This window comes from Paraglaciecola polaris LMG 21857 (assembly GCF_000315055.1).
Taxonomy (GTDB): Bacteria; Pseudomonadota; Gammaproteobacteria; order Enterobacterales; family Alteromonadaceae; genus Paraglaciecola; species Paraglaciecola polaris.
Genome location: NZ_BAER01000038.1, coordinates 1 through 57,671 on the forward strand (window position 1 = coordinate 1; position 57,671 = coordinate 57,671).

Here is a 57,671-nt window from a genome sequence, read left to right on the forward strand (position 1 = left end):
TCGCACAGTTGGTGCTGGCGTAGTATCTAAAATTCTATAATCGTTTAGATTAAGCATGTTAATTAAGGTCACTTAGGTGGCCTTTTTTTATGCCTGTAGAAAGGTAAAATGGCTTTAGATCTACAATGGCGCGTTGGTATTGGCTTCTACTGAGAGCTGCAGCGCATTTTGTTTTCGCTGTACTTCGCATAGTGATTGGGTATTATTATCCAAGTGAACCGTAAGCTACTGATGAAAAATGATTAAGCCGTTAACTATCTATTTATTTTTAGGATTATCTTTTGCTCACTTTTTCGCTCAAGGCAGTCAAGCCACTATCGTTCTAAAAGTGGGAGTTCCTGCCTTTCCGCCTTTTGCATACCTAGACGAAAATAATCAATTATCGGGTGCAATGGTGGATTACTTTGACCTACTCGAACAGGACACAGGATATAGATTCGATATTATACTTGAGCCTTATTCCCGAGTTATCGCGGATGTTAAACAAGGTAAATTAGATCTTGCGGTTATTTTTCGTAATGCTCAGCTCGAAGGTTATGCAGATTTCATTGGTCCTGTGTCAAAATCGAAGGTGATTGTTTTACCGCAAGCCGAAAAAAATCTGGTTGATTATGGTCAGTTACTGTTACTTGATCATATTGGGGTTGTTCGAGGGGCAAGTTTTGCTAAACGTTTCGATGAGGATGCTCTGTTAAAGAAGCTTTCAATCAGCGATTACGCCCAAGGGCTCAATTTGTTGCATTTGAATCGCGTTGACGCCGTAGTGGGTTCATTAGAAGGACTCGAATATAATATTTTAGCATCCGGTAAAGCGTTTGAAGACTATGGTCAACCATTGCTGCTGACGGAAAAAGAATACTGGTTGCATTTTTCTAACCTTTCTTCCAATAGGCATATTGCCCCTCGGCTAAAGCAAGCAATAGATAAGTAGTATCAAGCCGATCTCATCTACCAGCTATACCGCTCAGCTGACTCATCAAAGATAAAAACTGATGATGGCCAGTAATACTTGATCACATTTCAAATAAATTTTGCTTAAATAAAGTCAGTATACTACCTGAATTATCCCACCTTAGATTACAAACAAGGATTCAATATGAATTACTCGAAACTGGGCCGCAGCGGCCTAGCGGTGTCACGCGTATGCTTAGGCTCAATGACCTGGGGGGTGCAAAACACGCAACAGGACGCAGATGAGCAAATTGAGTTTGCCCTTGCACAAGGTGTGAATTTTATTGATACGGCTGAATTGTATCCTGTGCCGCCATCAGGTGAAAAGTATGGGCATACTGAAATGATCATTGGGGATTGGTTGCGCCGTCAACCGGAGCGACGTAAAGATATTATTTTGGCGTCAAAAATAGTCGGCCCGGGGTTATCTTATATTCGAGAAGGACGCAAGGTGTCAGCGGAGTCGGTTATACAAGCCGTAGATGCTTCATTGAGACGCCTAAATACAGATTATATCGACTTGTATCAATTACATTGGCCTAATCGTACGTCTCCTCATTTCGCTAAACACGCAGTGGGTCGAGTGAATTTCTCTGCTACAGACACCGCGGCTGAGACTGCGCAAATGTTGGAAATTTTGCAGGCGCTAAACACTTGTGTTGAACAAGGAAAAATTCGGTTTTGCGGGCTTTCTAACGAAACTCCTTGGGGATTACAACAGTATCTTAATCTAAGTGAGCAGTATAATTTACCGCGTATGGTGTCCATGCAAAACGAATTTAGTTTACTGCATGCTAAAGATTGGCCCTATCTCCTCGAGCATTGCGTCGCTGAACAGATAGCATACCTTCCTTGGTCTCCCCTTGCTGGGGGGGCTCTTAGCGGGAAGTATTTGAATAATCAACGCCCAGCGGGCAGTCGTTGGAGTTTTGAGCAGCGAAATGGCATTTTTAGGGACACAGCTAATACTGCCTTAGCCGTGGCGGGTTATGTGGATGTCGCAACAGCCCATGGCTTGACTCCGTGTGAACTTGCACTGGCATGGTGTGACGGTGTCGATGGGGTAACGTCTACGATTATCGGCGCCACGAATATGCTGCAACTCAGGGAAAACATAACCGCTTTTAGTAAGCCACTGAGTGAACAGGTTAAAACAGATATAGCCAGTGTGCTAAACCAATATCCAGCACCGTTTTAATTTTTATGAGACCACGGATATCAGTCTGTGGCCTTTCTTAGACACGCTTGGAGGAAAAGATGACTGAACATTCGATGGCTAAATTTAACTGGCAAGACCCTTTGAACCTCGACGCTATGTTAAATGATGACGAGCGTCTGATTCGAGATACCGCCCATCAATATTGTCAGCAAAAGCTAATGCCCAGAATATTGCAAGGTAACCGACACGAACACTTTGATCGCGACATTATGTACGAAATGGGTGAGCTCGGGTTATTGGGTTGTACTTTGCCGCAACAATACGGATGCGCAGAGGTTAACCATGTCAGTTATGGTCTGTTAGCGAGAGAAGTCGAGCGGGTTGATAGCGGTTATCGTAGTGCAATGAGCGTGCAGTCATCTTTGGTCATGTATCCTATCTTTACGTTTGGAAGTGATGAGCAAAAACAGCGTTATTTGCCTAAACTGGCGAGCGGCCAATGGGTGGGATGTTTCGGTTTAACGGAGCCAAACTCCGGCTCAGATCCCGGAAGTATGCTAACCCGAGCAGAAGAGGTCGACGGTGGATATGTCCTAAACGGTAGCAAGATGTGGATAACGAATTCACCGATAGCAGATGTCTTTGTCGTTTGGGGTAAGCTCAATGGGGTGATACGGGGATTCATTTTAGAAAAAGGCATGGTTGGATTGTCAGCTGCTAAAATCGAAGGTAAATTTTCGTTACGTGCATCTATTACCGGTGAAATCGTCATGCAAAGTGTTTTTGTCCCAACCGAAAATATTTTGCCACACGTACAAGGGTTAAAAGGGCCCTTTAGTTGTTTGAATAAGGCACGTTACGGAATAGCTTGGGGGAGTCTAGGCGCGGCAGAGTTTTGCTGGCATCAAGCTCGACAATACTGTTTAGACCGAGAACAATTCTCCCGACCACTGGCAGCCAATCAATTGATCCAAAAGAAGCTTGCCGACATGCAAACTGAAATTTCGATCGGGTTGCTGGCTTGCCTACAAGCGGGCCGTTTATTAGATATAGATTCACTTGCTCCAGAAGCCATTTCGCTTATTAAACGTAATTCCTGCGGTAAGGCGCTTGAGATTGCACGTATGTCCCGGGACATGCACGGTGCAAATGGCATATCGGATGAATTTCACGTTATTCGTCATGTGCTCAACTTAGAAGCGGTAAACACCTATGAAGGTACGCACGATGTGCATGCGCTTATTTTGGGCCGAGCGCAGACTGGCCTATCAGCGTTTGGTTAGCGGTTGTGGTTAGGTAGTCGCAAAACTGGGCAAAGGGTAATGGGCGACTAAATAAGTAGCCTTGGGCGAGATTACAGTGATTTAACTGCAAGAAGTTACGCTGTAATTCGGTTTCTACGCCCTCGGCAATGACATTTAGTTTTAAACTATGAGCCATGGCAATTATGGCTAAAATTATGGCTTTATCATTCTCATCATTGACTAAATCTTGAATAAAAGAACGGTCGATTTTTATATGATCGATTGGCAGCTTCTTGAGATATGAAAGTGAGCTATACCCAGTACCAAAGTCATCAATTGAAACACTGACTCCCAGTTTTCTTACTTCGGTCAATAAAAACTGCACTTTATCGTAGTTATCAACTAACACACCTTCTGTAAGCTCTAGCTCTAATTGATCCGGTTGGATGTGATTATTCTTAATTGATGTGCGAATAAAATCTAATAAATGTCTGTCGCTTATCTGCCGGGGCGATAAATTAACTGATAGCTTACAGTTCTGTCCCCTGTGATTAAGGGTGCTAATCATTTCACACGCCTTGGATATGACCCACTTGCCAATGGGAACGATCAAGCCTGTTTGCTCGGCAATAGGAATAAATTCGTCAGGGCCTATTTTTTCAGTGTCTAAACGGTTCCAGCGCAATAATGCCTCAGCCTTAAGAATAGTGCCGGTGGTAAGGTCGAGCATGGGTTGCAAAAACAACTCGAATTCATGATTGGTAATGGCATTTTGTAGGGCATTTTCTAACTCTATGATGCGCTGTGAAGCATCTTTGAGTTTTTGTGAATAAAACTGAACACTACTTTTAGTTGCTTTTTTGGCATTAAATACCGCAAGATCAGCAAATTTCATTAATGTTTCGGCGTCGTCCGCATCCCGAGGGAAGCTGGCAGCACCGATATTTAAGCCGATTTCACAATGTGTGCCGTTAGGCAAATAGAAGGGTTGGGTTGCGGTCTCAATCAGTATGTGGCCTAAATCGATACATTGCTGCTCGGTAACCGTTTTCTGACGAATAATGGCAAACTCGCCCCCGCCGATACGGGCGAGCATATCGCTGGCACTTATGTGTGGAGCAATGCGTTCGACCAATTCTTGGATGATTTGATCGCCTCTAGAATGACCATGAATTTCGTTAATGCGCTTAAAATTCTTAATATCCAAATACAGCAGGTAAAACGGCATAGCATTATTGACCGATTGCTCGAGCTGCATCCAAAAATACTGGCGATTCGGGATATCTGTTAGGGCATCATAATGAGTGAGTTTTTCGTTATTCTGTAAGAGATGTTTAACCTGAGAAATATCATTGACGATGAATACCCAGTGCGTGATTTGCTGAAAATCTGTTTTGACAGGATAAATAGCGAGTTTAAGCCATTTGCCATTACCTGGCGGTTGCAGCCAGAATAGCTCTCCACTCCAGCGACTTCCTGTACTGATCACTCTTTCAAACTCAGGATATTGCTTTTCAAATAGCTGCAAAATAAGTTGATAAGGTTCGGTTTCTGCCTGAGCCAATTGTGTGTCAAACACACTGTAAAGCGCGGGATTCTGGCTAATCGGTTGCAGGTTGGGTGACAAGATTGCTACACCGACTTCGGTTTTTTCGATGACTTCAGTAATAGGTTGTTGAATATTTTTAAGGGTAGTGGATTGATTCAGCAATTCATCTAAACGTTGATGAATATACTCTTGTTGGGCGACGATTTTATCGTTAGATAACAACAGCTCTCGAGCTGACTGTAAGGTTTTTTGCCGCTGCTTGAACAGATCTAGCACATTGTCAATAATCAAATAAAAGTCGCCATTATCCATAGTGGCGTAAGCATTTAATTTTAGCTCTTGGTCATTAATTTTTTCATTCCAAATGCCCGATTCTATTTTTCCGTAATCAGCATATTCCCAAAACTCCTCTGCCTGCATTAAAAAGTCATCTAAAAATGGACTGTCGCAAGGACTGGTAAAGCTCTTTTCTTGTCGTGCTTGGGGAAGCAATAAATCTATCCATTCATGCTCCGCATATAGGGTTTCATAATGATCCGCATCGAGTCGTTTAAATACACAACAATCGATGATCCCCAATGCTTTAAAAAGAGAGATATTCACTGTTCAGCCTCACTTAGTAACTTTTGAGCAAGTGTCGAAAATAATAGCTCTACGTTTGCTCCGCTTTTCGCGCTTGTATGGAACGTATGGCTAAATGGATGAGAAAGTTCCGCTAATTCATCTTCGCCCCAGTGCCAGGTACTATCTAAATCAGCTTTATTAATCGCTAAAATGGCGGGCACATCTGATACATCACGGGCGAGCTTGAAAATTTCAATGCCTTCAATAAGGGATTGAGATCGAGTATGATCGACGACTATGATGATTGCGGCAGCGCCCCTTATATACTTGGGCTGAAAGCCGCAATAGCGATCAATACCTTCTATATCCCAAAGCATGAGTTGCACAGAGTCGCTCTGACACTCAACACGTTTTTTATCAATCTTGACCCCGATAGAAGTAAGGTACTTATCAGAAAAAATCCCTTCTACAAATTGTTTTATGAGACTTGTTTTCCCCACTCCTGAGGCGCCTAGTAAGCATATTTTTTTTTGGATCATAATATATTGCTGTCCACTACCGCTGTGAGGCTTGGGTTGTTATTACGTTAAACAATACCTTGCGCGCACCATTACCCGCAGCAGGTACATCAATTATGCCAATACCAATGGCATTAAGTTTATCAGCGGGCATACCATAACCGTGCAGGGCATTCTTAACCTCTTGGGCACGTTTGATGCTCAACACTTCATTATAGGATTGAGAGCCGTTGGCGTCACTGGCACCAATAATAATAAAATTAATTTCAAGCTTGGCTTTACTTGCAAGGGTTAATAGCGATGCGCCCTGGGAGGCGATCAGCCTAAGTGCTTTCTTTGCTATAGGACTCAGTTGGGTGCTATTGCTAGCAAACTCCACAGATGTGCTATTGATTTGGCTAATTTTGAGATTAATAAGTGTATGAATACTAGTATCGTCATCGATATCTAAGTGTTCTGAGTCACTCACATTAATAGCGGCCAATACATCTTGAGTATTCACTAAGCCGGGTAATTTTGTTATGGCTGCTTTTAATTCATGTAACTGTTGTTGAGATAGCTCGCCTGCTAGTGTGAACGTATCGCCCGTTCCGGTTAAGGTTACACTAGGATATTGCACTAAAAGCGATTTCACGCGAGCTTGTATTATGCTGCTCTCTAAGGATAAGTAAGACTTCTCGGTCAACCTGACAGCTGGTTCTGGGATGTTATTTTCATGCAACCATAGGGTGATAGGTTGGGCGTGTGGGTCACGTAACACATCCAAAATAATATTTTGTATGCCGTCTCTATGAACTCGAACGAGCATTATACCCGGTTGCTGATTGATCCCTTGGATACGATCAACATAGCTTTGTATCATCCATAACTTGTATGCGTAGTAACTAGTGCCAAAAGCAACCAGTAACAAAATGGCCCAAGCCATCCATGGTTTTGACTTTTTTAAATTGGCTGATTCTTTTAGTTCAGATACTAGGCAGTCCATCAATTGTTGATCGCAGTCTGCGAACGGGGATGCATCACCATTAAATTTCCCCAAAGAACCTTCGTATAGATTATGAATTTCTTCTACGGTTAATTGCAACTGATCTGCGACTTTTTGTGGCATATTGCCGGTCACCGCCGCGACCAAAACTGCGCTTGGACCTGCCTTTACCACTAGGGTGAAATCGTCCGTTTTAACAATATCCAAACCTTGCTCGTTGCCATCTATATTGGGCTTAAACGAGTCCGATACGAAATCATTGATGGCCGTTAACATCGAAGAAATAAGATCGGCATCTTCTGACGTTTGCTGGTTGTAGGACACACTGTTAAGCAGTAAACCGGTTTCCCGATGAATCAAAAACACTTGTTCAACACGATAGTTAAATGTTTGGCTGGCAACGTAGTTTGCATAGGGTACGCCTGCTTGGCGCGCTTTAAGGCGCCAAGTTAAACCCTTAATCGTCAGGCTATTTTCGAGTAATTGATTGGTGCGTTCGATAAATTCGCTTAAAAATGCGGTCACCGATTTACGCACGACACTGCCGACTATAGGGTATAAATAGCCGACAAATTGTTCTTTACGATTCGCGACTGAGTATTCCACTGATTTATCAACCAGGGGCGCCATGACCTTTTTGACACTCCCGTCTTTGTCTTGACGATCTTTGAGGGCTTCTGAAAACACCTCAGCAACAATTTCTCTGGCCTTTGGACGTATGGCTTCAGTAATATGTTCGTTGTTTTTACCAAACAGAATCTGCCGCAATTCGTGAAGTTGCGGTTCATGTACAGACTCGTTATTACTTCCTTGGGTTGGCATGGCCGAGGTTACTCGTCATCGCCAGTTTCTAAGTTAGAGGCAACCGTTGCGAGTAACTTCGCCAGCGTTTTACGATCTGTCTTGGAAGAGTTCAGTTCATTGGAAACTTGAGTCAATTGCGCTAGTGCTTGCTTTAATTGTTCGGAAAACTTATTTGAAAGGGCATTCAAGTCATGATCAATGCGTTTATGTAATTCATCATTCTCTTGTTTACTCGCCGCTTCTGCCATTTCCAGTTCAGACGACAAATTTTTACTTAGGGTAAACAACTCATTTGCTTTGCTGTCTTGACCTTTGTCGGCATTAAGTAGCTTGTCTTCCAGTTGTTGCACGTGATGCTCAAGTGCACTCTGGAGTTGATTGAACTGCCGCGTGGTTTGTTGCTCAAGTTGTTTGAGCTGAGATTGTAGTGACTGCCCGAGTTGCGTCATTTTTTGCTCGAGGTCTTTTTGTGCATCCCCAAAAACGATCTGTCGAAGATGCGCTAATTCAGAGGCGGGTGATGATTTATCGTTTTTGTCTGGAGAATGCTTTTCTGTCATCTGAATATCCTTTTGGCAGTAACAATTTAAAGCTTAAATCTTTTATAACAATAAAGCGTTCTGCCTGATATATAAACACTTTTTTATCAAAAACTAAGCGTTTTGCACGAATATTCATCAGTAAATAAACACCCTTGTCTGAACTCTAACGTTTACTAAGTGAATTAGGTACTATAGGTGGGTAACCGTGAAATCGGATAAAAATAATTAAGGAGTCGGTTTGCAAGACGCTAACGAACAGAAAACTCAAACAAACCAAGACCGCCGTTCAGGGTGGTTTTCGAGGTTTTTGGCGACAGTTGAATGGTTAGGGAACTTACTCCCTCATCCCATTACGCTGTTCGCTTTATTGGCTATGTCGATTGTCATTATCAGTGGTATTTTAGGTTATTTTGACGTCAGTGTTGTCGACCCAAGACCCATTGACGCCAAGGGGCGAGCGCCCGATGGCATGATACAAGTAGTCTCGCTTTTTAATGCTCAGGGGCTGCAACGTATTGTTACCCACTTGGTAACTAATTTTACCGGATTTGCGCCACTTGGCACTGTCTTAGTTGCGCTACTTGGCGTGTCAGTAGCGGAACATTCTGGGCTACTGTCAACCGCGATGCGCGCTATGGTGATGAACGCATCGAAACGTATGGTAACTGTGGTTATCGTGTTGGCGGGTATTTTATCGAATACTGCATCTGAGCTGGGTTACGTGGTATTAATCCCTCTCGCGGCAATGATTTTTCATTCATTAGGTCGACATCCATTAGCGGGCTTAGCGGCTGCATTTGCGGGGGTTTCCGGTGGTTACAGTGCCAACTTATTATTAGGCACAGTGGATCCATTATTGTCAGGTATTACCGAAGCGGCCGCACACATGATCGATCAAGACTACGTAGTCGGGCCTGAAGTGAATTGGTACTTTATGTTTATCAGCACCTTTCTTATCGCGGGTTTAGGAGCGTTAGTCACTGAGAAAATCGTTGAACCGCGTTTAGGGAAGTATGATCCCAGTGAAGCGTCGATTGAATTGGGTAAGCAAGAGATGAGCGCCCCCAACGCTCAAGAAAAAAAGGCGTTACGTTGGGCAGGCGTTAGCTTCGTATTATTATGCGCGGTGTTAGCGTTAACCATAGTCCCAGAAAACGGCATTTTACGTCATCCTGAAACAGGGGCTGTGGCTGGTTCACCTTTCCTTAAAGGGATCGTCGCGTTTATCTTTGTTACGTTCGCTATCCCAGGTTTTGTGTATGGGAAAATAGCAGGCACCATGAAAAATGATAAAGACGTTATTAATGCTATGTCTAAAAGCATGGGCGCCATGGGGTTGTATATTACTTTGGTATTCTTTGCTGCTCAATTTGTGGCCTTTTTTAATTGGACAAATTTAGGCACAGTACTCGCAGTAAAGGGCGCAGAACTTATTCAAACCATAGGGTTAGATGGGCCCGGTGTGTTTATTTTCTTTATTTTAATGTGCGGTATGGTAAATCTATCGCTTGGCAGTGCATCTGCTCAGTGGGCGGTAACTGCACCAATCTTTGTGCCTATGTTAATGCTTGTGGGTTTTGCCCCAGAAGTGATTCAGGCTGCGTATCGAATTGGTGATTCAGTTACCAATGTGATTTCCCCTATGATGAGCTATTTTGGGCTGATATTGGCAATAGCGGCGCAATATAAGAAAGATCTCGGCATGGGCACGCTCATTGCTACTATGCTGCCTTATAGCCTCGTATTTATGGTGGGTTGGACGGTGTTATTCTATCTTTGGGTATTTATTTTAGGTATGCCAGTCGGACCCGGTGCTGACACTTATTACCCTGGTTAGCGAATGAAATAGCGGTGCAACAAGTCCGATTGAGATTTTACCGCGTACTTGTTGCACTGGTTTTTGAAAAACGAAGTTGAGTGTACGAATGAAATATCGCACTAATGGCACATTTTCCCATGAGCAAGAAGATAAGATTGGGGTTTTGATTACCAACTTAGGTACTCCTGAAGCCCCTGAGAAAGGACCCTTAAAACGTTATCTTAAAGAGTTTTTGTCAGACCCTCGTGTCGTTGAAGTGCCTAAGTTTATCTGGTGGATGATCCTGAATCTGGTGATCTTGAATATACGCCCCAGGCGCTCTGCACATGCGTATAGTACGGTATGGACGGAGCGGGGTTCGCCATTGATGTTTCATACACAGGACCAGGCCGATGCGCTTGCCCTTAGTATGAAACAAAGGTATGGCGACAAAGTGGTGGTAGATTTTGCCATGCGTTATGGCTCGCCTTCGATTGAGTCTGTCACCCAAACGTTACTTGAAAAAGGCGTACGTCAATTACTCGTGCTGCCGCTATATCCGCAATATAGTGGTTCAACGAGCGGTTCGACGTTTGATGCACTTGGTCAGGCGTTAAGGAAAATACGCTGGCTGCCAGATGTGCGTTTCATCAGCCATTATCATGATTTTACCCCATACATAGACGCGCTGGCTAAACGTATTGAGTTACACTGGCAAACTCATGGCCGTGCTGACAAGATTATATTTACTTATCACGGGATCCCTAAACGTTACCTTACCGCAGGCGACCCTTATCATTGTGAGTGCTATAAAACCTCTCGCCTACTGGCACAAAAGCTAGGATTAACAAAGGAGGAATACATGGTGACCTTTCAGTCCCGTTTTGGCAGGGAAGAGTGGCTACAGCCCTACACAGATCACACGTTAAAAGCGTTACCAGGCCAAGGCGTAAAGTCGGTACAGATGGTGTGTCCCGGATTCTCCGCTGATTGCTTAGAGACGATAGAAGAAATTGCTATTGAAAATCGTGATTACTTTCTCGAAGCAGGGGGGGAGCGTTACGAATATATAGAGGCATTAAATGCGCATCCGGAGCATATAGCGGCCTTGAGTGAGCTTATTGCGCGCAACCTTAGTGGATGGGATTTGCCTAAACGTAGCGGACTATTAAGTGCTCAGTTAGCGTCAGAGCTTGGAAGGGATAAATAATGTCATCATCTGAACTCAAAGCTCCTGATGCATTGCGTAAAGCACAGAAAATGGCACACCTGCTCGATTCCGCTATTGGCATACCCTTTACCAAAATTCGTTTCGGGTTAGACAGTATTTTGGGCTTGGTGCCGGGTTTGGGCGATCTTGTTGGCGTGGCATTATCGGCGCATATTATTCGCTTGGCGGCGCAGGTCGGCGCACCCTTATCATTACGTATTACGATGATCCGTAACGCCATTTTTGATTTTTTAATTGGCTTAATCCCGTTTATTGGTGATATTAGTGATATCTTTTATAAAGCGAATCGCAAAAATATTCGTTTATTGGAATCTTGGTGGATTAACACCCATCATGAACAAATTTCAAAACAGGCCGCTGGGCACTTAGCTGAGTGGCAAAAATCGACAGAACCGGGTAAGTACGACTAAAGTTAGCTCGTTTTTGAGCCTTAAGCGTCAAAAAACCGCCTTTTGTCTAATGTCAAAGCAACACTGTAAAATCTAACATTAACTTATGAACACATGTTCTTGTTAGGGAATGGCGTTGCAGTATATGACTGTATCTCTCTGATACGACTCTTATACTTGCATTAGTGGGACATATTTTTTATGACGAAAATGGGTAAGTTTGTTTGGGCTTTATGTTGCTACTTTGGCTTAGTCGCCAATCTTTTGGCAGCACAGACACTGTCGGTTGCGGTGCTGACAACAAATGCGCAGCAAAGTGAAGTGTATCGTCAGGTTTTTGCTGATTTCGAAAAACAAAGCAATCGTTATCGCATTCAGTTGGCGTTTTATAGCGACAGCGACTTTAAACGCTTGTTACCTAATTGGCTTGAGTCTGGTGAGCATGATTTGCTCTACTGGCAAGGGGGCGAGCGTCTGCAAACCCTGATTCAGCAGGACGTTATTCAACCTATAAATACTTTGCTGACTAAAGCTGAGTTACAAAATTCCATTCAACCTGCAGTCCTTAACAGCGTATCCACGGAAACCGGTACTTATGCTCTACCTTTGTCCCAGTATGGTTGGGGCTTTTATTACAACAAATCGATGTTCGAAGCGTTACAGGTTAGCCCCCCCTAAAAATTGGCAAGAGTTCGTCGCCTTATGTCAGCATATCAAAAGCCAAGGGGCTAGCCCCTTGGTGCAAGCCGTCCAAGAAGGTTGGCCGATATTGGCTTGGCTAGATTATTTATCACTGGATATTGGGGGCACAGCTTATCGCCAGCAATTGATTGACGGTGAAAGTGGAAACACTCCGCTGACAGGCAAACTAGTGGCACAGTTTAAGGAGTTATTAGGGCAAGGACTATTTTTTGCTCCTGAGCGGCTTTGGAGTTGGCAACAAGCATTGCAAGCCGTGGAACGAAACCAAGTGGCCATGACATTAACAGGGCAATTCTCCGAAGCGAGTATCGAGCCCTCGAGCGCAAGTAACATTGGCTTTTTTCCTTTTCCTAGACAAAATAACGCCAACAAAGGTGAAATTGCGCCTTTGGAGGTATGGGTGGTTCCGCGCTCAGCCAAGAACAAGAATGAACTGACAGATTTACTCAGGTATTTATTGGCGAATGATGCATCTATGGCAATCGAGTTGGGTGCTCTGCCCGTTACCACAGATAGTTTTACGCAACAGTTACCTAATGAACGGATGAAAATTTCCGCCGCATCTTTGCAAGAAGCTACTGAGTTAGTGCAGTTTTTCGACCGCGACGCCAACCCCGAGTTGGCAAAAAATGCGGCCCGTAGCCTCGCCATGAGTATTAGAAATGATAGCTCCACGGCGTTGACTGATGGTCTGATTGAAGGAATGGATGTTGTCTACGAGCTCAATATCGCGCCGGATTCTGCTCCTTTGCCGCAATTGTATTTTGCCTCGATTACTGGGTTGAAAGAGTCCTATTTTGCGTCGAACCTTATGCAAGAAATTTATCAGCAACTGGGTTACGAAATCTCGGTTACACGATTTGCCACGGTCGAAGCTTCTCTTAACTCCTATCATTTTGGTGGTGATGGTGAACTGATGCGAGTCGATGCATACAAAAAATTAGCGCCAGGACTCGAACAGATCCCAGAGCCTTTGGCGAATGTAGCGTTCTATCTGGTGTGTAAAGACTTAGAAATGTGCGCAAGTAGTCTGCCAAGAGGCAGCGAGGTGTTCGTAGTCAATGATTTGCTGGTGGTTAAAACCTGGGCAGATGAAAATCACCTCGTTACTAAGCGTTACGATTCGATTGAAGCCTTGTTTGATGCCTTTAATAAAAGTGATAAAGGTCTATTAGTACTGGGCGCTAGTGAGATCATTGATAACAGCACTATGTTAACAGATAGCACTTACAGGACAATTATCTCTGTACCGCTTTATCACTATGTGCATAATAAACATCAGGAATTAGTTCCTTTGTTAAACAAAGCACTCAAACAATATAAAACCACCCAGCAGTACCAAGCGCTCAAACATCGCTACTGGTTACAGCATAACTGATTACATGTGTTCATTGCCCAGTGCAGCAACTGACACTGGAGAATGATATTGAAAATATATGAAACCAAAACTGCCCCGACTCCACGTAGAGTGCGTTTTTTTCTTGCCGAAAAAAATATTCCTATGGATTATGTTCAAGTGGATATTGAAGGTGGTGAAAACCTAAGCCCCGCTATGCGCGCTCGTAATCCCGTGGCAAAGGTGCCCGTGTTAGAGCTGGATGACGGCACCTGTATTAACGAGTCTGTTTCTATTTGTCGTTATTTCGAAGAGTTATACCCAGAAAAACCATTAATGGGAACGACACCACTCGAAAAAGCCCAAATTGATATGTGGCAACGTCAGGTCGAATTTGGCCTATTTATGCAGATCGGTATGTGCTTTCAACATTCAACCGGTTACTTCAAAGATCGCATGACCCCTGTAGCGGAATACGGAAAAGTGGCGGGTCAAGACGCAATAAAATTTCTTGAAATTTTGAATGCCAGATTAGCCAATAATGAATATATTGCTGGAGGAAGTTTCAGTATCGCTGATATTACCGCTGTGTGTGCGATTGATTTCGGTCGCGTGGTGAAAGTGTATATTGCACCTGAGCAAACTCATTTGCAGCGTTGGTATGACGCGATTAGCGCACGCCCAGCCGCCAAAGCGTAAAAGGAAATTACATGTTTGATTTATATACTTCATCCACACCGAATGGCTGGAAAGCGTCCGTCGCCCTTGAAGAGATGCAGCTACCTTACGAAGTACACAGTATCAATTTAATGGAACAAGAGCAGAAAAGCCGCGCATTTTTAGCACGCAACCCCAACGGCAGAATTCCGGTGTTAGTCGATAGGGAGGAAGATAATTTCGCTGTGTTTGAGTCTGGAGCAATCATGCTGTATTTAGCTGAGAAAACCGGTCAGTTTATACCCAGTGATGCAAAAGGTCGTTCTCAAGTCATTCAATGGCTGATGTTCCAAATGGGTGGCGTCGGGCCCATGATGGGACAAGCCAATGTATTTTATCGCTATTTTCCAGAGAAAATTCAGCCTGCCATTGACCGTTATCAAAAAGAAGGTCGAAGGTTGTTTGAAGTGCTGGATAAGCAATTAGCGAAACATGAGTACTTGGCAGGTGATTACAGTATTGCTGATATGGCGAATTGGTGTTGGGTACGTACTTATGAATGGTCTGGTGTGGATATATCAGGCCTAGATAATTTAGTGCGATGGAAAAATAGTATCGAAGCTAGGCCATTGGCGCGCAAGGGCACACAAGTGCCAGATAAAATAGACAAAGACAAGTTAGTCGCAGGAGCGCAAACGATTGTTACGCGTTAGTTTTTCTTGCTTTGAGAACATTCAAAACCGAGGGCGTGGCATTGTCTAAGCTGCGCTCGTGCTTTGCCATCACCAGCTTTGGTATTTACAAACACTGGGATGAAAATGACAAAGCCCTGCCAAAGATCAAAACCTTCACTACGGATATCCCTGCTGAATTAGATATTGAATTCGGCTTTATTATTAATTGTAAAAAAGCCAAGGGCAAAAAGCTGACTTACTGCATTTACCATCCAGATATTCCTGATGAATCAGGACGCATCATGGCGCCATTTTCCGGAGACGTTTATGTGGCGAACAATGATTGGGATTTTTATCTCGGGGATACGATTTGGCCGCCCCGTGATAACAAAGTGGGTGACTGGCGAATGACGATAGAGTTGGCGGGTGAAGTGTTAGCTGAGAAAACCTTTAGTGTGTTGGTTGAGCACGGAGACGGAGAAATTCAGTTTTGGAAGCACAGGGGATACTAAACATCATTGGTGTGCAGACTGAGGGGTTTGAACCTGAAAGATGCCTATAACAACCGAGATTTTTTCTGTTTGTACATGTTTGCGTCTGCTGAACTGGCTAAATGCTCACGTTTTCTGCCGTCTTGCGGGTAGATAGCAAACCCGATGCTCGCAGACAAGGTGATATTATGGCCACCGATTTGCATTGGCTTTTCAAATGAGTCGTTGAGCTTGGCTATGACTAACTCAACGTCACTTTGACTATGGATATTAACCAGCAAAAGGGTGAATTCGTCACCTCCTATGCGCCCGACTGTGTCCGATTCTCTTGTCGATGACTTTAGACGTTTACTAAATTCCACTAACACTCTATCTCCTACTTCATGTCCAAGAGTGTCGTTGATCATTTTAAATTTATTTAAATCAATGTAGAGCAATGCCAGTTGCTGATTATCGCGATGAGCCTGTTTTAAGGCAAATTCCAAGCGCACATTAAATAACGAGCGATTAGCCAGATTGGTCAATGCATCATGGCTGGCTAAGTGTAGTAGGCGCGTTTCGGCTTGTTTTCGGGTAATGGCATTGGCAATTTGCACTGATACGAAATGTAATAGTTGTTCACTTTGCTCGTTATAATCATTGCGGTCACTGGGTTGTTGTATAACTAAAGCGCCTATGACTTTGTCAGCGGATATCAGTGGCACACCTAACCAATCCATTTCAACCAACTTATTTGGTGGTAACTGGCTATCTGAAGCGCCGCTTTGTGTGCCATGCATGAGCAATGATTTGCCCGCTAATATGACTTTACCCAAAGGTTCATGGGTGACTAATTCACGATCGTGATAACGACGCTTTAATTGATCGACATAATAAGGAAAGGTTAATTGATTGTTTGTGGCCTGATATAACGCCACACAAAAGCTTTCCGCGGGCAATAAAGTGGTGATAATTTGATGAATCTGTTGATACAGCGCCGTTAAGTTAGCAGCGGTATGTGCCGCCTCTGATATATCATATAGGGCTTTTTGCTGGCGTTCGGCACGTCTCAGTGGCGTTACATCCCGGGCGACAGCCAGACGCAAGCCTTCAGATTCTGACCATGATGCAGACCACATAACGTCAACTAGATGGCCATTTTTATGAATATAACGGTTCTCGAAATGAGGGATCGGTTCACCGGACATGACTTTTTGTGCCGTATTAAGTGTCAATTCTCGGTCGGCGGGATAAACAAGGTCTATCATGGGTGTACCAAGCAATTCTTTCGCGGTATAACCAAACACGCGTTCACTGGCGGCATTTACAAAAACAAAACGGCCTTGGGTGTCAACCACACAAACCGCATCAAGGAGTAAATCTAAGAACTTAGGCAGCAATAGCTGAATATCTTTGCGCATTTATCAGCATCTGACATGGGTAATTGTTGCCTAATTCTATCATCATAGACGGCCTAAGCAGCAAGAAAATCGCTGGTTATCCTGCACAAACAAAAAGGCCTAATTTCGATTATGCACCGAAATTAGGCCTTGATTATATCTTAACTAAGTACCTTGTATCGAAAGGTCCTTATGACGAACGCTTATTCGCTATTGAGGTTTGCCTGTTTCACTCTTCATGTATTTAAAGAAGTCACTGTCAGGTTCGAGCACGATAACGTCTTGCTTATCGCTGAAACTATTTTTATAGGCATCCATACTACGAAGAAAGTTATAAAACTCCGCATCTTTCGTATAGGTTTTTGCGTATATTTCAGCCGCTTTTGCATCACCTTCGCCACGTAATTTACGAGCATTACGCTCAGCATCTGCCAGCATTACGGTTACCTTGGCATCCATATTTGCTTTGATGAATTCAGCTTTCTCTTTACCTTCAGAGCGGTGTTCACGGGCAACCGCATCACGCTCCGTACGCATACGTTGAAAGATATAGTTACGTACTTCTAACGGTAAATTGATTTGCTTAACACGAACATCGACAATTTCAATGCCTAGTTCATCTGAACTATCAGAGGCTTGAGCCATCGCATCGTCCATTAACTCTGAGCGTTCACCGGAGACTATCTGTGAAATGGTACGCGTACCAAATTCAGAGCGTAATCCGTTATTCACCTTTTGTTGAAGTAAGACTTCTGCATTGTCTTTAAAGCCACCAGTTGCCAAGTAATATTTAGCAAAATCTTCGATTTTCCACTTTACGTATAAATCAACGATTAAGTCTTTTTTCTCAGACGTAACAAAACGGTCAGCGACTTCATCTAAAGTTTGGATTCGCGCATCTAATTTAATAACACGATCGATAACGGGTAGCTTAAAATGTAGGCCAGGTTCAAAAACCACTGTTTCTTGGTTGGCGCTATCACGTTGCACTTTACCAAATTGTATAACGATGGCCTTTTCACCTTCGTCGACCACAAATAAAGAACTGAGTACAAGTGCGCCCAGGGCGATAATGATGACTACTATAAAATTCTTCATCGCTTAGTTTCTCCCACTGCGTAAACGGTCGCTACGGATACCGGTATCTTGTGGACCATTTTCTGCTGCAGGATCCTGATTACGTAAACCTTCTAACGTTCTTCGATTGGTCGAAGGTGCGTTGCTGGTATTTTGTCTTTCCAATATTTTGTCCAATGGTAAATACAACATGTTACCGCTGCCTTTGGTATCGACGAGAATTTTGCTGGTATTAGCGTACACCGATTCCAGTGTTTCAAGATAGATACGGCTGCGAGTGACTTTTGGTGCCGCTTGGTATTGTGGCAACAACTCTTCAAAGCGGGCGATTTCACCTTGTGCTTTTAAGATCGATTGCTCTTTATAAGCTTGCGCTTCTTCTGCCATACGATTGACCTGACCACGTGCACGGGGCTCAATTTCACGAGAATAAGCTTCGGCTTCATTAATAAAACGTTGCTCATCTTCTTGTGCCGCAATGGCATCATCGAACGCGGCTTTAACTTCTTCCGGAGGACGTGCATCTTTAAAGTTCATATCAACGATAGAGATCCCCATGTCATACGGTTCAAGGATTGCTTGTAACTCTTCGCGTACATTTTGACGAGCAACTTCTCGACCGCTGGTTAAGACGTCGTCCATTTTAGAATGACCGACTACATAGCGAATGGCACTATCAAATGCCTGACTCAAACTCGTTTCAGGGCTCGTGACAGAGAAGCTGTATTTGTAGGGTTCAAGAATACGATACTGAACTTCCATTTCTACACGCACGACGTTTTCGTCTTCGGTCAACATTGAGCCAGAAGAAGGTAGTGAGCGAACCGTTTGCACGTCTACGGGTAAGACTGAGTCGATAAACGTAGGTTTCCAACGCAAACCAGGTTCAACAAAGTGGCTAAATTCGCCGAAACGTAATACTACGCCGCGCTCTGCTTCACGAATGGTGTAAAAACCACTGATAAACCAAACGATAACCAATAGGCCGACAACTAAACTAATGCCTAAACCGAAGCCTTTACCATCAGAAGAACCGCCCTTTCCGCCACCAAATTTACCGAATTTGTTTAAGATATTCTTAAACACTTCGTCCAAGTCAGGTGGGCCTTGATCGCGACCACCGCGGTTTTTCCACGGATCATTGTTATTACCGCCGGGCTCATTCCAAGCCATCATTACTCTCCAAATAGTTAATCATGTGTATTCTGTTAAAAAATTCAGTGCAACTACGCTTCTATGTTTTCGATTATCAAAGCGTCTAAGTCTGCCTCTGAGTGCTTGGCCAAACGTTGCCAATCTGCAAATGGCATATGTATCTCTACTAACCAGTCTCCATTGTCAGCGTAAGATTCTTCAGAGATGCAGTTTAAATTAAACAAATCACCCCGTAGTTTACCTTCTTGTGGTGGAATGCGTAACTGATGGCGAACCATATTTTGAGCAAGGCATTCGCTCAGGGCTTCGAACAATAATTCCGTGCCTAAGCCTTGCTGGGCGGACATCCAGACTCTTGTTGGTAGGCCATTCTCATCTCGATCGATCCTTGGCTCAACACCATCCATGCGGTCGATCTTGTTACAAATCATTAATTGCGGTATTTCGTCTGAGTCTATTTCGTCTAATACCTCGTTCACTTGGTCGATATTCTCACGAAATTGTTCGTCGGAATAGTCAACCACGTGGAGTAATAAATCAGCCTGTTGCGTTTCTTGTAGCGTTGCCTTAAACGCAGCGACTAAGTCATGGGGTAGATGACGAATAAAACCCACGGTGTCAGCCAGAATCGCGGGGCCAACATCTTGTAATTCAATGCGCCTGAGAGTGGGGTCCAGGGTCGCAAACAGTTGATCAGCTGCATAAACGTCTGACTGCGTGATGGTATTAAATAAGGTTGATTTTCCTGCGTTGGTATAGCCCACTAGCGCCAGCGTAGGGATCTCAGCTCGAATTCGTGCTCGGCGACCTTGTTCGCGCTGCTTCTGTACTTTACGCAAGCGCGCTTGAATGCTCTTAATTCGAGCACGCAACAAACGTCGATCTGTTTCTAGTTGAGTTTCACCGGGTCCACGTAAACCAATCCCACCTTTTTGTCTCTCAAGGTGGGTCCAACCGCGAATAAGTCGAGTAGAGATGTGTTTAAGCTGAGCGAGCTCAACTTGTAGCTTACCTTCATGGGTACGTGCACGTTGGGCAAATATATCCAAAATTAATCCGGTGCGATCTAACACACGGCATTTACATAGTTGCTCTAAGTTACGTTCTTGAGATGGCGATAAGCTGTGGTTAAAAATAACCACATCAGCTTCAGATGCGCGTACGGTATTCGCTATTTCTTCAGCCTTACCGCTGCCAACAAAATAACGGGTATGCGGAGCGCTACGGCTACCTGTTACGACATCAACCGCATTCACTCCTGCAGACGTGGCCAACAATTGAAGTTCTAGTAGATCTTCTTTGCTGCTGTCATCAGAAAAATCTATATGTACTAATACAGCCTGTTCGCCTGCTTCATAACGATCAAACAAGCCGTTCTCCTGGGACCTTCACTAACTATTGATTCTCGTCAGCATCCGCATGAGGATTAGTAGCAGCAATCGGTAACGCCCGTGAAGGAACGACGGTAGAAATTGCGTGCTTATATACCATTTGGCTGACGGTGTTTTTAAGCAAAATGACAAATTGGTCAAATGACTCAACCTGACCCTGCAATTTAATCCCGTTAACAAGATAAATTGATACAGGAATACGCTCTTTGCGCAGCGCATTTAAAAATGGGTCTTGTAAAGACTGCCCTTTAGCCATCATCTATCCTTTATTTTTATGATCAAAATTGCCTTTTTACCCAGTATACAGAAATAAAAAAGGCTGTATAGCTCACGGCTCACGGACGAATTCTGCTGAGTTTCATCACATTAGTCAAATTGTCTTTTGAAAAGGTATCTAACCAATGTAAATTTTGCCAACTGCGCAACCAAGTTAATTGGCGTTTTGCTAGTTGTCTGGTAGCCGCGAGGCCTTTTTCACGCATTTCTTGGTAAGTATTTTCACCGTTTAGATATTGCCACATTTGCCGATACCCCACACAACGCATAGACGGCAAATCTAAGTGTAAATCTTCCCGCGCTTTTAGTCCTAATACTTCCTCTTCGAAGCCTGATTGCAACATGATGTCAAAGCGCTGAGCTATTCTATCGTGCAATACTTTTCTGTCATTAGGCGCTATCGCGAATTGCGAAAAATGATATGGGGCCGAAGGTTGTTTATTTAAACTCAGTTCGGTCATTGATTTACCGCTAATTCGATAAATTTCCAATGCCCGGGCCAAGCGCTGGGGGTCATTTGGGTGAATACGCTTAGCTGAAACTGGGTCTATGGCTTGCAGTGACTGATGTAGGGCTTGCCAACCGAATTCGGCGGCTTGCTTTTCAATTTCTGCTCTGACCAGTGGGTCCGCTGTGGGTAAAGTGGATAAACCCTCTGTTAATGCCTTGTAATACATCATAGTGCCGCCCACCAATAATGGAATTCGACCGCGTTGAGTAATCTCGTGCATGGCAGATAAGGCATCGTTTCTGAATTCAGCCACGGAATAACTTTGTGCTGGATCAAGAATATCAATTAGCCGATGGGGAGCTTGAGCTAACTCTTGAGCACTGGGTTTCGCCGTACCAATATTCATGTCCCGATAAATTAAGGCCGAATCAACACTGATGATCTCGCAAGGTAATGCTTGGCAAAGCTCGATTGCTAAGGCCGTTTTACCCGAAGCGGTGGGGCCCATTAATAAAATAGCGGGCGGTAAATCTTGTTTATCAGTGTTGTTGTTCAACATGGCTGTTTATCATTTGGCCTAAGGGTAACAGTATGGCGGTATTCATCAGATTACCTAGTGCTTGAGGATACGCTTTTAGCTCGCCCCACATGTGTTGAACTTGAAGTGGGGCAAGTTTTACTGAATGCAATGCAATGCAGCGAAATAAATGTGCTTGCAAGCGATGGGCATCATCGGTTGGTGCATCTAATAAAAGTGGCAATATGTTCGCCCAAGGTAGCTGGCGCATACCCGAGGGGACTTTACGTAAGATAATACGCTTTTGGCTCCAGCCAATGTCTATTCTGTTGTGTAACAGTGGTTCATATAATAACTGAGCGCGCTTAAGCTGGGCGGGTTCTGCAGCGACCGATACCGGCATCAACAAGGGTTGGGCAATGGTGTTTTGCTCATCAAACGATAGACTAAGATGGACGGCCACAATATCGCATACGGCAATAACATAGTGTTTATCGTTATGCAGCATCAAAAAGTTATCTTCGTCCACGGGCATACAATATGGATCCTGAGGTAACGAATTGGGGGACAGCGAATTCGTTACCTCTTGGGTGTTCATGAGTTGTTGATAACCTTTAATTGCTTGAGCTGAAATATTATTGCCTGAACTGCGGGCTTTGTGACCTTGGAGACTTTGATTGAACGCATGAGCGCCCACATCAGAGGGGGCACTCACGGTATCTTGTTTTGAGTGGTCACCATGGCCGCTTAACTTGGTTGCTGATTGGCCAGTGGCGGACGGCTCCCGGACAAACTGATTACTCGGCATATTTGGCTGATCGGTTGGTGCCTGCTGCAATGGCGAGATGTAATCGTGCTGGGGTGCGACTTCATCTAACTCGCTGGGACCAGTTTGCATCGGCGAGGTACTAAAATATTGGTTTATGCCCTCGCCAATAGCACGGAAAATAAAGTCATGGACTAAGCGCGCTTGATGAAAGCGCACTTCATGTTTCGCGGGATGCACGTTTACGTCCACTTCGTGATGGGGCAGGGTCAGGTACAACACATAGTTTGGCGTAGAATCGGGGTGGATCACTCCTTCAAACGCTTGCCGAATGGCATGATTGATAAGTTTGTCACGCATCATACGACCGTTCACGTAGAAATATTGTACATCTGCTTGTTTAATTGACACCTCAGGTGGGGCAACCCAGCCAATCAGTTGCATTTCTTGGTAATGGCTGTCTAAGGCAATGGCGCTTTGGGCGAAGTCTTTATTACAAATGGCCGCTAAACGTTTGATATGGTCAGTCTGGGCTGTCAGAGCAGGGTACTTACGCAGTAACTTACCATTGTGTTTTAGGCTGAAACTCACATCAAAACGGCTAAGTGAAATTCGTCTTATCACTTCATCTATATGGTTAAACTCGGTTTTCTCTGCACGTAAAAATTTACGCCTAGCGGGGGTATTGAAAAACAGATCAAGCACTTCCACGCTACTGCCGTCTGGATGGGCAACGGGGTTGAGTTGTACTTGCATGTCTCGGCCATGGGCATGGGCTTGCCAGGCTTGTTGCTGGGACTTTGGTTTTGAGGTGAGCGTTAAGCGTGCTACTGAGCTGATGCTGGCAAGCGCTTCACCACGAAAACCTAAACTGTGAATATGTTCTAAATCATCTAACGAACTAATTTTGCTGGTGGCATGACGACTCAGCGCCAGCGCCAGTTGGTCTTTTTCAATTCCCCCCCCGTTGTCGCGAATGCAGATTCTTTTATGGCCGCCTTTGTCTATCTCGATATCAATTTGATTAGCGCCAGAATCCAAACTGTTTTCCACTAGCTCTTTAACGACGGACGCAGGGCGTTCGACCACTTCGCCAGCGGCGATCTGGTTAGCAAGTTGGGCAGGTAAAATACGAATGGTTGCGCTGACGGCTGACAAAAAATGACCTTTTATAAATGGATATCTGAAAGTAACGCTATTGTATAACGGACTAAGTGCGAGGAATAGTCAGGACTTGGCCGATCTGTACCACATCGGAATTCATGTTATTGGCTGCTTTGATGGCACCCACATTGACATTGTAGCGCTGGGCCAGTAACGACAGGCTTTCGCCGCTGCGAACTCTGTGTGTTCGATTATGACGGTTTTGCTTGGCCCACAACGAATCATCCGGAGGAGATTCCGTGAAATGGCTTTTGACTGCACTGAAAATAGATTGAGCCAGTTGCTGGCGAAATTGCGACCAGTTTAAGTTTTTCTCTTCAGTGGGATTGGATATAAATCCTGTCTCTACCAAGATAGATGGAATATCTGGAGCGGTTAATACTGCCAAACTGGCTGCTTGAGGGATTTTCTTGTGCATTTTGGTAATGCTGCGCAACTTAGTGATCACTTTACGGCTCAAATCATAGCTGGTGGTAAGTGAGTGATCCATAGACATATCTAACAAGGCTTGCGTCAAATAGCGTTCGCTCGCGGTATCTTGTATCACTTCTGCTGCACCGCCTAGCAATTCTGAATGGCGTTCCGATTTCTCCATCCAGCGGCCGAGTTCTGAATTCGCTCTACGCATGGACAATACCCAGACGGACGCACCACGCGGTTGCGGTGTGGTGAAGGCATCAGCGTGAATAGAAATCAACAAATCCGCTTTGTGTTTACGGGCAATGTCCGGACGCTTATTGGGAGAGATATAATAATCCCCTGAGCGTGTCATAACGGCCTTCATGCCGGGTTCTGCATCAATTAGTTTTGCTAAGCGCTGAGCCACATTTAAAGTAATATTTTTTTCAAACGTACCGCCGCGGCCAATCGAACCTGGGTCTTCACCGCCATGACCCGCATCAAGCACTATAACGATGTCGCGGGACTGCTGAGATCTATTATCTTTAACTACAGTCGGCGCGCTTTGTGGTGCGTTCTTATCATCTAAGTCGATCACTAAGCGATTACGATAGGGTTCGGTTGGTGGCAATGCGAAAAGTGTACTGTCGAGCTTGCTACTGAGCTCAATCACCACGCGTATGGCATTTTTATCTTTAGCTGAGCTATAGCGCAATTTTTTGACTAGCGGACTTTTACTAGCGAGTGTAGCAAAGTCGAAGTTCTTTTCAGTGTTGGCTAAGTCAATGACTAAGCGCTCAGGATTATGCAAGGTGAAATAGCTGTATTCAGGGGTATCTTCAAGATCAAAAACGATACGAGTACTACCAGGAGAGGGCCAAATCCGCACACTATCAATGGCATTTTTGGCATAACTCACAGGAACGGCTAAGAGCAGCATAATGCCGAGGAAGCCTGTTGATGTCATTTGCCAAAGATACTTCATTTTTGGGCTAAATCGCTCAGTAGTTGTTGTCCGTATTCATTATTTGCTTGCACTGTTAACGAACGACTATGGTCAATAAATTCAATACTAATGTGTAAATCTGCTGCTGCCAATAGGCCGTGGCCTTTATCTGGCCATTCAATTAAACAGATGCAATCATCCTCGAAGTAATCCCGTATGCCGATGAATTCTAGTTCTTCCGGATCTGACAGGCGATAAAGATCGAAGTGAAATATGCGCCAATTCTTGATTTCATAGGGCTCAACAAGCGTATAGGTAGGGCTTTTTACTCGCCCAACGTAGCCTAGACCATGAATAAAGCCCCGACAAAAGGAGGTTTTGCCAGCACCAAGATCCCCTTCAAGATAAATAACCGTTGCTGTGCTGCAAAGTGCCGCAAGCTTGGCGGCCAATTCAGTGGTGGCTTGTTCATCCGCCAAGTAAAAAGAATGCTTCATGTGGGATTAACTAATACTCGTAAAGGTTCAAATAAATCGCTGGCAAGCATACCACGTTGACCATATTGTTGGGCAACCTTATCCGCTGCGCTGGCGTGTAAGCACACGCCGTATAATGCGGCTTGGGTTGCATGCATGCCTTGCGCAAGTAGTGCGGCAATTATACCCGTTAGTGTATCGCCCATGCCAGCCGTAGCCATGCCTGGGTTGCCGTCTGTACAAATCCAACTGTGTTCAGTGTTGCAGATAATACTGCCGGCTCCTTTAAGTACACAAGTAGTATTGTATCGTTTAGCTAATGACTGTGCTGCTTTGAGGCGATCTTGCTCTATCTCGGGGACAGTGCAATTCAACAGGCGCGCAGCTTCACCAGGGTGTGGTGTTATCACGCTGCGCTTGGGGCAAAGCAGGGTATTAGCGTGGCGACTCGAATCGGCGAGCAAATTCAGCCCGTCGGCGTCGATGACACAGGGCAACTTATTTGATTCAAGGTGCGACATTAGCTGGCTGAATGTCCCTGTCGCCCAATCATCTGTTCCCAGCCCTGGACCAATTGCTAAGCAAGATGACCAATTCAAGTGTGTACTTAATTGTTCACTGGCTAACATCAGTTCAGGGCGACCCATTGAAATACTTAACCGGCTATCTGTGTGGCAATAAGCACGCACTAATGCCGCCCCCGTACGCAGGGCGGCTTCGCTGGTCAAACGCAATGAACCAGGCATGTCAGCGTTGGCGCCTACCGTGAGCAGGCGGCCAAAATGACCTTTATGGGCGTTCGATTGGCGCTTTCTAAGAGCGGGTAATTGGGCATAGTTAACTAAAAAAGCGCAAGGCTGAGTAAGGGTATTAAATGCCTGAGCAATGTCTAGATCGTCAAATATGAGCTTACCGCAGTAGGTTTTCCCTTGTCCGGTGAGCATACCGAGCTTTTTGGCAACTAAGGTGACAGTGCAGTCGGCATACACACACACACCGAGTGGCGCCCCTGTGTCTGCGTCCAAACCCGATGGCACATCGATACTCAATACCGGTAGGTCGATTCCGTTAACGGTCTTAATCAGAGCAGCGGCATCGTCTCTAACGGTTCCTTTTAGCCCAGTGCCCAAAATACCATCCACGATGACATCAAAATGCTGAAAATCTAATTCCTGCCAAGGACGAATTTCACCGCCGTCCGCTAGCCAACTCTGCTGCGCCGTGAAAGCATCGCCCGTGAGCGGTTTTGCTGGGTTGAGCGCCCCCAATGTCACGTGCCAACCAAATGATTTTGCTAGAGTTGCGACTACATAGCCATCGCCTGCATTGTTACCCGTGCCGACTAATACCAGAATGTTATGGGCGTAAGGATAAACGGCTTTTAGGTGACGAAAAACCCCTTGTCCGGCCCTATGCATCAACATGTACATGCTGTAGCCACATGTTTGCGCGGCAGCCTCTTCGTGCTGGCGTACCTGCTGCGCGAGGAAAACTTTCTGTGATAAACTGCTCGGTGTCCAATTATCTGTCAAGGTTGTTAATGTCTTTTGCACAATATGATCTCCATCAATTAGCCCAAAATATCAAGGCTTGGGGCGAAGCGCTAGGCTTTCAACAAGTTGGTATTGCTGACATTGATTTATCTGCTCATGAAGAAAAATTGCAAACTTGGTTAGATAACGGCTATCACGGGCAAATGAACTTCATGGCTGAGCACGGCATGAAACGCGCTCGACCCGATGAATTATTGCCGGGTACACTTAGAGTCATAAGCGTACGTATGGATTATCTGCCACCAGATGCAAAATTTGCGCAAACCTTAAAAAACAAGGACGCCGCGTACATTAGTCGCTATGCACTTGGTCGTGATTATCACAAATTACTGCGTAACCGCTTGAAAAAGCTCGGTGAAAAAATTCGCTCAGAATGCACGACTGCGAGTTTTAGACCTTTTGTGGATTCAGCCCCAGTGCTAGAGCATGCACTGGCAGAAAAAGCAGGTATCGGCTGGACTGGAAAACACTCACTAACCCTTAATCAGCAAGGCGGCTCGTGGTTTTTTTTAGGTGAGTTGTTTATCAATATTCCGTTACCGGTAGATGAGCCTGTTAAAGAGCAATGCGGAAGTTGCAATGCGTGCATCACTATTTGCCCAACTCAGGCCATAGTTGGCCCATATGTGGTTGACGCCAAGCGTTGTATTTCTTATTTAACCATAGAATTGAAAGGTGCGATCCCTGAAGAGTTTCGCCCTTTATTAGGTAACCGCATCTATGGCTGCGACGATTGCCAACTGATTTGCCCATGGAATCGTTACGCCCAGTTAACCAATGAAAGCGACTTTCATCCACGTGAAGCATTACAAGCTAAGAGCTTGGCCGAATTATCTGAGTGGGACGAAGAAACTTTTTTACGTGCAACCGAAGGCTCGGCAATTCGCCGTATTGGTCACGAGCGTTGGCAGCGCAATATATCGGTTGCTTTAGGTAACGCCCCATATTCAGATTCAACCCGTGCAGCACTCACTGTCTTGGCCGAACAAGGGACCGAGTTGGTGAAGGAGCACGCATTATGGGGATTAAAAGAACAAGAGCGAAAACGTGCTCAGTACATAACAATAATTGATATTAGCGCCCATGAGCAAGACAGTGCTTTATTAGCGAAACACTCCCAGCGCCTCAATCAACGACTTATTCGCAGTGTCGAAAAGGGCTTGGTGCGCGATGCGTAGCGATGCTCATCATATTTTGAACTTGCCATATGTATGTTCGGCATAGCCACGAGAAGCAAATGCACAGGCATGGCATTTAAATAAAATATTGCACGATACGCGGTACGCTCTCGTGATCCATGGGGAGCGTGAAGCCCTGGCCCTCACAATCGGTTGGAAAACCATATAACCCAAAGCGGTTTCCTCTGGCTACACTCACAATCGCCACATAGTTAGCTTGATCGTCTAAATCATCCTCCAGTGGGTCAAGAATAGGCAGGGTGTAGCGACCAAATTCCATGATGGCGATTTGTCTGTGATGCCTTTGTACAAAGCAAGTAAATATGGGGTTTGGCACACAAGCGTACAAAGCGAATTTAGGGATCTGAATACCTACGCCGTGCCAATGAAACTCCAACACGTGTAGGCGGTCGGTCAAGGATGAAACAGAGTTAGGTAGCGGTACAGCACGCATAAAAACCTCCTCAAGTTGAGCAAATACATTACATATTTATATCCACTCTGATTACACTTTAGGCAATATCTGGCTAATTTCCTAGGGTTATTCGACTCGCTCAGTAGGTTGGTAATGCTAAAAATTCAGGTAATAGTCTTTGCATAATGCTTTGTAGTTGGCTGAATACTGGTGATCTTGGGTATAAATAGTAAGTGCTTCATTCTTTAATGGTGTTTGTATAAAACTAAAAGCGAGGAGGCCGCGCAGTGCCGCTGAGTTGGGTTTAGAGAACACGGTTAATTGCTCACAAAGATGCAAATTCAACGTACTAGCGTAGGCAATAAACGCTGGGCAATTATCACTGGGTAATACGCAATAAAATTTACCATCGGTTTCCAGTAACTGGCTGACGCAGTCTAGAAGCGTTTGATGACTCAAATCAATCGTTTGCCGTGCAGTGATACGTTTTTGTGCTGCATCACTATTGACTGTTAGCGGGCTATTAAAATACGGTGGATTACTGACGATAATACTGAATTTATGTTGGTCGATAGCCTCACGGGTAAAGGTTTGCAGCGAACAATGCTTTGCATGTATTTTATTTGTCCAAGGACTGGTGGCGATATTGCCCTTGGCTTGATTTATCGCATCTTTGTCGATATCAATAGCGGTAATATAGGTATCAACAACGCTTTTCTGGGCCAACATAATCGCCAGCAAACCACTGCCGGTACCTATATCTAGCATTCGCGTAGCGGCGTGAGTTTGCACTGGTGTAGAGCATTTTACCCAGCTGCCTAGCATGATACTGTCTGTGCCCACTTTCATGGCGCAGCTTTGGTGTTCGATGAAAAATTGCTTGAACTGAAACCCTTTCCTTTTCATCTATTTGAATACCTGCAAGCTGATCATGCGTGTCGCCACTTGGCTTGCCGACACGGGTTTGTATTTACCTAAGCGACCAAATAATAAGGGAGCAATCAGCTGTCCAACACAAGCGGCTAGCTTTTCTACCAAGCGTGGCTGTGGACGTTCGCCAAGTAAAAAAGAAGGGCGTACTGCACTGGGGCTATTTAATCCGGACATGGCTAAAATGGCATTTTCTAACTCACCCTTCACGCGTAAGTAGAAGTGTTTACTTTTGGCATTAGCACCAACGGATGATATCCACACAAAGCTTTGTGCTTGCTGAGCTCTCGCTAACTGGGCGGCTATATGCACGTACTCAAAGTCGACTTTACGAAAAGCGGTTTTGCTTTTCATCTGCTTTAAGGTGGTGCCGAGACACACATAGACATGATCGGCGCTGAAATATCCCTGATAGTCCTGCAAATCTTCAAAGTCTATGACGATGGGTTCTAATTTACCATTGGGATCGGGATAATCACTGTGCTTCAAAGGTTTTCGTACTAAGCAGATGATCTTGTTGTATCTAGCGTCCTTGAGTAATTGTGTCACTAAAGCTTTACCCACTAAGCCTGTTGCGCCCAATACTAACGCACTATTTATGCTCTTCATGTTTTACCTATTTGGATCAAGCCTTTACAATGTGCAGCTTATGGTTAAAGGATACATATAATTAATGAAAAACCTCATTTGGATCTTGTTATGTTCACTGGCGGTACCGGCAATGGCAACTGAAAATCTTACAATAGAACGCATTTTTGAATCTCCTGCTTTAGAAGGTAGTTCACCTAACAATGTGAAAGTCTCACCAGATGGCAAGCGCGTGACCTTTTTACAAGGTAAAACCACGGATTACGAACGCTACGATCTATGGGAGTACAACATAGCTACCGGTAAAACACAGATGTTGTTCAATTCTGATGATTTGCATAGTGGCCCTGAATCTTTGTCTGATGAAGAGAAAGCTCGCCGTGAGCGTATGCGCTTAAGTGGCACAGGTATAGTGAATTATTTTTGGTCTGACGACGGAAAAGCTTTGTTATTCCCACTGGCAGGAGATGCGTACTACTTCCGTTTAGGGGATGAAAAAGCACAAAAAATCTTAGATACCGACGCATTCGAAACAGACATTCGATTTTCGCCTAAAGCTAATTTCATCTCCTATGTGCGAGAACAAAACTTATATATCAAAGATATCAGTACCCAGCTTGAAACTCAGCTTACCTTTGATGGTAAAGGGACGATTAAAAATGCCATGGCTGAATTTGTAGCCCAGGAGGAAATGGGCCGAATGACGGGCTATTGGTGGTCGCCTGATGAACGTAAAATTGCATTTACCCAAGTAGATGAGTCGCCGGTTGAGGAAATCACGCGCAGCGAGATTTATGCGGATTCAATTAAGATGATCACTCAACGTTACCCCAGTGCAGGCACGCCAAACGTTAATATTAAACTCGCGATTAAAGACATTGCCAGTGGTGACACCCAATGGATTGATTTAGGTAAAGAACAAGACATTTATCTGGCTCGAGTGAACTGGATGAACGACAGTCAAACTTTGACCTATCAATGGCAAAGCCGTAATCAGCAAACACTAGAATTGCGCGCATTTGATTCGAGTACCGCTAAGCAGCAAGTATTGTTGAGCGAGTCCAGTGATACATGGGTTAATTTAAATGACGATCTGTATTTTTTGAAAGACCAAAAACACTTTATTTGGGCCTCTGAGAAAAGCGGCTTTAAGCACCTTTATTTGTATGAAAATGATGGCACTTTAGTGAGTCAACTGACAAAAGGTGATTGGGTGGTCGATGAAATTGAGGCCATTAATGAAGACAAAGGCCTAATTTATTTCACTGGCCGTGCTGACACGCCTCTTGAACAACAGATATATTCAGTAGCGATTGCTGGTGGCGATATTCAAAAGGTTAGCCAGCTAAGTGGCACACATGCCCCAAGTTTCAGTGATGACGCTTCAGTTTATGTGGATAAATTTTCGACCACCAATACACCTTGGCAAGTAAGCTTGCATCAAGCAGATGGTAAGCACTTAGCTTGGTTAAGTGAAAACGCTATCAAAGCAGGCCATCCTTTGGCAGATCTGCAAGATGATTGGGTAGAGCCAACTTTAGATAGTTTTGTAACTGAAGATGGTACTGAACTTTATTACCGTTTATACAAACCTAAAAAAATTCAGGGTAAACACCCGGTAATTGTTTATGTGTACGGCGGACCTCATGCGCAAGTTGTGACTAACAGTTGGGGCGGTAATCGTGGTTTGTTGATGCAGTATTGGGCAAATCAAGGTTATGTCGTGTTTTCGGTGGATAACCGAGGAGCAAATTTTCGTGGCAAAGGTTTTGAAGACAGCCTATACAAAAAGATGGGCAGTACCGAAGTGAAAGACCAAATCGCTGGGGTGAAATTTTTACGTCAGCTGCCTTATGTTGATTCCCAGCGTATTGGCATTTATGGACATAGCTACGGTGGTTATATGTCGTTGATGAGCATGTTTAAAGCCGGTGAATATTTTCAAGCGGGTGTTGCGGGTGCGCCGGTGACAGATTGGGCTTTGTACGATACGCATTATACTGAGCGTTATATGGGGGATCCTAAGGAGGATGAAGACGCCTATATTGCTTCTGCTGTTTTCCCTTATGCCAAGAACCTAACAGGTGATTTAATGATCTATCACGGTATGGCGGATGACAATGTGTTGTTTAGCAATAGCACTAAGCTGTATAAACATTTACAAGACTTAGCCATTCCGTTTGAAAGCATGGATTACCCAGGTAAAAAACACAGTATTCGTGGCAAGCAAACCGGCATTCATTTGTTTCACACCATTACTAACTTCTTTAATCGTCACTTTGATATGAAGTAGCCAGTGGCGTTGGGCACAACACTAATGCCCAGACACTGATTTGTGACGAGTAATGAAAAAGGCGACGTTTAAGTCGCCTTTTTCACGTTCACAGATAAATTTAGGCAAACATATGAGTGGCTAACGTGCGCTGAATACCAACCACTGTGTCCTTTTTAAGTTCTTTTTCGATAGGCTGTTCTTGCCCGGACACCCAGATTTTCAATTCCGCATCTAAATCGAAGTGCCCTGCGGTTTCAATCTTGAATTGAGTGATCGCACGATAAGGAATGGAGTGGTAATCCACTTTACGACCGGTTAATCCTTGTTTATCAATTAATAACAACCGTTTGTTGGTAAATACATACATGTCGCGTATGACCTTGAAAACCTGTTGAATCTCTTCCGTCGCCCCTATGATAGGTGCCAGTTCTTCACTGACTTCACTTACGTCAACTTCTGATGCGTTGCCCATGAGGGCATCAAGTAAACCCATGTTGTTCTCCTTGTTTTTTACCTAGTAAAACCGATTTCGGCATAAAAGAGAACTGATAACGGCGGTTTCCCCATGTTAAAATGCGAGTCTGTTTGTTTTCTTTAGGAGCCTTATTGCTATGCCAAGTGTGACTTTTACCGATATCAGCGCTGCAAGACAGCGTATAGCGAGTTACGTACACACCTCTGATGTGATCTCCTCTTCATTACTTAATTCATGGTTAGGACATGAGGTTTTTTTTAAAACAGAATGTTTGCAACGTACAGGCGCATTTAAATTACGCGGCGCGTTGAACACACTCTTACATGCCCGTGAGCATAACCAGAGCATAAAACGTGTGGTAGCAAGCAGTTCCGGCAATCATGCCCAAGCTGTGGCTTATGCTGCATCTTTATTTAATCTCCCCGTTACTATCTACAGCGCGCAGAATATCTCCAAGATTAAAGCCGCAGCCACGCGCTCTTATGGGGCTGAGTTGCGCTTATTTCCATTACGTGAAGAGGCGGATAATGCCGTGGCTGAAGCGGCGAAAGAACCTGGCATTTTGTGGATCCCACCATTTAACCATCCAAATGTTATTGCGGGTCAGGGGACTGTCGCTGCGGAAGCATTTGAACAAACGGCTGATCTGAATGCGTTATTTATGCCCTGTGGTGGTGGTGGATTGGCATCAGGGAGTATGCTTGCTACTCGCCAGCTCAGTCCTGGTACTAAGGTCATTGCGTGTGAACCATTGGCTGGTAATGATGCTGCGCAATCTTTACGCTTAGGCAGTATCCAGTGTTTACAGACACCGGCCAAAACTCTTGCTGATGGCGCAGCCACGCCTGCTGTGGGTGAGCACACGTATCCACTTTTACAACAACTTGATGGGTTTTATGAAGTAGACGAAGTGCAAATAGCCTACTGGACCCAATGGTTGCAACACTTGCTAAAACTGCACATCGAGCCAACTAGCGCCATGAGTATGCACGGTGTCGTTAATTACTTAGCTGCACAATCAACGCCACAACGCGTCATGGTGATTTTGTCAGGTGGGAATATTGATGCTCAAAAAATGCAGCAAATTTGGCAGGATGATCATTTACTTACGCCCCCCTCGTTGCCGTTGATAGCAATGGCATCCGTTATCTAATCACCCACTGACAAAAAAGCCCCGAAAGATAAAGCTTCGGGGCTTTTTATTGTGTTCATTTTTTTAGATGAATATGAGGCTAGTCGCGCCAACGCTTAGTCATATCTTCGTAAGCATCGATGCGACGGTCACGAAAATATGGCCAAATTCGCTTAACTTGCTCAGTGCGAGATAAATCTAATTCAACCATCAGGTTCTGCTCACTGTCAGCATCAGCTTGAGCAAGTATCTCACCCTGGGGGCCTGTGATGAAACTTTGCCCCCAAAACTGAATACCGTTATCACCTTTAACAGGAGACGCCTCGAAACCGGTGCGATTAGCAACAATGACGGGCACTGAGTTTGCTACTGCGTGGGAGCGTTGAATCGTTTGCCATGCACCAAATTGACGTTGTTGCTCGTCTTTCGTGTCTGCTGGATCCCAGCCTATCGCAGTGGGATAAAACAACATGTCTGCACCGCGCATGGCCATCAGGCGTGCGGCTTCTGGATACCACTGATCCCAACATACCAACACACCTAATTTACCTACGCTGGTTTGAATCGGCTCAAAGCCTAGATCACCTGGGGTAAAATAAAATTTCTCATAAAATCCTGGATCGTCGGGAATATGCATCTTGCGATATTTTCCGACCATACCGAGTTGACGATCGAACACCACAGCTGTGTTGTGGTACAAACCAGATCCTCGTTTTTCAAACAAAGAGGTGATGAGCACAATATTGAGCTTGGCGGCTAAGATGGCAAAAAAGTCAGTAGCGGGGCCGGGGATCGGCTCGGCTAAATCAAAAAAGTCGGTGTTCTCTTGCTGACAGAAATACAAGGTGCTGTGCAGTTCTTGCAGCATGATTAATTCGCAGCCTTGTTCGGCGAGTTCCGTTACTTGCTCAGCGCTGCGTTGCCAACTTAATTGCTTGTCGTTATTGGCAACCGCTTGTTGAACAACTCCTACTTTTAGGGTTTTAGCGGTTTGCGGGGTGCGGCTCATAACTCACTGACTCCTGTTGCTAGTTTTTTACTAATCTCGAACGTTAATGTACTGACTGGAACTTGCATACTAATACAGTGCAAGCTACCGAATTGCTGTACCAAGGGTAAACAGTTTATTGGCACTATTGTGTGTCCAGGATAGGCCTTGGCCATCACGTCCATGGCTAGGTCATCTTCCGGTTGCTGATATATAGGACATAAGATCTGTTTATTATTTATCAAGTAGTTGGCATAAGAAGCGGGTAAACGCTCTCCTTGTGCATTGACCACATGTGGCAAGGGTAATTCAAAAATCTGATGCTCAGGCAAGGCAACCTTACATTCAGCAACTAATGCCGCTAAGCCTTGATAATGAGAGTCTTGAGGGGCATTGAACGCTGACTGCACAACCAGACCATCATCAGGTGTAAAGCGCACTAGGGTATCGATGTGCCCGTCGGTATCATCGCCTTCTAGATGACCTTGTTGGAAAATATTAACGCTTTTTGCCCCCAAGGCGACTTTAAATACACCTCTGTATTGGGACATTGTCATGTCGCCATTACGCTCAGGATTCGATAAACAAAATTCAGTGGACAACAGTACGCCAGCGTCATTAATTTCTACTGCTCCGCCTTCGGCCACAATATCAAAACTCTGTAATGGCAATCTGCAAAGGTCTGATAATACCTGTTGGTTTATCTGGTTATCTTTATTGGCATCAAACTTATTGCCCCAGCCGTTGAAGTTAAACTCCACTGGTTGCATGCCGCCTGAACTGTGACAGGTTAAAAAGCCATAATCCCGTACCCAAGTGTCATTGTAATCAGCGCGCACGAGTAACACTCTATTAATAGGTTGCGTAAAATCCTGGCTTAGTAAGTTAAATGCAGAGATTTCCTGTTCTCGAATAAGCAATATAACCCCTGTATTAGCTCGATTAAGGGTCGCTATGATTGTCAGATAGACCTGCCTAACATCTTGTAGCCATGGTTGCCAATCCGTTTTTTGATCAGGCCAAGCAAGAATAATCGCTTCTTGAGGCGCCCATTCAGGGAGTAGTCGCATAAAATTTACCGTCACAGATTAAAGTTGCTCAATATTCGCGGAGTATAATGATAACAAACAGGCGGGTCTTGTGAATTTTGTCTGTTTAGCTAGAAAATGCTTAGAAATCTTATTCATTATTACCCAGCTTGAGAAAAAACGAGCGTGGCAAATAATGTAATAAAAACTACATTATTTGTAATTTAACAACATTATAACGTCTGCAAGCAGCTTGAATGTTATAAATTGCTGTTTTTTTAAGCTCATTCTGATTTTGTTTTATTTTCACTTTCAGTTTTGAGCAGATGTTTTTGGAATAAATAGGAATATTCATTACAGTTATGGGTATATATAAATAAAAAATATCATTTAAAATCAACTGCTTATAAATGTTACTTTAATGTAACTCATTGTTTTACATCATTTTTACTAGTTTCGAACAATAAAACCACAGACATGATCATCAAATTCATGGATATTTCAGTGGCAGGCAGAACCTGTAGTACACCTAACTAGCCAACCTATTTTTGGAGCACACCATGAAAAAAGTACTTATCTCTCTTGTTGCGTTAACCGCTTTTAATGCAAGTGCCGCAATGGAATCAAGCAGCAAAGTTCGCTTCGCAGGTGACAATGATTATTCAAGTTTCTGTAAAGCAGTAGTAAACGATGACCTTGGCATGCTTAAGCGCAGCTTACGCGGTAAAGTGGGTCACGTTGCAGCAAATTCTAATGATGTACTTCGTAAGCTTGTATCGTCTGAAGGTATGAAGTGTAACGGTGTTGATTTGATTCAATTCTCAGAACAACGTGAAGCATCTCAAGTTAATGCTTATTTAAAGACTAAAAACAATGCATAAGAGGTATCTTGATACCTCAATCAGCATAGGCAAATAGCCTGCCCAGCAGGCTATTTTAGCTTCCTTTTTCTGAGGTTGCTAAACAATACGTTTAAGCGTAACGGCTTAGTGTTCTACTGTCCTTCCTTTATGTTTTGCAGAATTCGAATGACCATTAGTGTGTTTTCGCATACTCGACTGTGACCTGTGTTGTTGTTTAGATGACGAGGTGCGTTCAACTTTTCTGTTTACCTGAATTTTTTTGTTACGATCATGAGCCATTGGTGCGCTTTTCACGGCTTTAGTCGGTCTTGATACATGTTCGTTTTTAGCACTGTATCGCTCAGACCGTTGGCTGTTATATGCTCTTTCTGGTTTGGTTCTGTGTTTATCAACCTTAAACGCCTTACTGTTTGACGACGTCCCTTGCTTAGAAAATACGTCATGCTTGTTATTCTGGCTCGGCTTATGTCTATATTCAGAACGGCTGTGCTGAGCTTGCTTATGTTTTAAACCTGATATGACCTTCGTGCGGTGACTTTGACTCTGTTGAGACTGATAGTTACGACTCGTTATGCCGCGTTGATGACGGCTATTCTGGCTTGTTTGGTACTTCACCGAACGTCTATGGTGACTATTATGGTGCCAACGTGGGTACTCCCGCACCTGTCTGTAGTTATATCTATGATTTGATCTACGAGAACGATAATCGTGATTAACCACCACATAATTGTTGCTCCACCTGAATCCCCCAAAAAAGAAGCCACTGCTGATATGAAAACGCGGACTCCAATAAATGCCTGAATGATAGGCATAGTGGCGTGGCGTGCGCCAATAAATAGGCTGATGCACTGTCCACCACCAATCACCGTACACCACCCGGGTATCATAATAAGGCACATAAACTGTTTCGCGCTCTACACTATGAATGACAATTTTATCCTTTTCCCGCTCGATATTTTGGTATTGGTTGTCTTGTAAATTACCTTTGACATATGCACGGCTTCGAAGGGTTTGCACACTCGTAAGTACCTGAGCTTCATTCGCTAAAAATGCGTCACCTAGGCTCTGTAGCCAGACTAAGTCTTTGCTCATGCGAGCGAGTAGTTCAGTAAAAGGGGTGAGGGCGATTACGCTAGGATCCCAGTCTTGCTCTTGAGCAAGATCCAGCGCTTGTTGCTCAGACAAATTATCATGCTCCTCACGCCAACGTGCTGCCTGTACCACTTCTAAAGGATAAGTGGCAGCAATTAAAATATGTGACAACAGAGAATCGGGATACAAAGCGATGGGGGCAAGCATTTGGTCTAGCTTGGCTTGATGCAATTCAACTATGGGCTGCTCTTGCGTTTCAGCATGCACCAGTTGCACGGTAGCACCTACTAATAGGCTTATCGCGGCAATGTAACTTATGATGTGTTTGGCAGATTTTCCCATGGGGAGACCTCAATTAGTCGTGCCTTTAATTTAATATAAAAGGACATTCGGTAAGCCTAGTGTCGATGACGAACGCTTAACCAAAACTGAATCGAGACTAAATGCGGGAGACAAACCAATTGAGAGTGTTGGTTGCAATACTGAATAAGTAAAGCAATATGGCCGTCGTAGACGGCCTACATAAAAAATTATTTGAGCAGATGCGGGTCGAACTTATGACCAAGCTTTTCAGTTTTGGTGCGAATGTAGTGACGGTTGTCGTCGGTGACCCCATGGTCAATAGGGGTGCGACTTACCACTTCAATGCCCATTCCTTCCAATGCGATGCGTTTTTTGGGATTGTTAGTCATCAAATTTACCCGTTGTACATTAAGTGTGTCCAACATGAGTTTACACATACCGTATTCGCGCAGGTCGGCATCAAAACCCAGATGCTCGTTTGCTTCTACAGTGTCTAAGCCCTGATCTTGTAAATTATAAGCCCGAATTTTATTCAGTAAACCAATGCCACGGCCTTCTTGGCGAAGGTATAACAACACCCCTTTGCCTTGTTCAACGATGTTTTGTAGGGCTTTCTCAAGTTGAGCTCCACAGTCACAACGGGTACTAAACAATGCGTCCCCTGTTAAGCATTCGGAGTGAATACGAATGGGCACCACATCGCCAGTTTGCCACTGGCCGAAAGTAAGGGCGACATGTTCTTGTTCGGTAGCAGTCTCAACGAACCCGTGTATGGTGAACTTCCCCCAGTGGGTGGGTAACGAAGCTGAGCTCACGAATTCGTACTTCTGATGTAGTTTCATATTTTTACTTGCTGACTTGTATGGGTTATTCACAGAGCGTGTCACATTGGATGAAAATATGGGTGCGTATTATTCAAATACAAGTGCTTTTTGCAGCTCTATTTTTGATTAACCGTTTTTATCGCCATCCGCCATTGTGCTTAAGGATGCAGGTTTATTGACGCCGTATCCTTGAGCGAAATCGACACCAATTTTGCCTAGCTCAACCATGATTTCTTTTGATTCAACGTATTCGGCAACGGTTTGTATTTGCATGGCGCTGGCAATGTCTTTTATTGAGGTAACCATCGCCATATCGACGGGATCTATGAGGATATTTTTGACGAAGTCACCGTCAATTTTCACCTGATCGACCGGTAGATTTTTTAGATAATGATAAGATGAAAAGCCACTACCAAAATCATCGAGGGCGAAGGTACAACCTAACGCTTTGAATGTGTTGATAAAATCCACAGTTTCGTCGAGCTTTAAAATCGCCATGCTTTCAGTGATTTCAAAACAAATTTTATTGTGTGGTATCTGATATTTTTCAAATGCACTGAGTATGAACAACTTTAAGTCTTGGTTTCCCAAGGAGTGTCCACTGAGATTGATATTGCATCGATAAAGAGCGTCTTTGTGTTTTGGGTTGTCGTTTAACCAAGTGAAATAGCGGTCGATGACCCAACGATCAATTTTAGCACTTAAGTTATAACGCTCAGCAGCAGGAAGGAATTCATTAGGCAGAATGTGTTGGTCATGTTCATCCACCAAGCGCAGCAATATTTCATAATGATGGCCATGGGCCATAGTGGTCATCGGCATGTAGCTTTGACAAAACAATTCAAAACCGTCATGGGCCAGCGCATGTTGAATGCGTGGTAGCCAACTCAACTGAGACTCATATTTTGCGATGTGTTTGTCGGTAGCTGAATAGGTATGTAGCCGATTACGGCCGAGCTTTTTCGCCATATAGCAGGCTGAGTCGGCCATGCTCAATAACTGCTCAGAGCTGGAGATAGCTTTATTCCACGGGACTTGGCCTATGCTGACGCACAAGTTTAAGCGTCGCTCTTCCCATGCAAAATGAAACTCTCGCACAGTGTTTAACAACTTGTTAGCCAGCATAAAGCTATTCTGTGCATTATTCCCCGTCAACAATATGCCAAATTCGTCTCCGCCCAATCGTCCGATAATTCCGTCACTTGTGACTGTTTTGAGCATTAATTCGGAAAACTGTTTGAGTATAGCGTCGCCTGCTTTATGGCCGTGGGTGTCGTTTATAGCTTTAAATTGGTCGATATTCACATGCAATAAAGTCAGTTCGTCTTGTTGTTTGCCAGCAACATTTATGGCCATGTGCAAACGTTTTTCAAATTCTTGACGTTGATAAAAACCGGTTAACGTATCGTGGCTAGCCATATATATCAGGCCTAAATCTGTGGACTTCTGGGCACTAATATCCAGAATAGATCCACAAATCACTTTTTCTTCACTATCAGCTTGCTTACTTAGCTGGGCTGATACCGTTAACCATATGTCTTTCTGTTGGCGGGTTTTGCCACGTAATTCTTTACCCAAGGTATATTGATTTTTGTGTAACTCTCCTAGCAATAACTCACGTTCATTTGGTTCGGCATATAATTGCGACATTGAGCTGAGTTGCCCTAGCATTTGTTGCACGTCGTCGTAGCCAAAAATTTTTGCTAACGCACTATTGGCGCGTAGGAGTCGGCCGTCAAGACTCGAGATAAAACGCCCTTCAGGAGCGAATTCAAACATGTCGACAAATTGCTGCAAAGCACGAATATCGTCTTGTTGCTCGTTGTGATGACGAAAAGCAATGACCTTTTCATGGGCGGCAATAGCAACGGCAATCAACACTATGCCTATGATTATCAGGGTACTTAAGGCCAGGGAAAGTCGTTCAGGAAAGGCAATCCAATTCAGGTAGAGACCTAAGTGCGCGCAGGTTGTAAGTGTAATGAGCGACAAGCCTAAGGCAAATACACGATTGCTGATGGTGTGATCTTTATAGCGATAGAAAATGGCCAATAGAGCGATCACCACAATCGCCATGATCGACGCCCCTGCCACGACGAGGATCTGTTGATAGCTATTTAATATTAATGCTGCCGCCGCACTCAACCAACCCATAGCGTATAGAAAATAGCGATAATATGTGGGCAGTGGACGAAAGATCGTAAAGGTGATTTTGGCTAAAGAGAACAACAGTAATGCACATACAATCGTGCTGATATTATCAATGTAAGCGTTGAATCCAGAAACGTGGCTGATTATTCCCTGACTGTTTAAAAACAGCAGTAAATAACCCGCACTGGCCACTGAAAACCAAAAGCGAACAGGACTACGAAGCAGAGTGTAGGTGACTAAAAAGTACAACACCATCATCGCAAGTGCACCACTAAACAAGGCGAACACTGTGCTGTTTCGCTGCTCTTTTTTATTCAGTGCTGCTTCGGACTTGAGTTTAAAAGCAAACACTAATGGGCCTTCGTCCCGAACCTTAATATAGATATTGCGCGGCTGTGCATAAGGTACATCAAGGGGCACAACGAACAGTCTGTGCTCGTAAGGGCGATTCTCTAACGGACGAGTTGTGCCTAGCCGGTAAGAGCTAATAATTCGCTCGCGCTCATCTAGAACGTAAATGTCCAGTGCGTCAATGCGCGGATTATCGATACTAATAAAATACGGTTGATGGCTACTGTCACTCTGCAGTGTGACTTTGCCCCATAGACTTTGGTTAGCATTTAGCGGTTGAGGTGAAAAAGTGCTACGCCAAGTTTGCAATTCCTGCACGTCAGATAATTGTACGCGGTTGTCAGCGACCAACCATTGACTGTGTGTTAACAAATCAATGGTGGGAGACGAACCATCGAGATTCACCATTGGGTGGGGTAAAGGTGCTTGCGCCCAGACAGTTTGGCTTAGTTGCACGGTAAGCAACATAAAACAAAACAACGAACAGGCGTGAGTTAAAAGACGCATTTTCACTATCTAGGAAACCAAAGGAATATCGATTGCAGCTGCCAAGCACAACCTTGAAATGTATCGTGATCTGTAGCCTAACATCGGATATTCCCTTTCAACAAAGAGTTTATCTCTTGTCTTTAGGATTAGCTGCTGCATGAAATTTCCATATGTTTACCCCAATCAGGTGGTGGTTTTGCAAAATCTGCATATTCAGGCTTTGATTCAAAAGGTTGTTGTAACACGTGTAAAAAGGTTTTAAATCGAGAGAAGTCACCGTCCTCCGCTGCGTCGATGGCAAGTTGCGCCTGATAATTACGCAACACATACTCGGGGTTTACTTGACGCATTCTATTTTGGCGTTCTTCCACGGGTACGCCTTGTTCAAGCAGTGTTTGTTGGTATTGACTTAACCAGCTTTGGGCCGCTTCACGTTGAATGAAATGATTCACCAGTTGAGGGTTGAGCTGATGTTCATTTATCTCGCATAGTAGGCGAAAGCTAATATGGTAGTCCCGCTTGTCTTGAGACACTAAATCAAGCCAGCCATTTACCAACTCAGCCGTGGACGGACTCGGCGTAAATAAGCCGAGTTTTTGGTGCATCAGTTGAGAGAACTCACTGAGTAATTGGCTCTCGTAGTTGCCTAAGGCGAGTTTGATTTCCTCAATGCTCAAGTACGGTGTAAATGCATGGGCCAAAGCGTTTAAGTTCCATAGTCCAATGCCGGGCTGTTCTTCAAAAGCGTATCGCCCCTGGTGATCAGAATGATTACACACAAACTTGGGATCAAAATCATCAAGAAACGCATAGGGGCCAAAATCAAAGGTGATCCCATGAATCGACATGTTATCTGTGTTCATTACACCGTGATTAAAACCAAAAGCTTGCCATTTAGCGATTAGGCTTGCGGTGTCCAAAACAATACGCTCAAGCATAGCAAGATGCGGATTTTTAGCATTAGCACAGGATTTGAAATGGTGTTCCAAGCAATAGGCAAATAGTTTTTCAAGTTTATCGAGCTGACCACTGTGATAAAAGTACTCAAAATGACCGAAACGAATATGGCTTTGACTGACACGGATCATCATAGCTGCTCGTTCTTGTTTTTCTCGATACACAGGCTCGTCACTGGTTATCAAACACAATGCCCTAGAAGTCGGAATACCCATATGATGCAGGGCTTCGCTGGCAAGGTATTCGCGCAATGTAGAGCGTAATACGGCACGCCCATCAGCAAATCGAGAATAGGGAGTCGGGCCAGCGCCTTTTAGGTGTAGATCCCAACGTTGACCGTTTTTATCTTTCACGTCGCCTAGCAATAGACCACGGCCATCGCCTAAGTCAGGATTCCAGCCGCCAAACTGATGCCCACCATACTTTTGTGCAAAAGAATGTTTCGTAAATGAACTTGTATTGTCAAATAGCATCGACATTATGCTAGATTGCGTAAAACCTGATGCAGGTAGTTGCAGCGCGTCGCGTAAAGTGTGGTTAACCTCAACCAGTTTAGGATTCGCCACACCTAAGGGCTTAGTAAGGGCACCTAAGTCACCTAATTGCGTTGCATATGAATGATCTAAATTCATTATCTGCCTCTATATATTACTTGTAGAATGGTTTTTCAAAAACCGACATTATCTTAAGGACCAATTATGAATCTAATCTCAAAAGCATGTGTTGTGGCGAGTCTGTCAACGGTTGCCATATTATCAACTAACGTTTTCGCTGGCGACATAGCAGCAGGTAAATCTAAAGCGGCTACGTGTGTTGCATGTCATGGTGCTAACGGTATATCACAAATTCCTATGTATCCGAATTTAGCTGGGCAAAAAGAGCAGTATTTATCGTTGCAACTTAAGGCCTTTCGCTCAGGTGAACGTAAAAATATGATAATGGCACCTATGGTCGCAGCCTTAAGTGATGCTGATATTGAAAATTTATCGGCCTATTTTGCAAGTTTGGATCCGTCAGGAAAATAGCACAACTTTTTGTTTTTTATAAATTTATTTAGGGCTGGACGATAGCTTGTCTGCAGCCCTTTTTTTTGCATTTCATCAAGGTCGGTGGATATAACAACATATTCATAAATTTGATGAGCCAGTTTGCTCGTTTACGCGTACTTTAATCTTCTTAACTCTATATTTACCCTAGGTGCTTCTATGATCACACTTCACCACCTCAATAATTCCCGTTCTCAGCGCATTCTATGGATGTTGGAAGAACTGGGTGTCGAATATGAGATTAAGCGCTACCAGCGTGATGACCAGACTAATTTGGCTCCAGAATCCCTAAAAAAAGTTCATCAGTTGGGTAAGTCCCCCGTGATCACTGACGGCGAAGTGACGGTGGCTGAATCAGGTGCAATCATTGATTATTTAGGGCGAAAATACAGTGAGAGTTCACTTATTCCTCACGCTGACACCGAAGCATATCGTCAGTATACATATTGGTTACATTTTGCCGAGGGAACACTGATGCCGCCTATGGTCGCAAAATTAGTGTTTGATAAAGTCCGTCAGAATGCCAAACCATTTTTTGTCAAAATGATTGCTAATAAAATTGCAGACAAAGTGATGGACGGCTACTACGGGGTAAACTTGGTGGCTAATCTTAAATATGTTGATCAATATCTGGCCGAAAATGAGTGGTTTGCTGGAGATACGTTATCAGGGGCTGATGTGCAGATGAGTTTTCCACTCGAAGCGATGGCGTCACGCAACGTGGCTGGTGAGTACCCGAATATCGCTGCCTACGTTAAACGTATACATGCACGCCCTGCATATCAACAGGGTCTGTCACGTGGTGGACATTACGATTACGCTTAGTTCATTGTGCGAATCACAAAATTGAATAGCCCGCCAAAGTAGGGCTATTCTTCTGAATCGATATCAATCCCCATCTCCTGCATAATGCGCAGGGCATCACTTGGGATCCGGTTTTCGTTGTCTTTTTGTAAGTCGTTGTCGTTCGGTAACGGTTGCCCAGTAAAAGCATGCAAGAATGCTTCACATAATAATTCTGAGTTCGTTGCATGACGAAGATTATTTACTTGCCTACGGGTACGTTCATCCGTTAACACCTTAAGTACTTTAAGAGGAATTGAGACAGTGACTTTCTTCACTTGCTCGCTTTTCTTTCCATGCTCGGCATAGGGATGAATGTACTTCCCATTCCATTTTGTTGTTTTAGCCATCGTTTACTCACTTTTTTCTTTCTTATAAGGGGAAATTCTAACCATAAACCAATAAAGGTCAACGATAGACTGCTAAACATCTTGACGGCTTTACGTACAAAGTTTAGTTTAGACGTCTAAACGTCCAGATAATTACGGAGCTTTCCATGGTCTCTTATGCACAAGGTATCGATGCCCTCAACCAGTCACTCTCGGAAGTGAAAGGGATCAATGTATCATTTGAATTTTTCCCACCGAAAACAGAAACAATGGAACAAACATTGTGGAAATCGGTTGAGCGATTAGCTCCCCTTAAGCCCAAATATATGTCTGTCACCTACGGGGCCAATAGCGGCGAGCGGGATCGGACCCATGAAATCGTTAAACGAATTCAAAGTGAAACAGGTATTGCTGCTGCCCCACATTTAACGTGTGTTGATGCAAGCCGGGACGAATTAAAGCAAATAGCCAAGGATTATTGGGCCAGTGGTATTCGTAAAATCGTGGCCTTACGGGGTGACTTACCTGAAGGGTATACCGAGCACGTCTCATACGCATCGGATTTAGTTGCGTTATTGCGTGATGTAGCGGACTTTGACATTGCCGTTGCTGCTTATCCAGAGAAACACCCAGAAGCACCAAACAGCCAGTTTGATTTGTTAAATCTAAAGCGTAAAGCTGAAGCCGGCGCCAACCAAGCGATTAGCCAGTTCTTTTTTGATGCTGAAGTTTTCTTGCGCTTTAGAGACCGTGCTGCGGCAGCGGGAATTGATATGGACATAGTACCAGGTATATTGCCTGTGACTAACTACCAAACTTTGCAACGTTTTGCCGGTTTTACCAATGTACATGTGCCTAACTGGTTGCACAAAATGTATGATGGCTTGGATAAAGATGATCAAACTACGCGTAATTTGATGGGCGCGAGTATCGCCATGGATATGGTTAAGGTACTTGCAAAAGAAGGTATACGAGATTTCCATTTTTACACCTTAAATCGCTGCGAATTAAGTTATGCTATTTGCCATATGTTAGGTGTTAGAGCAGACTAGAGTCTTCACTCTTAGCCTGTTGTACAAGGAAATATATGGAGCCCAAGATTATATTATTGGATGTATTCAGACGTTGGTTGCCAAAGGCGAATATCTTTGTCCGCATGTTTGTATCTCATTGTCAGCGCGATGGGATCACTGTTTCAGCCGGGCATTTAGCTTATGTTTCTTTATTGTCTTTGGTGCCTTTTATTATGGTGTTTTTCACCATTTTATCGGCATTTCCAGCATTTTCTGAGGTCAGGGGGGAAATCGAAAGCCTGATCTTTGGCAATTTCATTCCCACTTCGGGGGATCTAATCCAAGGTTACGTCGCCGAGTTTGTGGGGAATGCCTCAAAAATGGGGGCGATTGGGATTTTATCTTTGGTTGTGGTGGCATTACTGCTGATCTCAAATATTGATAAGACCTTGAATCGTATTTGGCAAGCGAAGAGCGAGCGGCCAATTATCTTTACGCTCGCTATCTATTGGATGATCCTAACATTAGGGCCTTTATTAATTGGCTTGAGCGTGATCATGAGCTCTTATTTGGTGGCCTTTGCTAATTCAGCTGAGGCTTACACTATGGGCGCGACGACGGCCATGCTCAAAACTGTGCCCTTTATTGCCTCTGTGTGCGCTTTCTTTATTTTATATATGATTGTACCCAATAAGCGTATTAATCCTCGTCACGCCATTGTGGGTGCGTTTGTTGGGGCATTACTGTTTGAACTGTCTAAGAAAGGCTTTTCATTTTACATAACCCATTTTCCGTCTTACCAAATGATTTACGGCGCGATGGCCGTGATCCCAATCTTATTTGTGTGGGTGTACTTATCTTGGATAGTCGTGTTACTCGGGGCTGAGTTAACCCATGTGATTGAGGTGTTTTTTCATGAAGAGCCTGAAGAGAGTTTTACGCAGGTCGACGATGAGGATCCTCAGTCGCCTGCATAATGGGCATCATATGTTAATCACGCATGCTGGATATAAATGCGTTTGACTCTTTGATGGCGTTATTCATTTCAGCAATTAGCTGATTTATATCGTTTTTAACGCCATTGAATTCACTTTGCAGCGCACCGATAGCCGTGGCATTAAGGTTATGTTTTAAATACAATACATTGTCTTGCAAGGCGGATAGCACAGGCGACATTTTGGCCTCTGCCTTGCGCATGCTTTTTACTAGGCTTTGGTACCGGCGTTGGGTGTCTTGCAATTTACTCGCGCTTTCTCGACGTAGACCCGGATTAGTATACTTATCAAGCTCTGTTTCCCATTCATCAAACAGAGCATCGGCTACACTCTCAACCTTATTAATACGCTTAGTGACTTCAGCAGCAGCTTGGTTACTTTCTTCATATTGCTCTTTCAGCTCTTCGTATACGTCTTGTAATTCACCGCCATCGTAATTCATTAAATGGGTGAATTGCTCTAACGCGTCACTAAATTGCTGTTGAGCATCTTCTTGTGACTCTTTAGCGTCCTCTACACGATCAACCATGATATCGCGCTTTTCTACACCGACTTTCTCCCAGGCGGCATAATAAGCACTCTGGCATCCAGCTAGTAAGGTAAATAAGAATAACGTTGGGATAATTTTATACATGAAAACCTCGTAAATATTGTTTAGCCGCGATATTTTGCGGCGTCAATGATGGACCAAACTTGAAATATAAATCCAAAAATCGCCATGAAAAAGAGAATACCTGTCGCTGCGAGTGCATAGTTTGTCCACACTAGGACGAAAAATATCAATGCTGCTAATATGCGACCTTGCACTAACTGCCCTAATCCTGGAATAAATAAGTTACAAATCGCTGCAATTACATTTCCACCTGAACCTTGTCCTGCCATATGTTGCCCCTAAGTTATTAATTCTTTATTGTTATCGCACTTTATCAAATTATTGCAATTGGTTGGAAGAAACAATGTCAAAGCAGATCCCTTTATGAGTGAACTCTATCCGGCAATTAAACCATTTTTTAGTGAGATGTTAGCGGTAAGTGATGGTCACTCACTATATCTAGAGCAAAGTGGTAATCCTAAAGGGATACCTGTGCTATTTCTACACGGCGGGCCAGGAGCGGGACTTTTCGCCAATTATCGACGATTTTTTGATCCGCAAAAATATTGGATCATTGGTTTTGACCAAAGAGGCAGTGGTCAGTCGACACCATTTGGCAGTGTTGAGCATAATACCACTGAGAATTTATTGAACGATATCAGCCAAATAAGAGAGTACTTGGGGGTTCAGCAGTGGGTGTTGTTTGGTGGTTCCTGGGGCGCTACCTTGGCTCTACTCGCGGCAATAGCGCGACCTGAAAGCGTAAAAGGACTGGTGTTAAGAGGAAGTTTCTTGGCACGGGCGGAAGATTTCGCTTGGTATCTAGATGAAAAAGGTGGGGCAGCGCAGTTATTTCCTGATTATTATCAGGAATTTGTGTATCCCGTGCAAGATGCTTTGGCTACCAGCACCCTAGTGGATGCGTATTATGCTTTATTTACCGGCAGTGATGAAATTCACAAAATGGCGGCAATTAAAGCCTGGTGTTTATGGGAAGCACGCATCAGTCGTTTACATTGTAAAATGCGCGAAGATGATTTACTGCCTGATGTACACAGAGGAATTAGTTTAGCGAAATTGGAATGCCATTATATTAAGCATCAGTGTTTTATCGAACCTAATTATATATTAGACAACATCTCTAAAATCCAGCATATCCCAGCCACTATTATTCATGGTCGTTACGACTGTGTATGTAAAATACAAGGGGCATTTGCGCTGAATCAACATTGGCCCGCCAGTCAGTTAACCATAGTGCCCGAGTCTGGTCACAGTGCAAACGAGCCTAAAATAAGCGCAGCATTATGTTTAGCAGCGACCGCTATGGCTGATTTCATTAAGGAGAATAAATGATAGGTCTGTTACAGCGGGTTAGTGAGGCCAAGGTAACGGTCGATGGCGATATAACAGGACAAATCGATAAGGGGATCCTCTTGCTGCTTGGTGTGGAAAAAGATGACGATGAAGCTAAAGCTAAAAAGTTGTTCGAGCGGGTGCTGAATTATCGTATTTTTAGTGATCAGGGCGGTAAAATGAGCCTCAACCTACAGCAAGTGGGTGGGGAATTACTGGTGATCTCACAGTTCACTTTGGTGGCACAAACGAATAAAGGTAATCGACCGGGCTTTTCCCAAGGCGCCTCTCCACAGCTAGGGGAGTCACTTTATAACTACTTTGTGAAATTAGGTGAGCGTAGCGAAGTATCCTGTCAAACTGGGATATTTGGTGCAAATATGCAAGTTAGCTTAGTAAACGACGGTCCAGTTACTTTCAGTTTGCAGGTGTAGTTTGCTCAATAGCCACGAATGATATTTAATGGTGTGCTGGCTGATTAAACATAGCCACAGGTTATCGATATTTCCACAAGGATAAATGCATCGTAATGTATAAAATTGAAACCCCCGAATCCGAAGTAGATTTCGACGCTTATTTTGAGTTTCGCTGGCAAATGCTGCGCAAGCCTTGGAACTATCCGCAAGGATCAGAAAAAGATGAGTACGAGCAGGTTAGTGAGCATCGTATGATCCGCAACAATAAAGGCGAAGTGATTGCTATTGGTCGGGTTCATATGAACAACGCTGAAGAGGCTCAAATTCGTCATATTGCCGTTGCCAATGAAGCCCAGGGCCGTGGCTTAGCTAAAATGGTTATGTCATCCCTTGAAGCCGTCGCTCGGCAAGAAGGGGCCGTGCGAATAGTCACCAACAGTCGTGAGTTATCCACCCCTTTTTTTAAAAGCTGCGGATTTGAAGTAGAGAGAGAAGCGTCAGCTGAACTCGGTAAGCTTAAGCGCCAGCAGATGGTTAAGCGTTTGCTGGATCACAATACCATTCTATTACATCCCAAATGGTGTAAGGAGCTACAGGATACGTGGCATGACACTATTCCAATTAGTGAGCAAATGGGTATAAAGCTTCACCAGTATTCGGGCAAAACCCTAGAAAATCGTGCATCGTTGAACAAAAATATAAATTTACACGGCACCATGTTCGCCGGCAGTATCTTTTCACTTGCGACGTTAACGGGCTGGGGAATGATTTTTTTACAGCTCAAAGAAAAGAATTTAATGGGGGAAATCGTATTGGGGGATGGCAACATTCATTACCATAAGCCGATTACCATGCAACCTAGAGCCTTGTGTCATATCGAAAGCTTAAACGGGAAATTTGATGTGCTGTCCAAAGGTAAAAAATGTCAAATTAAGCTTCACGTAGATATTTTAGATGGTGATACAGCCGTGGCTGAATTTAGCGGTGTATATTGGATCCTGCCGCCCGAGCCTGAAGTGCAAACGGACAACGAGTCATAAGTCACTGAAGCTTGTATTACTAAGTATTACTATCTCAGCAAATTTAAGACAATAAAAAAGCGCGTTATAAACGCGCTTTTTTGTGCTTAAGTTACTGAGTTACACCATGGCACTCTGTAATTTTTTCATAGCGTTCTTTTCAATTTGACGAACACGCTCAGCGGAAACTTGATATTTGTCCGCTAGGTCTTGCAGTGTTGTCTTGTCGTCGCTTAACCAACGCGTCTGAATAATGTGCTGGCTGCGCTCATCAAGTGTTTTGATCGCGGAATACAGTTTTTGTGATGCAATGGCATCCCAATCGGCATTCACTACGTCAGTTTCAACGCTAGGGCTTTTATCTTCTAAGAACTGCACAGGGGCAAAACTGCCGCTTTCATCGTCATCAGCAGAAAGATCAAATGCCTGATCGTGGCTACTCATGCGGGCTTCCATCTGCAGTACTTCTTTCTCGCTCACTCCTAGATCGCTCGCTACTTTCTGCACTTCTGCATGGGTAAACCAGCCTAGACGCTTTTTATTTTTACGTAGATTAAAGAAAAGCTTACGTTGCGCTTTGGTCGTCGCAACTTTCACTATGCGCCAATTACGCAGCACAAATTCGTGAATTTCGGCTTTTATCCAATGTACTGCAAAAGACACCAATCTAACGCCGACAGTAGGGTCGAAGCGTCTTACTGCCTTCATTAAGCCGATGTTACCTTCTTGAATTAAGTCTGCTTGAGGTAGGCCATAACCAGAATAAGATTTAGCAATATGCACAACGAAACGTAGGTGCGACATGATTAGCTTTCTTGCAGCCAATAGATCGTCGTCCTGTTGTAAACGTTCTGCTAGACCTCGTTCTTCCTCGGCGCTGAGCATATTAATGCTACTAACAGCCTGAACATAAGTTTCAATGCTACCGGTCTGTGGAACGGTTAATGTTAATGCGCGCATATCTGTTGTCATAATCACCTCGTGTAACAATGTGTTCCGGGATCTATGCAATGACTTTGCCATCCAAGAACCGCTTTGAGTTAAGCTCGCTGTAGTAGACCACCCAAATGCGAAAAAATTTCATGTAGCAGCTGATATATTGGTGCGATAATATAAAAAATAAGATTTAGTTGATCAAGATCAATTGAAACGTTATTAGAGCGCTACTTGGTGTTGTTCGAATACCATGAACAATCAATGAAGTCACCATAATAACAGATGTTACTGTACGCAAGAACTATCTTAGTAATATTAATATTCTATTACATATGAACGCACTTCCATAACGTTTGGCTGCTGGAATTGATCATTTTTGTTTTAATGGTGTAAAAACAACAATTTGTCTTATTTACAAAGTTTAAATGAGTCTGTTAATCTGAACTTGATTAAAAATTCGGCGGGAGGGTACTTTAGGTATCGCATCAGGTCCGTATTCGCTACCCATGCGTTATGTCTTAGTTAGGCCTAATAGTTTAATAAAATGATTTCAAAGGGATGTAAATGTTCGCCTTTATTGCTCGTCAGCCTATATTAGATCGTCAAAGAGATGTGTTTGCCTACGAATTGCTTTTTCGAGATGGTAAGAACAATTGCTTTCCGGACACGGTGAGAGATGAACGTACGGAGAAACTGATTGCTAAGCACTACCTTACGCTGGGCTTAGATGATATCTCCTGTAATAAAAAGTCGTTTATTAATTTTCAAAAAGAAACACTAGTGAATGGGCTTCCCTCGGTTTTAGACCCAGCAAACGTGGTGGTTGAATTATCCGATGCATTATTACCCCACGATACCCTGCTGGACGTGTGCCGTCAGGTTAAAGATACCGGGTTTACCATCGCATTGGATGATCATAATCTAGATCCTAAGTGGAATGAATATCTGCCTTATGTGGATATTGTCAAAGTTAACGTGATGCAAAGTGACTATGACGGTGTGGCCAAAAGCATGCCTAGATTACTCGATTCCAACGTCAAACTTGTGGCTGAAAAAATCGACACTCAGCAAGATTTTGAAATTTACCTAGATATGGGGTTTGACTACTTCCAAGGATATTTCTTTGCTAAACCTGAAGCGATAAAGCAACAAAACCTGCCCACGTCACAATTGACTTTAGTCGAATTAATGGGGGTTAGCTCTAGTGAAACCTTCGATATCGAGCGGGTCAATTCTGTTATAGAGCATGACGTCGGTTTGTCGTACATGCTGTTGCGTTTTGTGAACAACCCTATGGTGAATAAGCGCTATAAAATAACCTCACTGCGTCACGCTATTACCTACATGGGTGAGGTGGAGTTGAAGAAGTTTGTCGCTTTATTGGCATTGGCAAATTTAAATGACAACAAACCTATCGAGTTACTGCATTTGTCCCTTGTTCGGGCTAAGTTCTGTGATTTGGTCGCCCATGAAGCTAAGAAGGGTGACAACCCGCCTGTTGGCTTTTTGGTGGGGTTGTTCTCTTTATTAGATGCCATACTCGATCAGAATATGGATACTTTACTCAATCAGTTACCTATTGATGACGAAGTGAAGTTTGCCCTAAGTGGGGGGCAGAATGATTTGTCTATCTATTTAGTGCTAGCGAGAGCGTTTGAAAGTGCGAACTGGTTGAAAGTGATCCGTATCGCAGGGCTACTCAAGATTGACCAAAAACGCCTGCACAGTATGTTTAATCAAGCGATTGTTTGGGGTAACGGCTTACGGCAGTCCGTATCTCCTCATTTCCCGGAAACGAAGGCTTAAGCACTGGAATAAATAAAATAAGGGGGATGATAGTCGGTAATATAGAACCTTAACTTATTTAGGCTCTATAGCGCTCACATGACGTTTTACGGATATTATCGAACCGGTTAACCCTAATAGCACTGAGGTAGACAGCATGATCAATAAAGTGCTGAAATCCACACCGGTTAAATTAAACTGTTTCTGGTATAACTCACTTACTGCTGTCACGCTGGCGCTCATCCACCACAACAGACAAATAACAGTAAACCATGCGAGTAAGCCACCGAGTAGGCCGTACCAAAATCCTGTATACATGAAGGGTCGTTGAATAAAGGCATCGGTCGCGCCAACCAGCTTCATCACCAAAATTTCGTCTTTTTTGCTTAAAATATTTAAACGTATTGTGTTTCCAATAATCAAAACAACGGCTAAAAATAACAGCAATGCAATAATAGTTACCAGCTCTTTGGCGACGGTAAGCATGGCGTCTAAGCGCTTTAACCATTCAACATCTAGTTTGCCGATATCCACTTCCCGCTCTTTTTGCAATTTTTCCAACAGCATACGCGCGGCAGTCGGTCCAGAATGTTGCTCTGTCGGTGACACTAGCACCACAGGAGGTAGGGGGTTTTTATCGAGATAAGCGATTGCATCACCGAACCCTGAAAGTGCTTTAAATTCATCTAGGGCGTCATCTGCCGGGATATAGGTGACTTTACCTACTTCTGGCCAAGCGTTAATGCGGGTCAGTAGTTGGTCAATATGTTGCTTTGAGGTTTCTGATTTTAAAAACAAAGAAATTTCTGATGCCTGATCCCAGCCTGCGCTCACCTGCTCGACGTTTTTGACCAAAATATACAAAGTGCTTGGCAAGGTGATGCTTAATCCCAGCACACCTATGGTCATAAGAGAAGCCGCGCCAGCGCGCCACATTTCCCCTAAGCTGCCAAGTGATTGACGTAAATGGCTGAGGAAAAACATTTGAATACGCTGCACAATCGATATTTGACTAAGCTTTGCGCCCTGAGCCCGCCCTTTAAATAATAAACTCATTCTGCAACCTCACTTATGAATGTTGACCGAGGCCATCGATATCTCATTAATTGTTTAAAAGTCTTGGGAAAGACCATCGGTGATCATTTGTCCGCTTTTCAGGGTTAGCGTACGGTACTTCATGCGTGCGATTAACCCTAAGTCATGGGTGGCAATAAATACCGATACACCGGCCTGATTAAAATCTTCGAACAGGCGAATGATTTCCATAGACAACTTGGGGTCCAAATTACCTGTTGGCTCATCTGCTAGCAGTAATGGGGGTTTGTTAACGACTGCCCGAGCAATCCCTACCCGCTGTTGTTCACCGCCGGACAGCATAATCGGTAAATTCTTAACTTTGTCGCGTAGGCCTACCATCTCAAGCGCAGCGTGCACACGTTTACTGGTTTCTTTATGTGAATAGCCTTCGATAATCAAGGGTAAGGCTACATTGTCGAATACGCTTTTATCCATCAATAACTGGTGGCTTTGAAATATCATGCCTATGTCTCGGCGGATATAGGCTATCTGTCGACGGCTAATTTCATTTAAATCATGACCATTAATCAATACCTGACCAACAGTGGGACGTTCCATTAAGCTGATTAATTTCAGCAAAGTACTCTTTCCGGCACCAGAATGTCCGGTTAAAAAGGCCATTTCACCCGGCTCGATATGAAAATCGACTTTGCGTAACGCCTGTTGCCCGCCGGGATATGTCTTGCTTACTTGCTGAAACTTAATCATAGAATAGTTATTCGTTTAACAGGTGGTTGTCTGACGAACGATCATCGGCGGTGACGTTTTCAGCGAATAACGCATCGACAAATTCTTCGCTAGAAAACGGACGTAGATCATCAATTCCTTCACCGACACCTATGTAACGAATAGGAATTTTAAACTGATCTGCCAAGGCAAAAATGACGCCGCCTTTTGCGGTTCCATCAAGTTTTGTTAACGTAATACCGGTGAGGCCTACAGCTTGATTAAACAACCTAGTTTGGCTGACTGCGTTTTGGCCAGTTGCGGCATCTAGCGTCAACATTATTTCATGGGGAGCGGCTGGATTAATTTTACGCATCACTCGAACGACTTTTTTGAGTTCTTCCATTAAATGTTCTTTGTTCTGCAGGCGACCAGCTGTATCGGCAATAAGCACATCGACGTTACGTGCCTTAGCTGATTCTAAAGCATCGTAGATGACCGAAGCACTGTCGGAGCCAGTTTTCTGGGCTATGACTGGAATGTTATTACGCTCACCCCATACTTGCAGTTGCTCTACGGCTGCAGCTCTAAAAGTGTCACCGGCAGCAAGCATGACTTTTTTACCTTGAGCCTGAAATTGCTTGGCCATTTTACCTATGGTGGTGGTTTTACCGACGCCATTTACCCCTACCATTAGGATGACAAAGGGGCCACTTTCACTTTTCGGCTCAAGCGGTTGGCTAACCTCTTGCAAAATGCTGCTCATTTGTTGTTTAAGCAACTGGTATAATGCATAGCCATCTTTAAGTTGATTGCGTTTGGCGCTGTCAGTCAACTTGGTGATGATTTTGCTGGTGGTATCAATGCCCACGTCAGCAACGAGTAGTTGGGTTTCTAATTCTTCAAATAATTCATCATCAATGGCTTTGCCACGAAATAAGCTAACGAAACCACTGCCCAAGTTTTCTTTGGTTCGAGACAGGCTTTGCTTCAATTTAGCAAATAAGCCTATTTTCGCCGGTTTCTCTTGTGCTTTTAACGGCTCAGGCTGAGTCTCTTCTTCAATGACCGTGGCCGGTGAGTCATCAATGACCACAGGTACTTGAACATCAGGCGTCGCGTTAACCGCCGGTGTTTTTTCAGCGTCGCTAGTCAGGAGGGAAACACTATCTTCAGGGTCTATGCTTTGCACATCAACAACTTTGCCTTCGTCTAGTGTTACTTCTACCTCTGTTGGTTGAGTTACGGTTGATGACGTGTCGACCTCAGTTGCAACCACTACTTGGTCGGAGGCATGCTGGTTGTTTTCCTGCCGCTCAGCTTCTTGGACAGGGTCCTGTTGTGACTCTGCTTGGACGGCTTCTGGTGTGCTCTTTGGGGTATCTTGTGGCTCTGACTTGGGCTTGTCTTTTTTGAGCCAACCGAAAAACTTGGACATATTGACTAGAAATCCTTGGAAAATCGTTAAGTTAATTGAGTACACTTACGTATGTTTGCAGCAATCATAACATTCCTACTATAAATGAAGCGAGACGTAAAAAAGACTCAAGCCGCCAATGGCGCAATTCGTATTATCAGCGGCCAATGGCGTGGGCGAAAATTACCCGTGATGGATGTCCAAGGACTGCGGCCCACAACGGATCGTAACAAAGAAACTTTATTTAACTGGCTAATGCCATATACCCAAAACAGTCGGTGTTTAGATGCGTTCGCGGGAAGTGGTGGTTTAGGTTTTGAAGCTTTATCTCGCTACGCCAAGCATGTCACCTTTATAGAGCTGGATAAAAAAAGTCGCAGCTAATTTACGGCAAAATCTGGCTAACTTAAAGGCGCCCCAGGAAAGTGCTGAAGTGATTTGCGCAGACACATTAGGCTATTTGATGCAACTGCAACACTCATTCGAGCTGATTTTTCTTGATCCCCCGTTTCATAAGAATCTACTACCTGGGGCAATCGATAAAATTCAACAACAGGGTTTGTTGGCTGAAAACGGTTTGGTGTATATCGAATGCGAAACAGCCAATGCACAATATGCCGTGCCATTACATTGGCGGTTACTAAAAGAAAATCAAAGCAGCCAAGTCACAGCACGGTTATACCAAGGGTAGGCATTAAGACGCAATATCAATGCCGATATTGCTCATGCCTTCACCAATAGCGATTTCTTTTAATGCCTTACAGGTCTCGCCATTTTTTGGACTGTTTGCTAATAAGGTCAGTAATTCCTGCTGAATTTCTATTTCCCATTGCATGAGTGGGTGCTGCTTAATTTCTTCATCACTTATTTCTACGTCAGAGGTCGCTTCAATGAAGGCTTCAACTGTGCCTTGGGCTAACTTACTGACTACAACCGCGCCTTGTAAGTCTTCTTCCATTAATAACAAGATAATCGCCGACATCGACATCGCGGTATCTATG

The 57,671-nt window shown here is 44.0% G+C and carries 56 protein-coding genes and 1 pseudogene (1 of these 57 running past the window's edge); 24 read left to right on the forward strand and 33 right to left on the reverse strand.

Annotated features, from left to right (window positions below):
- The first annotated feature begins 238 nt into the window (after positions 1-238).
- The 3 genes from GPLA_RS07020 to GPLA_RS07030 all read left to right on the forward strand — a co-directional run bounded on the left by GPLA_RS07020 (position 239) and on the right by GPLA_RS07030 (position 3,393).
- A complete protein-coding gene (locus GPLA_RS07020; RefSeq protein WP_007104169.1) occupies positions 239-931 on the forward strand; it encodes a substrate-binding periplasmic protein in 693 nt (230 codons plus the stop codon).
- Positions 932-1,096: 165 nt separating this feature from the next.
- The gene (locus GPLA_RS07025) at positions 1,097-2,149 is read left to right on the forward strand and encodes an aldo/keto reductase (protein WP_007104170.1); all 1,053 of its coding nucleotides are present in this window, start codon (positions 1,097-1,099) and stop codon (positions 2,147-2,149) included.
- 59 nt (positions 2,150-2,208) lie between these two features.
- On the forward strand, positions 2,209-3,393 hold the full coding sequence (locus GPLA_RS07030) for an acyl-CoA dehydrogenase (RefSeq protein WP_007104171.1): 1,185 nt from the start codon (positions 2,209-2,211) through the stop codon (positions 3,391-3,393).
- On the opposite strand, the gene GPLA_RS07035 is transcribed toward GPLA_RS07030, so the two are convergent.
- From GPLA_RS07035 to GPLA_RS23570, 5 genes are read right to left on the reverse strand one after another with little or no spacing between them, the layout of a single operon-like run.
- Positions 3,350-5,506 (reverse strand): putative bifunctional diguanylate cyclase/phosphodiesterase, encoded by a 2,157-nt coding sequence (locus tag GPLA_RS07035; RefSeq protein ID WP_007104172.1) that lies wholly within the window; start codon positions 5,504-5,506, stop codon positions 3,350-3,352. The two genes, GPLA_RS07030 and GPLA_RS07035, sit on opposite strands and share 44 nt — an antisense overlap.
- Positions 5,503-6,006 (reverse strand): Rab family GTPase, encoded by a 504-nt coding sequence (locus GPLA_RS07040; protein WP_040514115.1) that lies wholly within the window; start codon positions 6,004-6,006, stop codon positions 5,503-5,505. Before GPLA_RS07040 ends, GPLA_RS07035 begins: the two co-directional genes overlap by 4 nt.
- Before the next feature lie 16 nt (positions 6,007-6,022).
- Positions 6,023-7,792: an OmpA family protein gene (locus GPLA_RS07045; RefSeq protein WP_007104174.1), complete on the reverse strand. Its 1,770-nt coding sequence runs from the start codon at positions 7,790-7,792 to the stop codon at positions 6,023-6,025.
- Between the two features lie 8 nt (positions 7,793-7,800).
- A complete protein-coding gene (locus tag GPLA_RS07050; protein WP_007104175.1) occupies positions 7,801-8,334 on the reverse strand; it encodes a hypothetical protein in 534 nt (177 codons plus the stop codon).
- On the reverse strand, positions 8,300-8,452 hold the full coding sequence (locus GPLA_RS23570; RefSeq protein WP_007104176.1) for a hypothetical protein: 153 nt from the start codon (positions 8,450-8,452) through the stop codon (positions 8,300-8,302). Before GPLA_RS23570 ends, GPLA_RS07050 begins: the two co-directional genes overlap by 35 nt.
- A gap of 102 nt (positions 8,453-8,554) precedes the next feature.
- Between GPLA_RS23570 and GPLA_RS07055 the strand changes: the two genes are divergently transcribed.
- The 8 genes from GPLA_RS07055 to GPLA_RS07085 all read left to right on the forward strand — a co-directional run bounded on the left by GPLA_RS07055 (position 8,555) and on the right by GPLA_RS07085 (position 15,615).
- The gene (locus GPLA_RS07055) at positions 8,555-10,153 is read left to right on the forward strand and encodes an AbgT family transporter (RefSeq protein ID WP_007104177.1); all 1,599 of its coding nucleotides are present in this window, start codon (positions 8,555-8,557) and stop codon (positions 10,151-10,153) included.
- Positions 10,154-10,241: 88 nt separating this feature from the next.
- Entirely contained in the window at positions 10,242-11,324 is a 1,083-nt protein-coding gene (gene hemH / locus GPLA_RS07060) for a ferrochelatase (RefSeq protein ID WP_007104178.1), read from the forward strand.
- Positions 11,324-11,755: a DUF4112 domain-containing protein gene (locus GPLA_RS07065; RefSeq protein WP_007104179.1), complete on the forward strand. Its 432-nt coding sequence runs from the start codon at positions 11,324-11,326 to the stop codon at positions 11,753-11,755. Before hemH ends, GPLA_RS07065 begins: the two co-directional genes overlap by 1 nt.
- A 180-nt stretch (positions 11,756-11,935) precedes the next feature.
- Complete coding sequence (locus tag GPLA_RS24195) at positions 11,936-12,412, forward strand: ABC transporter substrate-binding protein (RefSeq protein WP_264370815.1); 477 nt, start codon at positions 11,936-11,938, stop codon at positions 12,410-12,412.
- Positions 12,351-13,814 carry an extracellular solute-binding protein gene (locus GPLA_RS07070; protein WP_264370816.1) on the forward strand — a complete coding sequence of 488 codons (1,464 nt, stop codon included), beginning with the start codon at positions 12,351-12,353 and terminating at the stop codon, positions 13,812-13,814. Before GPLA_RS24195 ends, GPLA_RS07070 begins: the two co-directional genes overlap by 62 nt.
- 48 nt (positions 13,815-13,862) lie before the next feature.
- Positions 13,863-14,471 carry a glutathione S-transferase family protein gene (locus tag GPLA_RS07075; RefSeq protein WP_007104180.1) on the forward strand — a complete coding sequence of 203 codons (609 nt, stop codon included), beginning with the start codon at positions 13,863-13,865 and terminating at the stop codon, positions 14,469-14,471.
- Between the two features lie 11 nt (positions 14,472-14,482).
- The gene (locus GPLA_RS07080; protein WP_007104181.1) at positions 14,483-15,142 is read left to right on the forward strand and encodes a glutathione S-transferase family protein; all 660 of its coding nucleotides are present in this window, start codon (positions 14,483-14,485) and stop codon (positions 15,140-15,142) included.
- A 41-nt stretch (positions 15,143-15,183) separates the two neighbouring features.
- The gene (locus tag GPLA_RS07085) at positions 15,184-15,615 is read left to right on the forward strand and encodes a DUF3859 domain-containing protein (protein WP_007104182.1); all 432 of its coding nucleotides are present in this window, start codon (positions 15,184-15,186) and stop codon (positions 15,613-15,615) included.
- Between the two features lie 44 nt (positions 15,616-15,659).
- On the opposite strand, the gene GPLA_RS07090 is transcribed toward GPLA_RS07085, so the two are convergent.
- From GPLA_RS07090 to GPLA_RS07135, 10 genes are all read right to left on the reverse strand, one after another.
- The gene (locus tag GPLA_RS07090; protein WP_007104183.1) at positions 15,660-16,994 is read right to left on the reverse strand and encodes a sensor domain-containing protein; all 1,335 of its coding nucleotides are present in this window, start codon (positions 16,992-16,994) and stop codon (positions 15,660-15,662) included.
- Positions 16,995-17,183: 189 nt separating this feature from the next.
- Positions 17,184-18,071 carry a protease modulator HflC gene (hflC, locus tag GPLA_RS07095; RefSeq protein ID WP_007104184.1) on the reverse strand — a complete coding sequence of 296 codons (888 nt, stop codon included), beginning with the start codon at positions 18,069-18,071 and terminating at the stop codon, positions 17,184-17,186.
- 3 nt (positions 18,072-18,074) lie between these two features.
- Positions 18,075-19,223 carry an FtsH protease activity modulator HflK gene (gene hflK / locus GPLA_RS07100; RefSeq protein ID WP_007104185.1) on the reverse strand — a complete coding sequence of 383 codons (1,149 nt, stop codon included), beginning with the start codon at positions 19,221-19,223 and terminating at the stop codon, positions 18,075-18,077.
- Positions 19,224-19,276: 53 nt separating this feature from the next.
- Positions 19,277-20,575 (reverse strand): ribosome rescue GTPase HflX, encoded by a 1,299-nt coding sequence (hflX, locus tag GPLA_RS07105; RefSeq protein ID WP_007104186.1) that lies wholly within the window; start codon positions 20,573-20,575, stop codon positions 19,277-19,279.
- A 25-nt stretch (positions 20,576-20,600) separates the two neighbouring features.
- Positions 20,601-20,852 (reverse strand): RNA chaperone Hfq, encoded by a 252-nt coding sequence (gene hfq, locus GPLA_RS07110; RefSeq protein WP_007104187.1) that lies wholly within the window; start codon positions 20,850-20,852, stop codon positions 20,601-20,603.
- A gap of 79 nt (positions 20,853-20,931) precedes the next feature.
- The gene (gene miaA / locus GPLA_RS07115) at positions 20,932-21,879 is read right to left on the reverse strand and encodes a tRNA (adenosine(37)-N6)-dimethylallyltransferase MiaA (protein ID WP_083882016.1); all 948 of its coding nucleotides are present in this window, start codon (positions 21,877-21,879) and stop codon (positions 20,932-20,934) included.
- Positions 21,863-23,764, reverse strand: coding sequence for a DNA mismatch repair endonuclease MutL (gene mutL / locus GPLA_RS07120; protein ID WP_007104189.1), 1,902 nt, complete (start codon positions 23,762-23,764; stop codon positions 21,863-21,865). Before mutL ends, miaA begins: the two co-directional genes overlap by 17 nt.
- A gap of 52 nt (positions 23,765-23,816) precedes the next feature.
- Positions 23,817-25,136, reverse strand: coding sequence for an N-acetylmuramoyl-L-alanine amidase (locus tag GPLA_RS07125; RefSeq protein ID WP_007104190.1), 1,320 nt, complete (start codon positions 25,134-25,136; stop codon positions 23,817-23,819).
- A gap of 14 nt (positions 25,137-25,150) precedes the next feature.
- Positions 25,151-25,612 (reverse strand): tRNA (adenosine(37)-N6)-threonylcarbamoyltransferase complex ATPase subunit type 1 TsaE, encoded by a 462-nt coding sequence (tsaE, locus tag GPLA_RS07130; protein WP_007104191.1) that lies wholly within the window; start codon positions 25,610-25,612, stop codon positions 25,151-25,153.
- Entirely contained in the window at positions 25,609-27,144 is a 1,536-nt protein-coding gene (locus tag GPLA_RS07135; RefSeq protein WP_007104192.1) for a bifunctional ADP-dependent NAD(P)H-hydrate dehydratase/NAD(P)H-hydrate epimerase, read from the reverse strand. Before GPLA_RS07135 ends, tsaE begins: the two co-directional genes overlap by 4 nt.
- Between GPLA_RS07135 and queG the strand changes: the two genes are divergently transcribed.
- Positions 27,132-28,322: a tRNA epoxyqueuosine(34) reductase QueG gene (gene queG, locus GPLA_RS07140; RefSeq protein WP_007104193.1), complete on the forward strand. Its 1,191-nt coding sequence runs from the start codon at positions 27,132-27,134 to the stop codon at positions 28,320-28,322. The two genes, GPLA_RS07135 and queG, sit on opposite strands and share 13 nt — an antisense overlap.
- A 76-nt stretch (positions 28,323-28,398) precedes the next feature.
- Here queG and GPLA_RS07145 read toward each other — a convergent pair whose 3' ends face one another.
- The 3 genes from GPLA_RS07145 to GPLA_RS07155 all read right to left on the reverse strand — a co-directional run bounded on the left by GPLA_RS07145 (position 28,399) and on the right by GPLA_RS07155 (position 30,276).
- Positions 28,399-28,776: a hypothetical protein gene (locus GPLA_RS07145; protein WP_007104194.1), complete on the reverse strand. Its 378-nt coding sequence runs from the start codon at positions 28,774-28,776 to the stop codon at positions 28,399-28,401.
- Positions 28,777-28,893: 117 nt separating this feature from the next.
- Complete coding sequence (locus GPLA_RS07150) at positions 28,894-29,643, reverse strand: tRNA1(Val) (adenine(37)-N6)-methyltransferase (RefSeq protein WP_007104195.1); 750 nt, start codon at positions 29,641-29,643, stop codon at positions 28,894-28,896.
- Positions 29,644-30,276 carry an NAD(P)H-binding protein gene (locus GPLA_RS07155; protein ID WP_007104196.1) on the reverse strand — a complete coding sequence of 211 codons (633 nt, stop codon included), beginning with the start codon at positions 30,274-30,276 and terminating at the stop codon, positions 29,644-29,646. It lies immediately after the preceding gene.
- 64 nt (positions 30,277-30,340) lie between these two features.
- Here GPLA_RS07155 and GPLA_RS07160 point away from each other — a divergent pair, with 64 nt between their 5' ends.
- Entirely contained in the window at positions 30,341-32,548 is a 2,208-nt protein-coding gene (locus tag GPLA_RS07160) for a S9 family peptidase (protein WP_007104197.1), read from the forward strand.
- 100 nt (positions 32,549-32,648) lie between these two features.
- Here the strand turns inward: GPLA_RS07160 and GPLA_RS07165 are convergent, their stop codons facing one another.
- On the reverse strand, positions 32,649-33,023 hold the full coding sequence (locus GPLA_RS07165) for a PH domain-containing protein (protein ID WP_007104198.1): 375 nt from the start codon (positions 33,021-33,023) through the stop codon (positions 32,649-32,651).
- 118 nt (positions 33,024-33,141) lie between these two features.
- Between GPLA_RS07165 and GPLA_RS07170 the strand changes: the two genes are divergently transcribed.
- Positions 33,142-34,158 (forward strand): serine/threonine dehydratase, encoded by a 1,017-nt coding sequence (locus GPLA_RS07170; protein ID WP_007104199.1) that lies wholly within the window; start codon positions 33,142-33,144, stop codon positions 34,156-34,158.
- Positions 34,159-34,237: 79 nt separating this feature from the next.
- Here the strand turns inward: GPLA_RS07170 and GPLA_RS07175 are convergent, their stop codons facing one another.
- Complete coding sequence (locus GPLA_RS07175; protein WP_007104200.1) at positions 34,238-35,146, reverse strand: carbon-nitrogen hydrolase; 909 nt, start codon at positions 35,144-35,146, stop codon at positions 34,238-34,240.
- Positions 35,143-36,195, reverse strand: coding sequence for an agmatine deiminase family protein (locus GPLA_RS07180; RefSeq protein ID WP_007104201.1), 1,053 nt, complete (start codon positions 36,193-36,195; stop codon positions 35,143-35,145). The genes GPLA_RS07175 and GPLA_RS07180 overlap by 4 nt, the downstream gene beginning before the upstream one ends.
- A 518-nt stretch (positions 36,196-36,713) precedes the next feature.
- On the opposite strand from GPLA_RS07180, the gene GPLA_RS07185 reads away from it, so the two are divergent.
- A complete protein-coding gene (locus GPLA_RS07185) occupies positions 36,714-37,034 on the forward strand; it encodes a DUF3718 domain-containing protein (RefSeq protein ID WP_007104203.1) in 321 nt (106 codons plus the stop codon).
- A 105-nt stretch (positions 37,035-37,139) separates the two neighbouring features.
- On the opposite strand, the gene GPLA_RS07190 is transcribed toward GPLA_RS07185, so the two are convergent.
- The 4 genes from GPLA_RS07190 to GPLA_RS07205 all read right to left on the reverse strand — a co-directional run bounded on the left by GPLA_RS07190 (position 37,140) and on the right by GPLA_RS07205 (position 43,815).
- A complete protein-coding gene (locus tag GPLA_RS07190; RefSeq protein ID WP_007104204.1) occupies positions 37,140-38,450 on the reverse strand; it encodes a DUF3300 domain-containing protein in 1,311 nt (436 codons plus the stop codon).
- 188 nt (positions 38,451-38,638) lie between these two features.
- The gene (ribA, locus tag GPLA_RS07195; RefSeq protein WP_040514122.1) at positions 38,639-39,253 is read right to left on the reverse strand and encodes a GTP cyclohydrolase II; all 615 of its coding nucleotides are present in this window, start codon (positions 39,251-39,253) and stop codon (positions 38,639-38,641) included.
- A 108-nt stretch (positions 39,254-39,361) separates the two neighbouring features.
- Positions 39,362-42,244: an EAL domain-containing protein gene (locus tag GPLA_RS07200; protein ID WP_153810544.1), complete on the reverse strand. Its 2,883-nt coding sequence runs from the start codon at positions 42,242-42,244 to the stop codon at positions 39,362-39,364.
- A 128-nt stretch (positions 42,245-42,372) separates the two neighbouring features.
- Positions 42,373-43,815, reverse strand: a complete 1,443-nt coding sequence (locus GPLA_RS07205) for a protein adenylyltransferase SelO (protein ID WP_007104207.1) — start codon at positions 43,813-43,815, stop codon at positions 42,373-42,375.
- Positions 43,816-43,881: 66 nt separating this feature from the next.
- On the opposite strand from GPLA_RS07205, the gene GPLA_RS07210 reads away from it, so the two are divergent.
- Together GPLA_RS07210 and GPLA_RS07215 are read left to right on the forward strand one after the other, a co-directional pair.
- Entirely contained in the window at positions 43,882-44,208 is a 327-nt protein-coding gene (locus GPLA_RS07210) for a c-type cytochrome (protein ID WP_007104208.1), read from the forward strand.
- Between the two features lie 180 nt (positions 44,209-44,388).
- Positions 44,389-45,054, forward strand: a complete 666-nt coding sequence (locus GPLA_RS07215; RefSeq protein WP_007104209.1) for a glutathione S-transferase family protein — start codon at positions 44,389-44,391, stop codon at positions 45,052-45,054.
- Positions 45,055-45,098: 44 nt separating this feature from the next.
- Here GPLA_RS07215 and metJ read toward each other — a convergent pair whose 3' ends face one another.
- Positions 45,099-45,422 carry a met regulon transcriptional regulator MetJ gene (metJ, locus tag GPLA_RS07220; RefSeq protein WP_007104210.1) on the reverse strand — a complete coding sequence of 108 codons (324 nt, stop codon included), beginning with the start codon at positions 45,420-45,422 and terminating at the stop codon, positions 45,099-45,101.
- Between the two features lie 146 nt (positions 45,423-45,568).
- Here metJ and metF point away from each other — a divergent pair, with 146 nt between their 5' ends.
- Entirely contained in the window at positions 45,569-46,453 is an 885-nt protein-coding gene (gene metF / locus GPLA_RS07225) for a methylenetetrahydrofolate reductase (protein ID WP_007104211.1), read from the forward strand.
- A gap of 35 nt (positions 46,454-46,488) precedes the next feature.
- Positions 46,489-47,391, forward strand: coding sequence for a virulence factor BrkB family protein (locus tag GPLA_RS07230; RefSeq protein WP_007104212.1), 903 nt, complete (start codon positions 46,489-46,491; stop codon positions 47,389-47,391).
- Positions 47,392-47,404: 13 nt separating this feature from the next.
- Here GPLA_RS07230 and GPLA_RS07235 read toward each other — a convergent pair whose 3' ends face one another.
- The gene (locus GPLA_RS07235; protein ID WP_007104213.1) at positions 47,405-48,043 is read right to left on the reverse strand and encodes a DUF2959 domain-containing protein; all 639 of its coding nucleotides are present in this window, start codon (positions 48,041-48,043) and stop codon (positions 47,405-47,407) included.
- Positions 48,044-48,063: 20 nt separating this feature from the next.
- The gene (locus tag GPLA_RS07240; protein WP_007104214.1) at positions 48,064-48,291 is read right to left on the reverse strand and encodes a hypothetical protein; all 228 of its coding nucleotides are present in this window, start codon (positions 48,289-48,291) and stop codon (positions 48,064-48,066) included.
- A 94-nt stretch (positions 48,292-48,385) separates the two neighbouring features.
- On the opposite strand from GPLA_RS07240, the gene pip reads away from it, so the two are divergent.
- The 3 genes from pip to GPLA_RS07255 all read left to right on the forward strand — a co-directional run bounded on the left by pip (position 48,386) and on the right by GPLA_RS07255 (position 50,810).
- The gene (pip, locus tag GPLA_RS07245) at positions 48,386-49,354 is read left to right on the forward strand and encodes a prolyl aminopeptidase (RefSeq protein ID WP_007104215.1); all 969 of its coding nucleotides are present in this window, start codon (positions 48,386-48,388) and stop codon (positions 49,352-49,354) included.
- Positions 49,351-49,788, forward strand: coding sequence for a D-aminoacyl-tRNA deacylase (gene dtd / locus GPLA_RS07250; RefSeq protein WP_007104216.1), 438 nt, complete (start codon positions 49,351-49,353; stop codon positions 49,786-49,788). Before pip ends, dtd begins: the two co-directional genes overlap by 4 nt.
- A gap of 95 nt (positions 49,789-49,883) precedes the next feature.
- Positions 49,884-50,810 (forward strand): bifunctional GNAT family N-acetyltransferase/hotdog fold thioesterase, encoded by a 927-nt coding sequence (locus GPLA_RS07255; RefSeq protein ID WP_007104217.1) that lies wholly within the window; start codon positions 49,884-49,886, stop codon positions 50,808-50,810.
- A 99-nt stretch (positions 50,811-50,909) separates the two neighbouring features.
- Here GPLA_RS07255 and rpoH read toward each other — a convergent pair whose 3' ends face one another.
- Complete coding sequence (gene rpoH, locus GPLA_RS07260) at positions 50,910-51,761, reverse strand: RNA polymerase sigma factor RpoH (RefSeq protein ID WP_007104218.1); 852 nt, start codon at positions 51,759-51,761, stop codon at positions 50,910-50,912.
- 528 nt (positions 51,762-52,289) lie between these two features.
- Here rpoH and GPLA_RS07265 point away from each other — a divergent pair.
- Positions 52,290-53,531: an EAL and HDOD domain-containing protein gene (locus tag GPLA_RS07265; protein WP_007104219.1), complete on the forward strand. Its 1,242-nt coding sequence runs from the start codon at positions 52,290-52,292 to the stop codon at positions 53,529-53,531.
- 54 nt (positions 53,532-53,585) lie between these two features.
- Here the strand turns inward: GPLA_RS07265 and ftsX are convergent, their stop codons facing one another.
- Genes ftsX through ftsY form a run of 3 tightly spaced genes read right to left on the reverse strand, consistent with a single transcriptional unit; the run spans position 53,586 to position 56,691 of the window.
- Complete coding sequence (gene ftsX / locus GPLA_RS07270; RefSeq protein ID WP_007104220.1) at positions 53,586-54,566, reverse strand: permease-like cell division protein FtsX; 981 nt, start codon at positions 54,564-54,566, stop codon at positions 53,586-53,588.
- 54 nt (positions 54,567-54,620) lie between these two features.
- Positions 54,621-55,295, reverse strand: a complete 675-nt coding sequence (gene ftsE / locus GPLA_RS07275) for a cell division ATP-binding protein FtsE (RefSeq protein ID WP_007104221.1) — start codon at positions 55,293-55,295, stop codon at positions 54,621-54,623.
- A gap of 7 nt (positions 55,296-55,302) precedes the next feature.
- Positions 55,303-56,691, reverse strand: coding sequence for a signal recognition particle-docking protein FtsY (gene ftsY, locus GPLA_RS07280; RefSeq protein WP_007104222.1), 1,389 nt, complete (start codon positions 56,689-56,691; stop codon positions 55,303-55,305).
- Positions 56,692-56,775: 84 nt separating this feature from the next.
- On the opposite strand from ftsY, the pseudogene rsmD reads away from it, so the two are divergent.
- Positions 56,776-57,361: pseudogene (rsmD, locus tag GPLA_RS07285) on the forward strand (16S rRNA (guanine(966)-N(2))-methyltransferase RsmD).
- A 3-nt stretch (positions 57,362-57,364) separates the two neighbouring features.
- On the opposite strand, the gene GPLA_RS07290 reads toward rsmD, so the two are convergent.
- Positions 57,365-57,671: the 3' portion of a YjaG family protein gene (locus GPLA_RS07290; protein WP_007104223.1), read on the reverse strand. 284 nt of this gene lie beyond the right edge of the window; the window shows 307 of its 591 coding nt (coding positions 285-591); its start codon lies off the right edge, out of view — the gene reads right to left on this strand; it ends in the stop codon at positions 57,365-57,367.

Excerpts from the sequence above, each read along its gene's own strand:
- GPLA_RS07020 (WP_007104169.1), top strand. The coding sequence starts at position 239 with ATGATTAAGCCGTTAACTATCTATTTATTTTTAGGATTATCTTTTGCT.
- GPLA_RS07025 (WP_007104170.1), top strand. The coding sequence starts at position 1,097 with ATGAATTACTCGAAACTGGGCCGCAGCGGCCTAGCGGTGTCACGCGTA.
- GPLA_RS07030 (WP_007104171.1), top strand. The coding sequence starts at position 2,209 with ATGACTGAACATTCGATGGCTAAATTTAACTGGCAAGACCCTTTGAAC.
- GPLA_RS07040 (WP_040514115.1), bottom strand. The coding sequence starts at position 6,006 with ATGATCCAAAAAAAAATATGCTTACTAGGCGCCTCAGGAGTGGGGAAA.
- GPLA_RS07045 (WP_007104174.1), bottom strand. The coding sequence starts at position 7,792 with ATGCCAACCCAAGGAAGTAATAACGAGTCTGTACATGAACCGCAACTT.
- GPLA_RS07050 (WP_007104175.1), bottom strand. The coding sequence starts at position 8,334 with ATGACAGAAAAGCATTCTCCAGACAAAAACGATAAATCATCACCCGCC.
- GPLA_RS23570 (WP_007104176.1), bottom strand. The coding sequence starts at position 8,452 with ATGAATATTCGTGCAAAACGCTTAGTTTTTGATAAAAAAGTGTTTATA.
- hemH (WP_007104178.1), top strand. The coding sequence starts at position 10,242 with ATGAAATATCGCACTAATGGCACATTTTCCCATGAGCAAGAAGATAAG.
- GPLA_RS07065 (WP_007104179.1), top strand. The coding sequence starts at position 11,324 with ATGTCATCATCTGAACTCAAAGCTCCTGATGCATTGCGTAAAGCACAG.
- GPLA_RS24195 (WP_264370815.1), top strand. The coding sequence starts at position 11,936 with ATGACGAAAATGGGTAAGTTTGTTTGGGCTTTATGTTGCTACTTTGGC.
- GPLA_RS07070 (WP_264370816.1), top strand. The coding sequence starts at position 12,351 with ATGGTTGGGGCTTTTATTACAACAAATCGATGTTCGAAGCGTTACAGG.
- GPLA_RS07080 (WP_007104181.1), top strand. The coding sequence starts at position 14,483 with ATGTTTGATTTATATACTTCATCCACACCGAATGGCTGGAAAGCGTCC.
- GPLA_RS07090 (WP_007104183.1), bottom strand. The coding sequence starts at position 16,994 with ATGCGCAAAGATATTCAGCTATTGCTGCCTAAGTTCTTAGATTTACTC.
- hflC (WP_007104184.1), bottom strand. The coding sequence starts at position 18,071 with ATGAAGAATTTTATAGTAGTCATCATTATCGCCCTGGGCGCACTTGTA.
- hflK (WP_007104185.1), bottom strand. The coding sequence starts at position 19,223 with ATGGCTTGGAATGAGCCCGGCGGTAATAACAATGATCCGTGGAAAAAC.
- hfq (WP_007104187.1), bottom strand. The coding sequence starts at position 20,852 with ATGGCTAAAGGGCAGTCTTTACAAGACCCATTTTTAAATGCGCTGCGC.
- GPLA_RS07125 (WP_007104190.1), bottom strand. The coding sequence starts at position 25,136 with ATGACATCAACAGGCTTCCTCGGCATTATGCTGCTCTTAGCCGTTCCT.
- tsaE (WP_007104191.1), bottom strand. The coding sequence starts at position 25,612 with ATGAAGCATTCTTTTTACTTGGCGGATGAACAAGCCACCACTGAATTG.
- queG (WP_007104193.1), top strand. The coding sequence starts at position 27,132 with ATGTCTTTTGCACAATATGATCTCCATCAATTAGCCCAAAATATCAAG.
- GPLA_RS07145 (WP_007104194.1), bottom strand. The coding sequence starts at position 28,776 with ATGCGTGCTGTACCGCTACCTAACTCTGTTTCATCCTTGACCGACCGC.
- GPLA_RS07150 (WP_007104195.1), bottom strand. The coding sequence starts at position 29,643 with ATGAAAAGGAAAGGGTTTCAGTTCAAGCAATTTTTCATCGAACACCAA.
- GPLA_RS07155 (WP_007104196.1), bottom strand. The coding sequence starts at position 30,276 with ATGAAGAGCATAAATAGTGCGTTAGTATTGGGCGCAACAGGCTTAGTG.
- GPLA_RS07160 (WP_007104197.1), top strand. The coding sequence starts at position 30,341 with ATGAAAAACCTCATTTGGATCTTGTTATGTTCACTGGCGGTACCGGCA.
- GPLA_RS07165 (WP_007104198.1), bottom strand. The coding sequence starts at position 33,023 with ATGGGTTTACTTGATGCCCTCATGGGCAACGCATCAGAAGTTGACGTA.
- GPLA_RS07170 (WP_007104199.1), top strand. The coding sequence starts at position 33,142 with ATGCCAAGTGTGACTTTTACCGATATCAGCGCTGCAAGACAGCGTATA.
- GPLA_RS07175 (WP_007104200.1), bottom strand. The coding sequence starts at position 35,146 with ATGAGCCGCACCCCGCAAACCGCTAAAACCCTAAAAGTAGGAGTTGTT.
- GPLA_RS07180 (WP_007104201.1), bottom strand. The coding sequence starts at position 36,195 with ATGCGACTACTCCCTGAATGGGCGCCTCAAGAAGCGATTATTCTTGCT.
- GPLA_RS07185 (WP_007104203.1), top strand. The coding sequence starts at position 36,714 with ATGAAAAAAGTACTTATCTCTCTTGTTGCGTTAACCGCTTTTAATGCA.
- GPLA_RS07190 (WP_007104204.1), bottom strand. The coding sequence starts at position 38,450 with ATGGGAAAATCTGCCAAACACATCATAAGTTACATTGCCGCGATAAGC.
- ribA (WP_040514122.1), bottom strand. The coding sequence starts at position 39,253 with ATGAAACTACATCAGAAGTACGAATTCGTGAGCTCAGCTTCGTTACCC.
- GPLA_RS07200 (WP_153810544.1), bottom strand. The coding sequence starts at position 42,244 with ATGCGTCTTTTAACTCACGCCTGTTCGTTGTTTTGTTTTATGTTGCTT.
- GPLA_RS07205 (WP_007104207.1), bottom strand. The coding sequence starts at position 43,815 with ATGAATTTAGATCATTCATATGCAACGCAATTAGGTGACTTAGGTGCC.
- GPLA_RS07210 (WP_007104208.1), top strand. The coding sequence starts at position 43,882 with ATGAATCTAATCTCAAAAGCATGTGTTGTGGCGAGTCTGTCAACGGTT.
- GPLA_RS07215 (WP_007104209.1), top strand. The coding sequence starts at position 44,389 with ATGATCACACTTCACCACCTCAATAATTCCCGTTCTCAGCGCATTCTA.
- metJ (WP_007104210.1), bottom strand. The coding sequence starts at position 45,422 with ATGGCTAAAACAACAAAATGGAATGGGAAGTACATTCATCCCTATGCC.
- metF (WP_007104211.1), top strand. The coding sequence starts at position 45,569 with ATGGTCTCTTATGCACAAGGTATCGATGCCCTCAACCAGTCACTCTCG.
- GPLA_RS07230 (WP_007104212.1), top strand. The coding sequence starts at position 46,489 with ATGGAGCCCAAGATTATATTATTGGATGTATTCAGACGTTGGTTGCCA.
- GPLA_RS07235 (WP_007104213.1), bottom strand. The coding sequence starts at position 48,043 with ATGTATAAAATTATCCCAACGTTATTCTTATTTACCTTACTAGCTGGA.
- GPLA_RS07240 (WP_007104214.1), bottom strand. The coding sequence starts at position 48,291 with ATGGCAGGACAAGGTTCAGGTGGAAATGTAATTGCAGCGATTTGTAAC.
- pip (WP_007104215.1), top strand. The coding sequence starts at position 48,386 with ATGAGTGAACTCTATCCGGCAATTAAACCATTTTTTAGTGAGATGTTA.
- dtd (WP_007104216.1), top strand. The coding sequence starts at position 49,351 with ATGATAGGTCTGTTACAGCGGGTTAGTGAGGCCAAGGTAACGGTCGAT.
- GPLA_RS07255 (WP_007104217.1), top strand. The coding sequence starts at position 49,884 with ATGTATAAAATTGAAACCCCCGAATCCGAAGTAGATTTCGACGCTTAT.
- rpoH (WP_007104218.1), bottom strand. The coding sequence starts at position 51,761 with ATGACAACAGATATGCGCGCATTAACATTAACCGTTCCACAGACCGGT.
- GPLA_RS07265 (WP_007104219.1), top strand. The coding sequence starts at position 52,290 with ATGTTCGCCTTTATTGCTCGTCAGCCTATATTAGATCGTCAAAGAGAT.
- ftsX (WP_007104220.1), bottom strand. The coding sequence starts at position 54,566 with ATGAGTTTATTATTTAAAGGGCGGGCTCAGGGCGCAAAGCTTAGTCAA.
- ftsE (WP_007104221.1), bottom strand. The coding sequence starts at position 55,295 with ATGATTAAGTTTCAGCAAGTAAGCAAGACATATCCCGGCGGGCAACAG.
- ftsY (WP_007104222.1), bottom strand. The coding sequence starts at position 56,691 with ATGTCCAAGTTTTTCGGTTGGCTCAAAAAAGACAAGCCCAAGTCAGAG.